We start from the raw sequence: 57,671 nt of genomic DNA, 5'->3' as shown, positions 1-57,671 counted from the left end.
AAGTGGCCATGTAATGGTTAATTCATTAGCACGACGTAAGACTCTCACAACTGTTTTTTGTGCAACACCGCAGCTTTGCATGATGTTGCGTTGTGTAAATCCAAGACTATGTAGCCTAAGGATTTCTCGGTATTTGGTCATAGACGTGACCTACCTAAATGTATTTACATCTTTCGATGCATAAATACATTATAAGGCTGTCCTATATGATTTCCGATAACCGGAAAGCTGATTTTCTATGTGTCGGAATGTTGATTTCCAACTACCGGACAGGTGATGTCATCTGCTCCGGAATACTCAATATAATGAATGTGTCAAGTAAAATGTGTAAACTCAATTAAAAAAATATAAGTGATAGATTTATATTAAACAAGGAGGGTGGCAGAGAGTGCTGCTTACCCCCTTGTTTTTAACTGATATACAATAATTTTACAGCATGATATTTGCTTATCTAAGCCTGTCCTAATGTAATTTTAAAAAATGCCTTCATTTATTCTATCCTTAAAGTATATTGATAATTGAGCAAGAACCATAGCCCAGTTTCTTATGGATTGGGTCCATTTCTTGGTTATGTCAACTGTGGCAAGATACAACATCTTTAAAAGAGATTCGTCTGTAGGAAATACCGCTCTAGATTTTGTAACCTTGTGCGGCTGTCTGTTGTAACTTTCTATTGTGTTTGTAGTATATATTAAAGTCCTTACTTCCTGAGGATATTGGAAAAAGGTAGAGAGTTCATCCCAGTTGTTCCTCCATGACTTTAGAGCTATTGAATACTTATCTCCCCATTTGGTGTCAAGCCTGTCGAGTTCCATAAGTGCCTCATTCTCAGTTGCAGCAGTATATATACTTTTTAAGTCTCTTGTAAACTCTTTTAGATGCTTATATGATACGTACTTTGTTGAATTCCTTATCTGATGCACTATACAGCGTTGTATTACGGTTTTAGGAAATGCTGCTTTAATTGCCTCACCAAACCCGGTTAATCCATCTACTATCATTGAAGCAGAAGTATGTCCAGATCATATACATATGTTATTAGAAATCCCCCCAAAGATAAGCGTATCGAGTTTTATGGGATTTCTAAAAGGGAAAAGCAGTTTGATGATTTATGAGAAATGGAGTAGTCTGAAATATAAGTATCGAAACAGAGAATTTTGGTGCAGGGGTTATTACGTTGACACCGCTGGAAGGATGCTAAGAAAATAAAAGAATATATACAAAAGCAATTAAAAGAGGATCAATTAGGGGAGCAACTTACAATGGAAGCTCAGGACCCGTTTACGGGTAGCAAGTAACAAGCTCATCGCATGTGGCAGATCGTGCTAACGCCATTTAGGCGTGGCTAATAATAAAGGTCTATGCCCGCCAATGAAAAACCCCCGGCTATGCCGGGGGATATTTATTTATTTGAGTCAAGATCAGACCATTTCACTCTTTTCCTCAAGTTTTGAATACATTTTCTCTTGCTGTTTTGTAGTAAATTGAAAATAAATTTCAGTGTTCGAAACAGATTTATGCCCAAGCCACCACTGGAGTTCTTTAATATCCATATCGGATTCAGCCAGGTGAACGGCGGTAGTATGCTTTAGTGAATGAAAGTGATGTTTGCTTCTATCATCGATATTAGCCAGAGAGCAGTATTTTTTCATCAGATAATCAAGGGTTTGCCTGGAAATGGGTTTGTCTTTCTGGCTTTTAAAAATAAATTCAAAATTAGATGTTATATTATTTTCAGTTATATAAACATCCAATACAGACTTTGTTTTGGCGTCAAGCTTTATTGTATTATTGCAGCTGCCTTTGAGTCTTTTACAATAAAGTTCTCCTTTTAAAAAATTGTAATCCTGCAGCCTTATCAGAGCTATTTCCGATGCTCTTAGACCACATCTATACGCAACTCTAAAAATTGCTAAATCTCTGGCAGAGTGTATACTTCCATAACTTTTAATAGCATTAAAAAGGTTTTTAGCTTCCTGTTGTGTTAGATATTTCATTTTATTATCAGTTTTTTTTGCCATTTAATTCCTCCGTCATAAGAATTGAACAATATAAATATTTTGTCCAATAAATTATAACATAATATAACAAAAAAACCAACTTTTCTTAACAAAATATATTAATTAATGCTAATTATGACAAATTTTTGGTTATTATGTAAGAATATTTGGCGAGTATTTATGATTTTTATCAAACAAAATAATGCTTAAAGAGATGATTTTATGGAAGTTTTGGACAAAATATTTATATTGTTCTAATCAATAATACAGTTTAATAGTCTGGATGTCAAAGATAAAAAAATAGAACAACAAATTGTCTTATATTCATAAATCAATGTAAACGCAAATTTAAAATTTTGCGGATGCCATAATGCAATTTTTAAAATATAAAACTCAATGATTCAGATAGTCACCAAGATAAGCATGGTGCAATAGAAGGTATTGTTTAAAATCTATAAAGGTAAATTACTAAAATGTAGTGATGCAAAGCTGCTGATCTAAAGCATTTATTGCCATGGGTGGTTGCATTGCCATTCAAATAATAGAAAACCAATATGTATTTTTTGAACAGGCAGCCTATTAATGACATAGCAGCCTGTTTTTATATATACGGCAGAAAAAAATTAAAAGAGGTCAAGAGGGGGGCTTGCGAAGCATAAAGAAAAGAATTTCTTATTTAAAAATGCTCTCTGTAAATTTTAACGGGGAACTTAAAGATGGATTGAGAAAGTAAATTATTATAATGCGTAAAAAGTTACCCAATAATGGACTTGATGTCTAGGATTGGAGAGCATATAAGGGGGATAGTATGAAAGAGATAATAATGCCGGAAATCATGCAAAAAGCGCCCATTAGTTATGCTTATCATAAAGTAGTTTACAACAGGGAGGGGATTCCGGATGACTATATCTTTTTAGATGTCAATTCTGCTTTTGAAGAAATGACTGGATTGAAAAAAGGAACGATCGCAGGAAAAAAAGCAATGGAAGTCTTACCTGGAATTACAAATAACAGCTTTGACTGGACAGATTTTTACGGCAAAATTGCTTTATGCAGTGAAGGACAAGAATTTACAGGATATATGGACTTCATGAGCCGCTGTTACAAAATAATAGTTTCTGCTCCGCAAAAAGGATATATTATTATATTTTTTTTGGAAATCACTCCGGAAATAGAGCGGATAAAAGCCCTGGAAAAACAGGAGCAAAGAAATAAAGAATTGGCTGCTGAACTGGAGATGGTATTTAACAGTACTCAGGACGCAATGTTTCTGGTCAGGTTTGAGAATGATGAATTCAGATATATAAGAAATAACGCTGCACATCAAAAATTGGCAGGATATAGTCTTGAAGATATAAGGGATAAAACTCCTTTTGAAGTAACAGGAGAAGAAATCGGGAAAATTCTTATATCAGGTTATCAAAGATGCGTAGACACCAGATCTCCAATAACTTACGAAGAAACATTGCCTTTTCCTGCCGGGGTAAGAACCTGGTTAACAACTATGACACCGGCAATAGAAAACGGAGTAGTTAAAAATCTGATAGGCTCCCGGAAAGACATTACCATTCAAAAACATGCGGAAGAAGAAAGGAAGGAGCTTTTTAACCGTTTACAGGCTATGTTCAATGAGCATACTGCCATAATGCTGCTCATTGAGCCGGTGTCCGGCAAGATTGTGGATGCCAATCCGGCTGCATGTGCTTTTTATGGATATACGAAGGAAGAAATTTTAGACATTTATATTCAGGACATAAACGTATTATCAGAAGAAGAGGTTGAAAAAAGACGACTTATAGCTTTACGTGAAAAACAGAGATATTTTCTCTTTCCTCATAGGCTAAAAAGCGGTGAAACAAAAATGGTGGATGTTTATTCCTGCCCTATAACTCATAGCGGAGAAAAATTGCTTTTTTCAATAATTTTTGATGTTTCTGACAGAGAAAAATATAAGGAAGAGCTGTACTGGGAGAAAGAGCTGCTTAAAACTGCTTTGCTTTCAATTGGCGATGGGGTTGTTACCACCGATGAGAAAGGCAGAGTGACCGTACTTAATAAAGTTGCGGAAGAAATCACAGGCTGGCGGGAAGAAGAAGCAAGAGGCAGGCCATTTGAAGAAGTCTTTGAACTTATCAGTGAAGATACAGGTAAAAAAGTTGAAGACCCTATATTAAAAGTCCTTAAGACGGGAAAAATCATCGGTCTGGCTAATCATACTATATTGATCGCTAAAGACGGCCATATGAAGCCAATAGCAGACAGCGCTGCTCCGATAAAGAATGAAAAAGGGCATATACTTGGAGTCATAATGGTTTTCCGTGATGTCACAAGTGAAAAGATCTGGCAGAAGAAAATTCTTGATCTTAGCTACCATGATTCCCTTACCGGTCTTCATAATCGAAGGTTCATTGAAGAACATATGAAAAAGCTGGAAGCATCCCAAGATCTGCCTCTTGCAGTAATAATGGCAGATGTCAACGGGTTGAAATTAGCCAACGACGTCTTTGGTCACGAAGAAGGGGACAGGCTTTTAAAAAAAGCAGCAGGTATATTAAAAGAAAACTGCAGAAAAGATGATGTTATATCGCGCTGGGGAGGGGATGAGTTTCTTATTATTTTACCCAAAACTACAAATGAAATTGCAGAGGGTATCATTGAGAGGATTAAAAATAAATGTCCGGAAATCAAAAGCATCAAGACTCAATTAAGCATAGCCATGGGTTATGCTGTAAAAAGAGAGGCCTCTGAAAGATTGGATCATGTTATAAAAGAAGCAGAGGAAAGGATGTACCGGCAGAAGCTTATGGAAGGCAAAAGTTACCGCAATGCCCTGGTCAGCACTCTTCTCGCCACCCTATTTGCTAAGAGCATGGAAACGGAGGAACACGCAGAGCGGTTGAAAAGCTACTGCCTGGCAATAGGCAAAGAGATGGGGTTTTCTATCAAGGAGCAGGATGAATTGTCCCTTCTGGCAGTGCTGCATGATATAGGCAAAGTAGGTATAAACGAAAACATATTGCAAAAGCTGGGACCTTTGACAACTGAAGAGTGGGAAGAACTGAAAAAGCATCCTGAAATAGGTTATCGCATCGCTCAAAATACTCCGGAGCTTTCAACAATAGCAGAGTACATACTTTATCATCACGAACGATGGGACGGGCAGGGATATCCCAGAGGATTAAAAGCAGAAGAAATTCCCCTGCTCTGCCGTGTTCTGGCAGTGGCCGACGCATTTGATGCAATGAGCAGTAATCGTACGTACCGCAAGGCTATTAGCAGGATGAAAGCAATTGAAGAAATAAAAAGAAACTCAGGAAGCCAATTTGATCCCAAGGTAGTAAAAGTATTCCTACAATTATATAGGAAAGAAACGCCAGAAGTATCGGATAAAAAAGATTAAAAATAAAGCTGATTAAAAGGGAGAAAACGGCAATGAAATTGTATAATAATTTTAAAATTCGTACCAAACTTATCTCAGGTTTTTTAATAGTAGCATTTATCACTTTGATTTTAGGGAGCATTGGACTTTATAATATTAAAACGATATCAAATCTGGATACTAAGATGTATGAAACCATTACTGTTCCTTTAAGTGAAATGGTAGTTTTTGCTGAATCATACCAAAGGATGAGAGGAAATATGAAAGACATATTATTAACCGATGACCCTGTAAAGATAAATGATTATGAAAAAAGCATATCAGAAAGAAATCAGGAGTTTGAAGAAAATCTGAAGAGTTTTCAAGGAACTTTACTTACCGAAGAAGGAAAGCAATTGACTCAAGAGTTGTTTGGGCAAAAAGAAAAATTTGATAAAATCATGCAGGACGTTGTACGTCTCAAAAAAGAAAATAATAGGGAAGAAGCGATTCTTCTATTGTATGGCGAAGGTGAAAAAATAAGGGAAGATATGGAAAAGAGTTACAGAAGAATGATGGAAATAAAAATATCCGCAGCAGATGAAACAGCCCAAAGTAATGCCGACTCAGCTGAAAGGGCAGCAACTGCAACAATAGCGTTCATTGCAGCTGCATTTATTTTGTCTCTATTGTTAGGATATTTTATTGCCGGCTCTATATCTGCGCCTGTCAGGGCAGCTGTGGACCACGCCCATGCTATGTCAAAGGGGGATTTTACAAGGGCGGTGCCGGAAAGTTTTTTACTCCGGAAAGACGAGTTAGGGCAATTAGCCCATGCTTTTAATGAAATGAATGCTAAAATACGGGCTTTGTTAAAAGAAGTAATCAACTCGATTGCTGAAACCAGTGCGGCAAGCCAGGAGCTTTCCGCTGCAGTTGAAGAAGTAAGTGCCCAGGGACAAAACATAACGAGCTCTGTAGAGCAAATTGCCGCAGGGATGGAAGAGACCAGCGCTTCCGTTGAAGAAGTGACAGCCTCCAGCATGGAAATCCAAAATGGAGCTAAAGAACTTGAAGTAAAGGCAAGGGACGGAAATGTAAAGGTTGAAGAAATTGAAAAGAGAGCAGAGGAGATACAAGGAACGGCTAAAGTCTCAAAACAGTCAGCTCAGGCTATTTACAATTCAAAACATCAGGAAATAAAGAAATCCATAGAAGATGCAGTGGTAGTTGAAGAAATTGCTAAAATGACTGACGTAATCGCTGAAATCGCTGGCCAAACCAATCTGCTGGCACTTAATGCAGCTATTGAAGCGGCCAGGGCAGGTGATCAGGGAAAAGGGTTTGCTGTGGTAGCGGAAGAAGTTCGTAAACTTGCTGAATATTCGGCACAGACAGCAGGAAACATCCAAAATGTTATCCAGAGAGTAAAGACAGCCGTTAATAAGCTCATGACCAATTCGGAGGAACTCTTAAAATTTATTGACGATAAAGTGACCCCGGATTACGATATGCTGGAGAAAACCGGGAGACAGTATGCGCAGGATGCACAGTTTGTTAAAACTCTGACTGACGAATTTGCAATCGCTGCTTCAAATATCGCCGAATCCATTGGGGAAGCCAATAATGCCATCTGTGGAGTAGCGGCAGCTATAGAAGAAGCTACAGCCTCTTCCCAGGAAATCAGTAATAATGCTGAGGAAACAGCATCAGCTCTGGAAGGAATAGCTAAAACATCGCAGCTACAGGCTGAAATGGCGGAGAAATTAAGTTTACTTGTAACAAAGTTCAAAATATAAATGGTATGCCTATAGAAAAAAATAAGTAAATTCGATAGTTTAACCGGTAACCTATAAATTTTTCTTATTTGTAATTGATATCTCCTCCTTTGAATATTCATATAAATAGCAAAAATATTTTTGGAGGTATCGATGAGCGGCACACTTAAAAAAGTACTGGGTTTAATTATTATATCAATGCTAATAATTATACTGAACATATTATTTGGTGATGTTAAGAATGCTTCAACCATTCCCGTGGGAAACAAGATTGTGGTTATAGATGCCGGACATGGAGGCCGGGATGCAGGGGCCTCGGGTAAGGCAGGACTTGAAGAGAAAGATATAAATCTTTTAATTGCTAAAAAGCTTAAGGCTTACATTGAAGAAAGCGGCGGCACTGTAATTATGATCAGGGAAGAAGACGAAGGCCTTTACTCTGAGGAGAGCAGGAATAAAAAGAGAGAGGATATGCAAAACAGAAAAAAAATAATTCTAGACAGCAGTGCAGATGTATTTATAAGCATACACCTAAACAGCTTTCCTGAAGGGAAATATCATGGCGCCCAGGTCTTTTACCCCAAAGGGCCAAAGTCAAGCCAGTGGCTGGCAAGAGTTATGCAGCAGGAGCTGAGAAGGGTATTGGATAAAAACAATGACAGAGTAGAAAAGAGCAACGATACTTATTTTATCATTAAGGATAATGGCATCCCCTCGGTATTGATAGAATGCGGATTTTTATCCAATGCCGCTGAGGAAAAGCTCTTAGGCCAGGGCTGGTATCAGGAAAAAATAGCATGGAGCATATACATAGGCCTCCTTAGATATTTCAGCGAGCCTATTCCCGATGTTATACCCGGTGAAGGTTAAGGATTATAGCATTTATCAACTTGATAAAATGATATAATGATTATATATGAGGCTTATAAAACAATAATAAAAAGGTGATAAAAATTGGGTAAACTTTTAAAGACTTATATTACTCCCCATCCTCCCATCATCGTTCATGAGGTTGGATTAGGGCGAGAAGCGGGAGTTCAAAGCACAATAAATGCGATGAATTATGTTGCAGAAGAAATAGGGAACTTATCTCCAGGTGTGATTATTGTAATTACACCTCCTCATAGTCCGGCCTTTGGGGATGCCATGTCAATAAGCATAGAAAAATTCTTGTACGGAGATTTCGGGCAATTTGGAGCTCCGGAAGTTTCCTTTAAGCTTGAGACTGACGTAAGGCTTTCCAATTTAATAATGCGAAAGGCAGCCGCCCAAAGCTTGCCTGTAGCTCCTATTGATTCTGAGGCTTCTAAAAGGTATGGAATATCATCAAAGCTTGACCATGGTGCTATGGTTCCCTTGTACTTTGTAAATAATAGATACAGGGACTATAAAATGGTTTATATCACCTATGGAAGGCTTGGCAATGAAAAGCTGTATCACTTCGGCAGATTAATTAGAGAGTCAATAGAGGAAGTGGCTTCGGATGCCGTTTTGATCTGCAGCGGAGATTTATCCCATAGGCTCAATATACAGGCGCCTGCAGGATACCACCCCAAGGGTGAAGAATATGACAGCACTATAGTTGATTTATTAAGAGGCGCTGATATCGATAAAATAATGGATATTGATAAAGCTTTGATAGAAATGGCTGCTGAATGCGCTTACCCTTCAATTATAACAGCTCTAGGCTCTCTTGACGGTATGGATATTAATGGAGAAGTACTATCCTATGAGGGAACCTTCGGGGTTGGTTATTGTGTTGCTGCATACAGTTTATGTAACAAAAACAGCCATAAAGATAGGATAGACTATTATTATGGCAGGAAAAAAGACATTACAAAGAATTTAAGAGCCAAGGAAGATGAATATGTAAGGCTGGCAAGAGAGAGCCTTACTCATTATATAAAAACGGGAAAGTTTATGGATATACCGGATAGCACATCTGATGAGCTGCTGATAAAAAAAGCAGGGGTATTTGTATCAATCAAGAAGGATGGCATGCTGAGAGGCTGCATAGGCACCATAGAAGGTGTACATGAGAATATTGCCCGGGAAATTATCCAAAATGCAGTATCGGCAGGCACGAGGGACATGAGATTTTATGAGGTGGAGGAAGATGAGCTGGATGAGCTTGTGTTTTCTGTAGACGTGTTAGGAGAGACACATCCGGTAAAAAACATAAAAGAATTAGACCCTGTACGCTACGGTGTAATTGTAAGCAAGGGGAGCAAAAGAGGCTTGCTGCTTCCTAACCTTGAGGGGGTCAATACCGTCGACGAGCAATTAAATATAGCTTTAAATAAGGCAGGAATAAGAAATAATGAGGATTATAAAATAGAAAAGTTTGCAGTTTATAGGCATTTTTAGGTGGTATAAATGAAAGAAGCAGGATTTTATAAAAAGCTTAAGGATAATTTGGTTAAATGTAATCTATGTCCAAATTATTGCGTTATTGAAAATGCCAATTTAGGAAGCTGCCGCACTCGTAAAAACACAGGAGGTACATTATATACATTAAATTATAACCGTATAGCTGCATTAGCCCTTGACCCGATCGAGAAGAAGCCTCTATATCATTTTTATCCCGGAACTAAGATATTGTCGGCAGGAACCCTTGGCTGCAATTTAAAATGCAGCTTTTGTCAAAACTGGCATATAGCTCAGGATGATGCAGATACACAGGAAATCACCGGTGAAAGATTGGTTGATATTGCAATTAAGCAGGAAAGCCTAGGTATTGCTTTTACATATAACGAGCCCTTCATATGGTATGAATATATATATGAAATTGCAAAGCTGTGCAAGAAAAAAGGCCTTAAATATGTATTGGTAACAAACGGCTATGTAAATGAGGAGCCTTTAAATGAAATGCTTCACTTAATTGATGCTATGAACATAGACGTTAAGGGATTTACCGGCAAATTTTATAAGGATATATGTAAAGGAATTTTAGAGCCTGTTAAAAGAACGGTAGAAAAAGCGGCGTCCCAATGTCATATAGAGGTTACAACCCTCGTTGTGACTGATCTGAACGATACGATAGATGAGATAAGGGAATTATCCCTTTGGCTTTCATCCATTGATAAAAATATTCCTCTTCACCTTTCAAGATATTTCCCCAATTATAAGCTTGATAACCCGCCGACACCCTTAAATACCTTAAAAATGTTATATGACGAGGCTAAAAAGCATTTGAATTATGTATATTTAGGAAATGTTGCAGATAAAGACAATACTACATATTGCCCCAAATGCAAAAACCCTCTTGTAAAAAGAGGGTCTAATGTTACTGTTGAAGGTATTTATAAAGGTAAATGCAAAAACTGCAGTGAATCTATAAATATTATATATTAAACTCTGTTGGTTACAGCCTGGGCTATATTGTTGGCATGGTCGGCAATTCTTTCAAGGTTGCTTATTATATCAAGGAATACAGTCCCGCTGGCTGGAGTGCATACGCCCTGGTTCAGCCTGTCTATATGCTCTTTTCTAAAATTCTTTTCCATGGTGTCGATATCATTCTCGGCAACTATTACCGACATAGCATTTTCAACATCTCCGGTATCCAATGCTTTTATGGAGCTAACGGAGGACTGATAAACCTTCTGTGACATGGTTTTTAGCTGTTCTATGGCCGTATCTGAAAATTTAAGTTTGCTGTCGATTCTGTACATGGCATATTCAGCCAGATTTTCAGCATGGTCTCCTATTCTTTCTATGTCGTTTACGGTATGAAATAAAGATGTAACTATTTCCGATTGCTCTTCCGATAAAGGCTTCTGTGACAGCTTCACAAGATAAGATGTTATTTCTCTTTCAAGGAAATTTATAAGATCTTCTTTTTCATAAACCACATTAACCATATTTTCATTTTCATTAAAAAACGAATCCATTGCAATTTTTATATTTTCCGATGCCACGTTGCCCATCCTGACCACTTCTTTTACTGTCTGGCCTACTGCTATTGCCGGAGTCTCTATAATTCTCTCATCGAGATATTTTAAGGACATAACTTCAACGTCATCAGTGCCGGGTATCAGCTTATTCACAAATGCCACCAAGAAAGCTATAAAAGGTGTCTGGATTATGGTATTTGTAAGATTAAACAGAGTATGTGCATTGGCTATATCCCTCTGAACATCTCCAACGGTGCCTGTTGCCTGTGCTATTAATCCGATAAGTTCCTTTACAGGGACGAGTAGAATCATGAAAACTACGGTTCCTATAATATTAAATGTAAGATGAAGGAGTGCTGCTTTTTTAGCTGTTTTATTGGCACTTATACTTGCTAAAAGTGCTGTCGCACAGGTTCCTATGTTATCCCCGAAAAGTATGGGCAAAGTTACATTTATATCGATGGCTCCCGTTGATGCAATAGCCATTAATATTCCGATTGTCGCGCTGCTGCTTTGCACTACGGCAGTCATTCCCATACCTACCACCACACCGAGCAAAGGATGTTTGCCAAGAGTAAGAATGAGGTCCTGAAATTCTTTGACTGCCACCAAAGGCTTCATTGCCACTTCCATCGTCTGCATACCCATAAAAAGTATACCGAACCCAAGTAAAATTTCTCCATACTGCTTGGTCCTTTTCTTTTTGCCGAAAAGATTCATAGCAACTCCAATACCCACTATAACAGGGGCGATGGTAGTCAATTTAAAAGCGATTAACTGGGCAGTCATGGTGGTGCCTATATTAGCGCCCATTATCACTCCTGCTGCCTGGGTTAAAGTCATAAGCCCGGCATTGACAAAGCCTATTACCATAACCGTTGTCGCACTGCTGCTTTGTATTATGGAAGTTACCACTGTACCTACCAGTATCCCCATTATCCTGTTGTTTGTAAGTATTTCGAGAAGCTTCTTTAACTTGTCGCCGGCTACTTTCTGCAAACCGTCACTCATAAGTTTCATGCCGAAGATAAAGAGTCCCAGTCCGCCGATCAAGCTGAATAGCATTTTATAATCCATACTTCTCCCCCAAATTCATGTTTAGTTTAAATTTCCCCAAAGAAATTGCATTTACAACATACTTAATTCTACAAAATCAATTAAAAATCAATATCAGTATTTTGTGTAAATGCAAAAACTTTATTAATAAATTATTCATAACCATATGTATGTTAACACGAGTATGTTAAATATATGTTAAGAAATTTAAAAAAACTTAATAAAAAAAACAGCGGTTTTCACACCCGGCAAAATAGTAATAATAATAACAATTTAATAACATGTTATAAAGACCTGGTAAGTTGCTATTTATTCCAGATTGTTGTATAATTAACAAGGATTAATGAGTTTTGCATTTATAAATGTCATTATTAAAAACCGTATCTACTCATATTTTTATTTAAATTATCTTTTCTGAGGCACCGTAAAGTGATGGACTAAAACTGACTAATCTGTTATACTCCAAGGCTTTGCACCTATAAAACTATTTTTAGACTGTTAATAATCTGCAATCAATTAAGGGGGAATTAAATGCTAGGAATCGTTAATAATTTATCATAATTTATTATAAAATTTGTGGAAGAAAGAACTGGAGGGAGAGTATAAAGTGAGTAAAACATCGGAGCTTGAAAAAGTGCAGGCCATAATCGAGAAGCATGGCAAATCAAAAGATAAGCTTATTCAAATAATGCTGGACTTGCAGTCTTGCAATGAATTTAATTATCTTCCGGAAGAATGGGTCAGGTATGCGGCACAGGAACTCGACTATTCTTTCAGCAAGGTGTATGAAACCATATCATTTTACGCCATGTTCAATCTTAAGCCTAAAGGCAAATATGTCATAGAAATTTGCAAGAGTGCCCCCTGCCACGTAAGCGGAGCCAATAGCCTTGTGGATATGCTCGAAAAAGCTTTAGGCGTAAAAATAGGTGAGACTACCGAGGATAATGTTTTTTCACTGAATACCACAAGCTGTTTTGGAGCATGTGATATAGCACCTGCGATAAAAATCGGTGAAAAGGTTTATGGAAATCTCAATGAAGAGAAGCTTAAGGAGCTTTTGGATTCCTACAGGGAGGTGCAGTAATTATGAAGAAAAATGTTGAAGTATTAAGTTCAATGGTAGGGAAAATAAGGCCGGATTCTGTTGAAGACTATGTAAAAATGGGAGGCTATACTGCCCTCAAAAAAGCCATGAACATGGAGCCTTTAACCATAGTGGAAGAAGTTAAAAAGTCAAACCTTATGGGAAGAGGGGGAGCTGCATATCCTACGGGAATAGGCTGGGAGCAAGGGATATCTAATCCAAACTATCCTAAATATATGGTATGCAACGGAGACGAAGGCGAGCCCGGAACCTATAAGGACAGGTTCATACTTGAAGGAAATCCCCTGATTATGATAGAAGGCATGACGATTGCAGCTTTTGTACACAAAATTGAGAAGGGGTATATTTATATACGGGGAGAGTATTCGGCAATACAAAGGATTGTAAAGGACGCTATAGAAAACGCGAAGGCAGCAAGGTTTTTGGGAGAAAAGATTTTAGGTACGGATATGAACTTTGACCTAGAGGTCATATCAGGTGCGGGAGCCTATGTATGCGGAGAAAATACCGCCCTGGTAGAATCCATAGAAGGCAAGTCCGGAAGGCCCAGGATGAAGCCGCCCTACCTTAAAAATCAAGGGCTTTATATGAGGCCTACCCTTTTGAACAATGTTGAAACCTTCAGCAATATACCCTATATAGTAAATGAAGGCGGAGAAAATTATGCGGCACTTGGCTATGAAAGAAGCGGAGGTACAAAGCTTGTATCCTTAGCCGGCAATATTACCAATAAAAAAGTATTTGAAGTGCCCTTTGGTATGACCATAAGAGAGGTTATCGAAGATCTGGGCGGAGGAGTTCCAAATGGCAAGAAAGTAAAATTTGTTCAAATGGGCGGAAACAGCGGTGCCTGTTTTCCTGAGTCTAAGCTTGATACAAGACTTGATTATACCGAACTTAAAAAGAATGGAATGACCTTAGGCTCAGGGGCTATATTGGTCGTGGATGAAACAAACTGCCCTGTTGATATATTAAAGGTTATAATGGAATTCTTTGTCCATGAGTCCTGCGGTAAATGCACGCCTTGCAGGGAAGGAAATTTGAGGATTCTTCATCTATTGGAGAAGCTATCTTCAGGCCATGGAACAAAAGCAGATATTGAAAAGATTAAGACCATCGTAAAAGCAATGAAGAGTGCTGCGTTCTGCGGACTGGGAGAAAGTGTAATACAGCCTGTAAATTCTCTCTTGAAGCATTTTAAAGAGGAGTTTGAAGAACATGCAGAAGGAAATTGCAGAGCGGGCATTTGCCCAATGAATAGGGAATAAGGAGGAGTACATTCAATGGATATGATTAATCTTAAAATAGATGGTAATGATATATTGGTTGCTAAAGGAACCACCATATTGGAAGCTGCAAGGCAATTCAACATTGATATACCCACCCTCTGCTTTCTGAAGGAGATAAATGAGGTAGGCTCCTGCAGGATGTGCGTTGTGGAAGTGGAAGGTTCAAAGAAGCTTCAGCCTTCCTGCGTTACAAAGGTTTCCGAGGGCATGGTCATAAGGACAAATTCAAGGCAGGTAAGAGATACTAGAAAAGTCATTTTAGAGCTTTTACTTTCAAACCACAACAGGGAGTGTCTAAGCTGTGAGAGAAATTTAAGCTGCGAGCTTCAAAAATTAAGCAAAGAAATGGGGATTGAAACACCTGATTTTCCAAGGATGGAAGCGGCGGAACAAAAGGTTCAGCTGTCACCTTCAATAGTAAGAGACCAGTCAAAATGCATACTTTGCGGAAGGTGTATATCGGTTTGCGAAAAGATTCAAAATGTCGGAGTTATAAGCTTCGCAAATAGAAGTTATGAAACTACAGTTACAACGCCTTTTAATCATGATCTGACAGAGCTTGACTGCATCAATTGCGGACAATGCATAAAATTCTGCCCTGTGGGTGCATTAAAGGAGAAGGATGACACAGATGCAGTATGGGATGCGCTGGAAAACCCCGACCTTCATGTTGTAGTCCAGACAGCTCCGGCCGTAAGAGTCGCATTGGGAGAAGAATTCGGACTGCCGGTAGGCACAAACGTTGAAGGCAAAATGGTAACGGCACTTAAGAGATTGGGGTTTGATAAGGTATTCGATACCAATTTCACCGCCGACCTTACCATATTGGAGGAGGGAACAGAGCTTTTAAACAGGGTCAAGAACGGAGGCAAACTTCCCCTTATAACCTCCTGTTCACCGGGTTGGATTAAATTCTGTGAGCACAATTATCATGACTTTCTGGATAATTTATCAAGCTGCAAATCTCCCCAGCAGATGTTTGGGGCCGTTGCAAAATCCTACTATGCACAAAAGGCAGGGGTGGATCCTGAAAAGATATTTGTGGTTTCGATCATGCCCTGTACCGCAAAGAAGTATGAGGCTAAAAGAGAAGAAATGCAGGTTGATGATTTAAGAGACGTAGACGCCGTACTGACTACAAGAGAGCTGGCAAAAATGATTAAGCAGTCAAGAATGGATTTTGTAAATTTAAATGACGGCAAATATGACAGCATACTTGGAGATTCCACGGGAGCGGCAGTTATATTCGGAACCACCGGCGGTGTTATGGAGGCAGCTTTAAGGACTGTAGCTGATGTTTTAACAGGAGAAGATTTAAAGAATATTGAATATACACCTGTAAGGGGGCTTGAGGGCATTAAAGAGGCATCCGTAAATATCAACGGGATGGATGTAAAGGTTGCCGTAGCTCACGGAACGGGAAATGCAGCAAAGCTTTTAGACAGAATAAGAAGCGGTGAGTCAAATTATCACTTTATAGAAGTCATGGCATGTCCAGGAGGATGCATAAACGGAGGCGGCCAGCCCATAATAATGGATAAAAATAAAACCGATGAAGTTAAAATGAAAAGGGCTCAAGGCTTGTACCAGATTGACAAGGACAGCAAATTTAGAAAATCCCATGAAAATCCCGAAGTCAAAAGGGTTTATGAAGAATATTTTATTGAGCCTAACAGTCATAAAGCCCATCATCTCCTTCATACAAAATATGTGGAAAGATAATATATAAAGTGTAAAAAATTGAGCCAGGCATTCTGTCTGGTTTAATTTTTTTAAGTAACTTTTTTACGGAATCCTTAATATATTATTGTGTATGCAACTTTTCTAGGAGGTCAAGTTAATGCTAAGCCCTATGGTTAATTGCGTATCAGGATGCTCTAATATGAATTGTCCTTTTATGGAACAGTTTCAAAGATCGGTTTTTGAAATGAATGATAGCTTAGATTTAAAAGAGCAAAGAGACTGGGACGCAAACTCCGAAAATGAAGAAAAGGATTTTTACAGAAGAAGGCCGCCCTATGGTCCCGGACCATACTTCGGACCTGGTCCATATTTTGGTCCCCGGCCCTATCCCATAAGGCCCTTTTATCCTGTGCCGCCGCCCTATTATTATCCCGGACGATTTCCGGGAGGACTGCCTTTTTTAGCCGGGTTGGCATTGGGAGGATTCTTATTCTGACAAAGCACCAGGTTCAACCTGGCGCTTTGTCAGCTTATGCTTTCTATAATTATATCCTTGTAATATGTTTTTAATATTTCGTCAAAGGTAAGCCCTTCTTTTGCCAGGTATGCTGCGCCATACTGGCTCATGCCGGTGCCGTGGCCATAGCCTCCGCCGTAAAATGTAACATCTATTATATCCCCGGCTGAGTTTTTGTGTGTTTCAAAAACCATGAAGGCAGAAGGAAGGAGAGAGCTGTTTTTCAAATCAGCCCCTTTTATCCTGTTGATTAGAATATCCTGTTCACCTAAGGTATCGGATTTTCTGGGACGAAGTACATATCGCACATTAAGCTCTTTAATTATCTTATAAGTTCCATTGGTGCCGTATAAACATAACTCCATTATATTTCCGCCGCCGCCCCGCTTTGTTACCTTTAAGTCCAGAAGGTCTCCTAAACAATTTGAGGGAATTTCCTTATCTTTAAATTCATTTCCTTCAAGAGTTAAAATATAATTTGGCTGACTTGCAAACACTTCAGGAAGATTCTTTTCGATGGTATTTTTTAGTTGATACTTTGTGAATGTAACCTTCCATCTGAAATAAGGGGAGTCGGAGTCATAGCTTTTTAAGCTCCAGTCCTTAAAAAACTTGTCTGCGTCCTCTTCGGTGGACAAATCAAATTCCGGACCCTCCAGAAGATAGCTTACGGGGGATAAATAGGGCTTTACATCTCCCGGGAAATTTCCGTTGCTTGACCAAACTTCATGGGCATTGGCACCGTAGCCATGGGAGGTTGAGTGATATTTTGCATCTATTAGCATACCGTCATATTTCATAACCAAACCTTTAGTTGAATCGATTGCTTCATTTATAAGCGGATACTCCTTGCTGCTGTTATAAACCTGGCTCATGGTGCTGTCGTCCACATGAAAGCCCATTTCAAAATACCTTCCGCTCAAAAGGTCGGATATGGCATAAGTCCTGGCAGCCACAGCCTGAGCCTTTAGCGCCTCAAGACCAAAGGATAAAGGCATTTCGCTGGGAACAACCTGGTAAAGATAATGCTCTAGATTTACCTCGTTTGTTAATCTTAAATTAGAGGAAACATTGGTGACCTCAAAGCTTCCCCTGTATTGGGGAGTTCCGTAGCCTCTCTCCAGGGATAAAATTTTAATCATTGCATTAACAGGCTCTATATAAACCCGGTTATTGAAAATATGGATCTCATCATTATATTTTACTTCTATTCCGCTACCTGCGGGATTAAGCTGTACCTTTTCACCGGCAGGAATTGCTATGTTTACGCCGTCCTTTTTTCCTTTTATTTCAAGGCCTGATGCCGATACAAATTCCAAGGCCTCATGGTCGAAGGAGCGAAAGCCCTGATTTTTAATGCCCACCCTGATATTATTTAAGTCCATATCACCATCAACTATGATAGTTTTTATATGCCCTTCACCATCAATGTAAACATTTATATTCTGAGCTCCCACAAGCACATTACTTATTTTACTTACTGAAATGCCCTCATCTTTTTTGTATATATTGACGGAGTCGGAAAAATTCATATTGCCGCTGTATTCCAGTTCCAAAGATTTTGAACTTCTTGACATGATTTTTTCATTGACAGGGGGAACATAACCTGTGATCTTTAAAATTTTATTTTTCCTTGCTATAAAATTTATTACTCCTATACCAATATCTTCTACATCATCTGTTGCTGTAAATGTGTGAGGCTCTCCGTTTATATATATTTCATACATATAGTCTGAATCCAGGGCGAGCTTATTGCCAACCAAGCCGTGCTCAATATGTTCTATAAAAATAATATTGTTTGTGTAAAGTAAGACTAAAGTAAGTAATAAGATAAGAAAAAGACCTATTAAAATACTCTTTATGTTTATCAAAGGTTTTTTATTGCCGTACATATTTTAACCTTGAACCCAGAGACCGGGGATAATTAAAAGTTATTTTTTAAAATCCACCCTGACATGCTGTTCATCTCCGGTATCTGCCCTTTCCATTGTTATTTCAATTATGCCGTTTTCATATACTGCATTAATTGATTTCTCATTAACTATATAGGGTAGCTCTACCGTCCTGTCAAAAGGCCCGTATATGCATTCGCTTTTTAACATATTTCCCGGCAGATTATTCAGATATTTATCCTTTGAAATACCTCTTATGTTTAATTTGTTTAAGGATACGGATATTGAGAGGTCCGAGGGCTTTAAAATTCCGGGTATTTCACATACAACTATTATTTTTTTCCCGTTATCATACATATCAATTCTGGGACGCTCGGCAGTCACCACATCATAAAATCCGTTCCATAAACCTTCTCCCATAACCTCTGACACGATTTTTTTGATGTAATCCAGATTCGGATTTTCGTCATGTTTGGAAGTGTCCAAATTTACACACCTGCCTTGGAAGTATTTTTATATTACTACTATTATATTACATACAGCATGTACATATTGACTTTTATGTTTTTAAAATTTTTTCGCATTTGATTTTGAAGTATCGGATGGAATAAACACAAAGAATTGAAGCAAATATCAATGAAGCTGAATACTTTATTATAGAAAAATTATTAAAGAGGTAATTCTTATGTTTAATGTACAAAGAAGTATTGATAATCATGAGATTTATGTTAACTACAATGAATATCTTTATGAAGAGGGGGATGAATATATAGGCATTCTTGAGCACATGGCAGGTGAAGGGTTCATAAAAGACTTTGATGGTATAATCGATCTCATTACCCTGAGAAAACTTAAGTTAAAGGATGCTGAAAAAATTAAATCTGTTTATTATATTTTAAAGAAAGGAAATGTGTCCAATCTTTATATAGTGTCAGACAATAAGAAAGTACTTAGATTCGTTAAAAAACTCATACCTGATATACCCACAAAATTAATAAAGGTTCATTGATTTTAGGAAGGGGCTGTCGCATTTGACACACTGCATTTACTGTGCTCGAGTTCTGCAAGTTCTAAGGTTCCCTGCCTTGAAAATACAAGAATTTTTAAACTTCTTCCGTTCAAACAATCTAAAATTTTAAGTATTTTCTACGGCAGAGTCACCAAGAGCTTTGAACTCTCGCAAATGCTCATTTATGTTGTTTCAAATGCGACAGCCCCTTATATATGTTTACCCGACATGGTGCGGCCTATTTTAAAATTTCATCAATTATGGCACTAAAGCTTTCCGTCAAGGCTTTAAGCTTGTTTTCCACATCAGCACCGTCTTTGCCTACAGCTGAATAGTAAATTTTGATTTTAGGTTCGGTGCCTGAAGGCCGTATGCTAATTACTGAATTATCACGGGTTATTATTTGAAGCACATCGGATTTAGGCAAATCACCGATTCCTTTTTCATAATCCTTTATCTCTGTTATTTCCGTACCTGCTATTTTTGAAGGCGGATTATTCCTTAAAGTCCTCATTATTTTTGCAATAAGCTCGTTGCCTTCCTTGCCCTTTAAAGTTACAGATTTTAATTTTTCGGAATAATATCCGTATTTTTCATAAATGTTCTTAAGAGCATCATATATGGTCATACCCTTTTCCTTATAATAAGCCCCCATTTCACACACCAGGGTGGAAGCAATAACAGCATCCTTATCCCTTACAAAGGTGCCGCTTAAGTATCCATAACTTTCTTCATATCCAAAGAGGAAGGAATGAGATGAAAACTCTTCAAATTCCTTGATTTTTTCACCTATGAATTTAAATCCCGTAAGGGTATCTATGGTATCTACTCCGAAGGATTGGGCGATAACCCTTCCAAGCTCTGAAGTTACAATGGTTTTAATTACTATTCCGTTCTTGGGAAGCTTCTGCCTTTCTTTAAGCTGGGACAGTATATAGTGAACCAGTAATGCGCCTATCTGATTTCCTGTAAGAGTTATGAATTCACCTTTTTGGTTTTTTACACATACACCTAATCTGTCACAGTCCGGATCTGTGCCTAAGATAATATCGGCATTTTTTCCTTTTGCCATTCCGATTGCAAGGTTAAAAGCGCTGTGCTCTTCCGGATTTGGTGACTTTACCGTACTGAATTCAGGATCAGGCAATTCCTGTTCGACTACAACGTATACCTCTTTAAAGCCTGCGCTTTCAAGGGAGGTTCTGACCGGAATATTTCCTGCTCCGTGAAGGGGGGTGTATATGATTTTAAAATCATCACTGTGTTTTTCAATTATATGAGGATTTATTATAAGAGATTGCACGTCGTTTATATACATGGTGTCTATCTCTTGGCCGATTATTACAAACAAGCCTTCTTCCTTTGAGCATTCGGGGTTTTTATATTGAATACAGTTAAAATCTTCAACCTTATTTATTTCATCTAAAATTTCATTGGCTACGCTTAAGGATATCTGTCCTCCGTCCTCCCAATACACCTTGTATCCGTTGTATTCCTTTGGATTATGGCTGGCTGTTATTACGATGCCGGCAATGGCGCTTAATTTTCTTACCGCATAGGATAATTCCGGAGTAGGTCTCAATGCATCAAAAACATAGGCTTTTATTCCATTAGCTATAAATACTCCGGCAGCTTCGTATGCAAATTCCTTGGATTTATGCCTGGAATCATAAGCAATTGCTATTCCGCGAAGCAATGCATTATCTCCTAAGCGTTTCACATAATTTGCAAGCCCCTGGGAAGCCTTTCTTATTACATATACATTAATCCTGTTTGTTCCTGCGCCAATTACTCCTCTTAATCCTCCGGTGCCGAACTCCAGATCTTTGTAAAATCTGTCTTCTATTTCTTTATGGTCAATATTTTTAAGCTCATCCTTAGTTGCATCATCAATATATGGACTGTTCAGCCATAATTCATATTTTTCCATGAAATTCACAGATTAACACTCCTTGCGAAATATGTAATATTACATATTTTATATTTTTCAATTATAATAATAAATAGTAATACTATTATAGTATAGTAGCTGTTTAAATCCAATCGTTTATTATAGAATACTGGAAGGGATATGAAATATCATATCCCTTTGGAGTTGTTGATGGTATTAGGCAGCTGAACCATTCCGATATCATGGCTTGAGGACATGCTTAAAACCGAGCTTGGGAAATCAATTGTAAGCATAGTCAGGACATAATTTGAAATATCATATGAGGCTTTCTGGCAATCGTCAAAAAGATATTTCAAATAAGTTTCGTCAAAATTTGTTTCAATGAAATAGGGCGATGTATGCTTATAGATAAATATTTTGCCCACCACAGTTGTTTCAGGATTTTTTTTACAGCTTATCATAACTGTGCCGATTATTATATCAGGGGTTTCAATGTTCAAATTGATATCTATGGTTTTTATCTCTTCATTATTGACGCCGCGGCTTAAAAACAATGGATTTTCATTATACATTTAATCACCCCTTCAATAATTAATTTGCCCAATAATAATTTATAATTGTGCTAATCATAATAAGTTCATAATAAAAATTTAGCCAAAACTTCAATAATTATATTGTCAAAACATTTACACTTTTTCTTATTTAGGAGAAAATAAAAATAAGGTAGTGCGGCTTAAATACAAGCAGTTTGCTGTTTATTGCATTTAAATTAAGTAAAAGGCATAACATGAATTTTATGGAATTTTCGAGGTGATTTTAATGTTTGAGGGTGACTTGCAGGTTAAGGGAAAAACAGTTCATTATGTACATGAAGGAAAAGGAAAAAACATCGTGCTCCTCCATGGAATAGCCACCCACAGCGGTTTGTGGAAGGGAGTCATGTCCAATTTAACAAAAAAATATTCGGTTTACGCTTTTGATCTTTTGGGCTTTGGCTTGTCTCAAAAACCCGAGAGCAATGAGCTTAATCTTAAAAAGCAGGGGGCTTTTTTCTACGATGTTTTCAAGGAATTAGGTTTACAGGACATAATAGTTGCAGGTCATGATTTAGGAGGCGGAATTGCTCAGATAATGTCTTTGACATATCCTGAAATATTTAAGGCTATGGTTTTAATTGACACCATATGTTATGACTCCTGGCCCATTCAGATACTCAGTGAAGGCAACAAGGTTGAAATGCTCTTTCGTCACCTTCCTCCGGACATCATACGGGACACCTTCATACAATATATTAAGGACGGCCTTTACAATAAAGAAAATGCGTTGCAAATCGGGCAAAAATATTGGAAATATATCGAAGGAAAGGAAGGAATGGATAGCTTTATAAAATTAGTTCAATCCTTCGATAACAGGCAAACAGTGGAAATTTCAGTATCCTTAGGAAGCCTCAGACTGCCGGTTTTGATTATATGGGGAAAAAATGATGTCTACTTAAGGCCCAGCTATGGTTACAGGCTGAGCGAGGACATAAAGGGAGCAAAAATAGAAGTTTTAGATTGTGCAGGCCACTTCCTGCCCGAGGACCAGCCGGGGCTGGTCTCTCAACTGATGGATGACTTTATAAGCAGCATAAAAGGATAATTTCTCCTTTTATGGTACATATTAAATTAAGGGAGTTTTTATCAGGAAGTGTTATATCCGATAGCTTATTAGCGTCTAATTCCAAAGAAGCGTCAAGCGAACTTTAAAGAAGGGGGTCACTTCAGAAGAAATGTCCCAGCTTAGGGGGCGCAGCCGTTAAAACCAAGACGGTCTTACGGCCGAAGAGCTTTTTGCAATTAGATGCGTTGAAAATTTGGGGGGAGTTTTATGGAAAACAGCAAAACAATAGTAATTGCTCTGGGAGGCAACGCCATACTGATGCCGGGGCAAAAAGGTACGGCAGAGGAGCAAATGGAAAATGTTAATAAAACATGTGTTCAGGTTGCCCAAATGGTTAAAAAAGGCATGAGGGTAGTTATCACCCACGGGAACGGACCTCAGGTGGGGAATATACTGATACAAAACGGCTCCGCAACTGAGAGGGTGCCTGCAATGCCGCTTTATATATGCGGGGCCCAAAGCCAGGGGCTCATTGGTTATATGATTCAGCAGCAGCTTGTGAATAAGTTTCAGGAAATGGGAATAGAAAAATCTGTGGTTACATTGGTCACACAAATGGTGGTAGATAAAGAAGATGCCGCATTTAAAAACCCTTCAAAGCCTATAGGACTTTTTTATTCAAAGGAATATGCCCAAAAAGCAATGGATGAAAAAGGGGAGTACTGGATTGAAGATTCGGGCAGAGGTTGGAGAAAGGTGGTTCCTTCGCCTGAACCCATAAGGATTGTGGAAATAGATTGCATATTGAATCTTATAAATAATGGCTCAATCGTCATAGCAAACGGCGGCGGAGGAATACCCGTAATTGAAAATGAGGGAAAATACAAGGGAATTGAAGCCGTTATAGATAAGGATTTCGGAGGAGCAAAACTGGCTTTATATGTAAATGCCGATGCCTTTATGATACTTACGGATGTACCTAAGGTTTATATAAATTATAAAAAGCCGGAACAAAAACCTTTGGACGAAGTATCTGTGGATGAAATTGAAAGGCTTCAAAAAGAAGGCCATTTTAAAGCCGGAAGTATGGGGCCCAAGGTGGAGGCCTGCAGAAGATTTGTAACAGCAGGGGGCAAAAGAGCCATCATAACCTCTTTGGATACCGCCCTTGAAGCGTTAGAGGGAAAAGCAGGGACCAGGATAGTAAAATAATTAAAGATTAGAGGGTAGACAATGCAAAAGATAAATTTTACAGAGACGGTGCTAAGAGACGCCAACCAGTCTCTCATTGCTACAAGGCTGCCTTTTTCAAAGATGGAACCTATCTTAGACAGACTGGATAAGGCAGGCTATTATTCCATAGAAGCATGGGGCGGGGCCACATTCGATGCCTGCCTTCGGTTTTTAAACGAAGACCCCTGGGTGAGGCTTAAAAATATTAAAAAATATTTGCACAAAACGAAAATCCAGATGCTTTTAAGGGGGCAGAATATATTAGGATACAAGCATTATCACGATGATGTTGTTCGCTTATTCATATATAAGGCAGTAGAGAACGGTGTAGATATAATAAGGGTATTTGATGCTTTAAACGACATGGCAAATGTTGAAACAGCTATGAAGGCCATAAAGGCAGCCGGCGCCCATGCTCAAGGGGCCATATCCTATACCATAAGCCCGGTACACGATACAGGGCATTTTATTAAGACAGCATCCATATTTAAGGAAATGGGAGCAGACTCAATTTGTATAAAAGACATGTCGGGGCTCATTCTTCCTGGTGTGTGCCGTGACCTTGTCAAAGCTCTTAAAAGTTCTGTGGGCCTGCCTGTATTTCTTCACTCCCACTGCACAACAGGCATTGCGCCCCTTAGCTACATGGAGGCCGTTAAAGCTGGAGTGGACGGAATTGACACCGCCCTTGCACCCTTTTCCATGGGAAGCTCCCAGCCGGCAACGGAATCAATGTACTATTCCTTTTCCGATATGGGATATGACACAGGACTTGATATAGATGTAATCAACAGTATAAGCGAGTATTTCCTTCCTATTAAAGATGAATATATTAAATCCGGTCTTTTAGACCCCAAAGTTTTAGGCGTTGATGCAAATGTATTGAAATATCAGATTCCCGGCGGAATGCTTTCAAATATGATTTCCCAGTTAAAACAGCAAAATGCGGCCGGAAAGTTATCCGAGGTTTTAAAGGAAATACCCAGGGTAAGAGAGGATTTAGGCTATCCGCCTCTTGTAACTCCCACCAGCCAGATAGTAGGAACCCAGGCCGTTTTGAATGTATTGACAGGAGAGCGCTACAAGGCCGTAATAAAGGAAGTAAAAGCTTATTTAAAAGGGGAATACGGAAAAGCTCCAGGAGTGGTAAATGAAGCATTGAAAAACAAAATGCTGGGAGGAGAAAAGCCCTATGAGGGAAATTATAAAGATTCATTAAAGCCTGCATTGGAAAGCGCAAAGAAAGAATTAGGAACTTTAGCACAAAAGGATGAGGATGTTTTATCCTATATTCTTTTTCCTCAGATTGCAAAGCCCTTCCTGGAAAAAAGAAAAGAGGAGTTTTTTCAATCTGTATATAAACAGATAAATATAGAAGGGGTATAATTATATTAGAATAGTAATGTAAAATTTATCCTGTGAAGGTGTTTGAGTTGATAAAAACCAAGCTTAAGAAAATAATTATAACCTTCATGATAATAGCTTGTTTAGGTGTGCTGAAATATATTGGAGCATTGCCATATATCGTTGCAAGGTTCGTTGCTTCAGTCTATGTAGCAGCTTCTTACCCAACGGGGGGGTTTAAATTCCATAGAGCAGAATATGCATATGGTTTTGGTGATTATTCGGTGCAATATATAGATAAAGAAGGAAGAGGTTTAGGGCTTTTAATGTGTCCGAAGGAATTCCCTGTTTTCATCCGGTCGGATTCCATAAAGGGCGGAGGTTAAGCAGAGCTTTAATTCAATTTTTTTTCTTTTTAAAGACGCTGCTTATCTTTTTTTCTTTTTTTGAGAGCATATCCTTTATATTTCGTCTGTGGACATACACAGATAACATGGGTATAAAAATAGAAATAAGTACAATATTCAAATCATATTTTAAAATATATAAGGCCAATGGCAAAAGGGCTATGGCAATCATTGATGCCAAAGCAATATAATTTGTAATCAGTGCTAAGATTACAAGTATCAAACTTATTGCAATACATATTCTATAATCCAAAATTAAGAGCATGCCTAAGGTTGTCGCAGTTCCCTTTCCTCCTTTGAAATTCATATAAAAAGGAAAATTATGCCCCAGTATTGCTCCAAGACCCAATAGAAGATTGAGCATTGGAGAAGTATTAAAATAATACTTTGCTATAGCCATGGGAATTATGATTTTAAATATATCCCCTAGAAAGGTCATGAAACCAAGCTTCCAGCCAAAGGTCATGACCATGTTTGAGGTGCCTGCGTTTTTGCTTCCTGTATCCCTTATATCCGATTTTTTTATTACCTTGGATATTATATATGATGTTTGAAAGCATCCGAATAAATAACCTGCCAAAATTGCTAGTACATTCATGTATGTTCACCTTTAATTTATATTAGTAGATAAAATTTAATTCTCAGCCTGGGCGCGTTCTGTGTTCAGAAAACTTTTTGGTATAAGCTTAATTATCTTGCTTCCGTAAGGCATGAGCTTTATATCCTGAATATCTATGCCTCCGATTTTAAGCATTATCAGGCCGTAGCTTAAAGCGCCTATAGCTATTGCAATTATTGTTGACAGGGCATTTGAAATGTATGCTCCCATAAAAAGCCCTGTAAGCATTGAAAAAAGCTTATAAGAAGCTGCTGCAATAACACCCATGACAGCGGAAGCTAAAAAGGGACGTCCCACTTGGTTTTTAATTTTGATTCCTACCGGCACGAATTTTTTAATGTATTTAAAATTAATAAAGATGGCAATTATATAGCATACTATGGTGCCGATTACTGCACCCCTTATATTAACCTCGGGCACAGCTATGAGAAAATAATTTATAAATATCTTTACGAATATACCGGCGAGCATGGCGATAGTTGACAGCCTTGTTTTATTGACGGACTGAAGAATTCCTGCCTGGACCTGAACTATGGAAACCAGTATTATAACGACAGAGCCTATGGCCATCAAATACCATCCGTCCACATATTCCCCCCCAAAAAGCATTAAAAATACCGGCTTGCTAAGTACCCCCAATCCCACGGCCGAGGGTATGGAAAGCAGCAGGGATACTCTGAAGGTATGGCTTATCTGATCCTTTAACAGCTTGAAATTTTTTAATGCAATTGTTGAGCTGAAGGTCGGTATTGTGGCAATGTGCAATGCTGCTGTAATTGCAAGAGGCACGTTTAAAAGCTGTGTGTACTTACTCAAAACTCCGTACTTTATATAAGCATCTGCCGATGAAAAGCCGGCAGCAATGAGGCGCTGGTTTGTATTCCACAAGTCAACTACGTCCCCACCGAATACCACCACCGAGTTAAAGGCAATGGGAAGGGCATAGGCCAACAGCCTGTATGCCAAGGCTCTGTATCTTATGGTCATCAAATCGTCGGGGGTGTTTCTTAAAAGAAAATTACGGTCCTTTTTAAAGGCACGGTTTAAATAAAGGGCGCTTCCCAGGGAGCCCAGTGTGGTTCCCACAGTTGCACCGGCACAGGCCCAATCCAGACCGTAGGGCTTTAAAAGTAATGCAAATATAAGGGACAGCACCACATTTAAAAATTGCTCTATTACCTGGGACATGGCTGTTGGCTTCATGTCTGAATGGCCGTTGAAATATCCCCTGTATGTACAGGAAATGGCGGAAAATAGCATTGTAGGGGCTAGGGCAAGTATAACCCGGTATGAACGGTCAAAGCCGATGGCATTTGTTATGTGACCGGCGAAAACCACTGTTATAACAGTCATGAAAAGCCCGTAGCATGTTAATAAGAGCCGTGCAATTCTGTGGCTTCTTCTTGCATTTCTGAAATCATCGTGGGCCAGAAGTTCTGCTTGAAGCTTCGAAATGGCAATGGGAAAGCCCGAATTTGTCAAAACGTAAATAAACACATATATCCGATATCCGGCGCTGTATATGCCATATCCCTCTTCGCCTATAATCTGTAAAAGTATGGGTACATATAAAACTGAAAGTACTTTATTTAAAATTCCTGCCGCGCTTAAAACGGCAAAGCCTTTTGTAGCTGAAGAACTTTTGCTCATGTTTTACCTCTCGATTTCTATTCCTTATTAACGCAGTTAATAATTGACTATGTTAATATTATTGCAAAATATTACATGGTGCAACGGCTCCAAAGTGTATTATAACAGAAATTATTTCGACATGAAAATTTACGCAGTAATCATTATGTCATATTTTTTTCTGCTTTCATTTCATGATACCATAAAGTAGCACAAGTAGAATACCAAAGTTTAAAATGGAAATGCTTTGAATTTACAGTATGTGCATAATGTGTAAAGTGAAAAAATAAATAACAATATGGATTAAATATATCTTATTTACCAAATTAATATGAACAAATTGTTCAAAAAAGTTAAAAAAAGTGTAGGACAAACATATTTAAATGTTCTATAATATAAAATTGTAGATGTATTTTTAATGTCAATTCTTGTGCCCAAAAGCAATGGCCCCAAAAATTATTTTATAATTTTAATAATATTTATTATCTCTAAAGGGAGGATTGGACAATTTGTGCGATGGATGTGAAAAAAAGCTGGAAAACAGCTTTGAAGACAAAACAGTTGATCTAGGCATGTTGGATCCAATATTAGATGAATTCAAGGGACAAACCGGAAGCGTTATAAGTATCTTGCAGAAAACTCAGGACGTTTACGGTTTCTTGCCGTTGGATGCCTTAAAGTATATTGCAGATAAAACCGGCAATAAAAGGGCAAAAATATATGGTATTGCAACATTTTATGCCCAATTCAGGCTTGACCCCGTTGGAAAATATGTTATTCTTCAATGCCAGGGTACCGCCTGTCACGTAAATGGTTCAAAGGAAGTAAGCTATGCCATTTGTGATGAGTTAAATATAAATCCCGGTGGCACGACCGAAGACAACATGTTTACTGTCGAAGACGTTGCATGTCTTGGCTGCTGCAGCCTTGCACCTGTAATAATGATTAATGGTGAAGCATATGGAAAATTGACTCCGGATAGCGCCAGGAAGATTATAAAGGACATATATAACAAAGAAAAAGAAGGTGCTGTATCATGAAGATTAAGGTAGGTTTAGGCAGCTGCGGTATCGCCTCAGGCGGTAAAAAGGTATTGGATAAATTGGAGCAGGAGCTTACAGGCAATAATCTTAATATAGAAGTTGAAGCAACAGGCTGCGTGGGAATATGCTTTTATGAGCCTCTGGTAGATGTAATAGACGGTGAAAACACATACACATACGGAAATGTTACACCGGAAATCGTAAGCGAGATAGTTGAAGGCCATCTTGTAAAAGGTGAACCTGTTGAAAAGTATATAGTGTCCAGTACATTAAAACCCCTTCCCATTTTTAAGAACCAGGTGAGAATTGCTCTTAAAAACTGCGGAAAAATCAATCCCGAAAGCCTTGATGATTATCTTGCAACCGGCGGTTACGGTGCCCTTTCAAAGGTTATCAAAGAAATGACTCCTGAAACTGTTATAGAAGAGATTAAGATATCAGGCTTGAGAGGAAGAGGGGGAGCCGGCTTCCCGACATGGTTCAAATGGGATGCTGCCCGCAAATCAAGGGGCGACGTTAAATACATGGTATGTAACGCCGACGAAGGAGACCCGGGTGCATTCATGGACAGATCTGTATTGGAGGGAGACCCTCATGCAGTTCTTGAAGGAATGGCAATAGCAGGTTACTCAATTGGCGCTAAAGAAGGCATTATATACTGTCGCGCCGAGTATCCCCTTGCTATCGAAAGATTGGAAAATGCAATAGCTGATGCCAAGGAAAGAAATTACCTTGGAAAAGGAATAATGGGTACTAAATTTGATTTTGATATCAAGATTAAAAAAGGTGCCGGAGCCTTCGTTTGCGGTGAGGAAACAGCTCTTATTGCATCACTTGAAGGTGAAAGGGGTATGCCAAGGTTGAAGCCTCCATTCCCTGCACAGTCAGGCTATTGGGGTAAACCTACTAATATAAATAACGTTGAAACCTTTGCAAACGTAGCATGGATTATACAAAACGGCGGAGCCGCTTTTGCAGCTATGGGTACAGACAAGAGCAAAGGAACAAAGGTTTTCGCCCTTGCGGGAAAAATCAAAAACGGCGGTTTGGTTGAAGTCCCCATGGGTATGCCCCTTAGAGAGGTTATATTCGATATCGGCGGCGGAATCAAAAAGGACAAGCAATTTAAAGCTGTTCAGATGGGAGGACCTTCGGGCGGATGTATCCCTGCAGCCCTTCTTGATACAACAGTTGACTATGAGTCAATAAACAAGACAGGAGCCATAATGGGTTCCGGCGGTATGATAGTCATGGACGAAGATACCTGTATGGTTGATATGGCCAGGTTCTTCTTGGACTTTACCTGCAAAGAATCCTGCGGAAAATGTACCTACTGCAGAATTGGTACGAAGAGAATGCTTGAAATATTAGAGAGGATTACTCAAGGAGAAGGCAGAGAAGAGGATATCGCCGAATTGGAAGAACTGGCTGTAAGCGTAAAAGACGGTTCTTTATGCGGACTTGGACAGACTGCTCCTAATCCTGTATTGACTACTTTAAAGTATTTTAAGGATGAATATTTGGCTCACATCATAGATAAGAAATGCCCGGCAAAATCATGTAAGGCGCTTCTCACATACAGCATCCTTGATACAAAATGCGTTGGATGTACATTGTGTGCAAGAAAGTGTCCTACAAGCGCTATTTCTGGGGAAACTAAGAAGCCCCATAGCATCGACCAGTCAAAATGCATCAAATGCGGTAACTGCTTCAGCGTATGCCGCTTTGGCGCAGTACAGATGGATTAAGGAGGGGAAAAGGGCATGTCAGTGATTAGAATTAATATAAATGACAGGGAAATAACTACAAGCGATGACAGATATCTTCTTGATATTGCGCTTGAAAACGGTATAGAAATACCTCATCTTTGCCATGACGAGCGAATCAAGCCTTATGGTGCTTGCGGTATGTGCGTGGTAGAGATTGAAGGAAGCCCGAAACTGCAGAGAGCATGTGCTACCCTTGCAGCAGACGGTATGGTAATAAAGACCCACACAAAGAGAACCGACTCAACCCGTAAAAGTGCATTAAGGCTTTTATTATCAGACCACAGGGGAGACTGCCGTCCTCCTTGCGTTCAAGCTTGTCCTGCAAACACAGATTGCCAGGGCTATGTAGGACTTATTGCAAACGGACAGTACAGGGAATCCGTTGAGCTTATAAAAGAACAGCTTCCTTTCCCGGCAAGTATCGGAAGAGTATGCCCCCATCCATGTGAAAAGGCATGCAGAAGACACCTAGTGGAAGAGCCCGTTTCAATAGCTGCCCTTAAGGCTTTTGTCGGTGATATAGACCTTCAGGGCGAAGGCTTCATTCCTGAAGTAGGCAAGGAAACAGGCAAGAAGGTTGCCGTTGTAGGCGCAGGTCCTGCAGGATTAACAGCAGCCAGCTTTTTAAGGCGTTTCGGCCATGAAGTTGTAATATACGAAGCAATGCCGGCTCCCGGCGGTATGTTAAGGTACGGTATTCCTCAATACAGGCTTCCGAAGGATATACTGGATGCGGAAATCAACCTTATCGAAAGAATGGGAGTAGAAATAAAATACAATACCAAGGTAGGAACAGATGTAACTATCGATTTCTTAAAGAAGCATTATGATGCGGTATTCCTTGGAATCGGTGCATGGGAAAGCTCCAGCTTAAGATGCAAAGGCGAGGACATGGAAGGCGTTTTAGGCGGTATCGACTTTTTAAGAGAAGTTACCATGAACAATAAAGTAACTATTGGCAAGAAGGTATTGGTAGTAGGCGGCGGTAACACTGCCATGGACGTTGCCAGAACAGCCGTAAGGTTGGGTGCCGAAGAAGTATCCGTATTATACAGGCGTACCCGTGAAGAAATGCCTGCTGAAGATATAGAAATAGAAGAAGCTGAAGAAGAAGGCGTTATATTCAATTTCCTTGTTGCTCCAGTAGAAGTTGTAGGTGACGGAACAAAAGCAACAGGAATAAGATGTGAAAAAATGCGCCTGGGCGAAGCGGATGCATCAGGAAGACGCAAGCCCGAACCAACAGGAGAAGAAATAGTCTTCGAAGCAGATACCATCATAGCTGCCATAGGACAACAGGTAAATGCAAGAAACATCGAAGGACTAAATGTTGGCAGGAGCGGAAATATAACAATAGATGAAAGCACATTTGAAACAAATATCCCCGGAGTATTTGCCGGCGGAGACGCAGCAACCGGTCCTAAGATTGCAATAGCAGCAATAGCTCAGGGCAAGGATGCAGCTGTTGTTATAGACAGCTACCTCAATGGTAAAATCGTACCTGTTCACAAGCCTAACTATGTAAAACAGGATGATATAACCTCCGAGGATTTTGCAGACCGTGAAAAGTGTGCAAGGGTTAAAATCAAGACTGTGGACAGCGGCCTAAGAAGGACTAACTTCACACAGGTTGCATACACAATGACTGAAGAAGAAGCAAGAAAAGAAGCTTCACGTTGCTTAGAATGCGGATGCCGTGACTTCTTTGAATGCCAGCTTATAAACTACGTCCATGAATATGATGTCAACACTGACGAAAAAATGGGCGAAAAGCATAAGAGAAAAGAAATTGATGAACATCCATTTATCGAACGCAACTCAGACAAATGTATACTTTGCGGATTGTGCGTAAGGGCATGTGACGAAGTTATGGGCGTTACTGCATTAGGTTTGGTAAGCCGTGGCTTTGACACAATAGTTAAGCCGGAATTTAAAATGCCTCTTTCTGAATCAGAATGTATATCCTGCGGACAGTGCGTATCCGTGTGCCCCGTTGGTGCTTGCATGGAAAAACAGGCAGTTTACAAACAAATTCCTGTTAAGCTTGAAGATACAAATACAGTGTGCAGCTTCTGCGGCGTAGGATGTAATCTTACACTTCAGACAAATGGCAATTTCGTATACAGGTCCGTACCGAACAAGGGTATTGAAGAAGGCTTATTGTGCGCAGCCGGAAGATTTGGAATTACTCATATAAATGATGTAGACAGGCTCAAAAAGCCGGTTATAAGAATAAAAGGCCACAGCAGCGAAGCAGATTGGGATGAAGCAGTATTAAACCTAGTTAAGAAGCTTCAGGCTGTAAGGGCTAAATACGGTGATGACAGCATAGCATTTGCAGTATCACCAAGGCTTACAAACGAAGAAGTCATGGTAGTTAAAAAGGCTGCTGAAAAGCTTGGAACAAGCATTATAGGTTCTTTCTCCTTGAATTCCCAGTCAGGATTAAAGGATATATTCGGTTACGATGCATCAACTAACAGCTATGAGGAGCTTAAAAATGCAGACCTCATACTCTCAGTTGGTAAAGTGGCTGAAAATCATCCGGTTTTGGGAATAAAGGTTAAGAATGCAGCAGCAGGCAAAGCTAAGCTTATTACAGTTAGCGAAGGCAGAACCCGCATGGAAGAATGGGCTGATGTAAGCTTAAATACTTCCAATGGTGCAGACCTGTTAAAGGGAATTATGAAAGCGCTAATTGAAACTGGCGCTGTAAACGAAGCAGAAGTTTTAAAAACTGCTGTAGGATATGATGAGCTAAAAGCATTTGTTGCTGATGCGGTTGTATCTGAAGAAGCTAAGAATATAGCTAAACTTTACGGCGATTCCAAGAAACCTGTCATAGTTGTGGATGAAGATACTGTAACAGGCACAGGAATTGACCTTTTAGCTGACATCGCTGCTATAACAGGCAAGGTAGGCAAGCCTCACAGAGGAATAATAGTTGTAAGGTCCAAGAGCAACAGCCAGGGATTGGCAGATTTAGGTGTTGATAAATCAGGCGAAGAACTGATGGAATTAATCGCTGAAAAGAAGGTTAAGGCCCTCGTATTGCTGGGTGAAGACTTAGCCGGCGACGATAACACATTGAATCAGCTAAAAGACATTGAATTCCTTGCAGTAGGAGATATGTTCATGACTGTGACTGCAGCTATGGCAGATGCAGTGCTTCCTTTGGTAAGCTTTGCAGAAACCAATGGTACAATAACAAGAAGTGACAGGAAGGTTCAGGAGCTTAAAGCTGCTGTTAAATCACACACAGGCAAGACAAACCTTGAACTGTTCCTTGAAATTGCAGGACTTTTAGGTGTTAACTTAAAAACTGCAAGGGATGTCAAGGCTGCGATTGCCCTTGAAGTTCCGGGATATGAAAAGCTGACTGAAGATACAGATTTCTACACAGCTGACAAACAGTCCCTTTACTCCGAAGGTTTCATGACAACTGATGAAAAGATACACTTATCAGTTCCATGTGCATGCTGCGCAACAGAAATATTCAAAGATAGAGTAGTTTACGATACAATAGACAAGCAGTTCTTAAACTACATGAAAGAAAAAGGAATAGCAAGATAAATATAAATGCAAGGCCAAAGGCAGACAGCAAAATTTTGCTGTCTGCCTTTTTTGAGGAGCAACTTAAGCAGCTGCTGGGCTTAAACGCTTTTCATTATGCCATTATCACATAAACAAAGCTTTATCAGCACCCAGAGCGCCGATTACTATATTTTGCAAAGCCTCCATATAGCATTCCTGTGCCTCTGAAGTTTCCATATAGTCATTATAATAGGCACTGCTCGATACCCCTACAATGGCACGGATTAATATATCTGCCGTTTCCAGCGGGTGCTTTACGTGGAATACCTCCTCATTGACGCCTTGTTTTATAATTTCTGCGAATAGAGGAACTATTTTTTGTGAGGATGACACGATATATTTATATTGGAAAATATCTGACTGCATGAGTTTAGCCAGAAGTCCGGCATATTCCAGCTTTGAGGATTGGAACTTGTTTTTTTGCTTGTTAAACAATTTGAATTTTTCAACGGCGTTAAGCTTCGGGTTGTCTACTGCAGGCTTTAAAAAATTGACCGCGTCATCCATCAGCCTTTCGATGCTTGAGCATAATATATCCTCTTTTGATTTAAAGTAATGATAAAATCCGCCTTTGGATATGCCGGATGCACTTAATATATCCTCAATACTTGTTTGCTCATATCCCTTCTCAATAAAAAGCTTCTCAGCTATATCCAGTAACTCCAGTTTCTTTTTTTCATGGTTTGTATTCGGTCTTGCCATATCATTCTCCTACACTTTTTCCGCAACGCATATTCTTTCAATGGGTGTTGTCTTCAATGTTCTGCCAGTTGGCTTAATATAGCTATCCGCAAGGTCAGCAGAGCTTTTATCTTCAATCAGCCGCCAACCATATTTTTCAAGGACTGACGGCAATTCGTCCGGATTTATGCCATAGACCCAGATTTTATCCTTCAGAACATACTTCTCGTAAGCTTTTTCCCAATCATACATGACCTTGCCTTGAATAAAATCCTTTAATACATAGGTGAAGGCCAGCTTGCTGCCCGCCTCGGCATTGGAAAGGAAGTCAAAAACTGATTCGATACCTTCCTGTGTAAGATATTGGGTTACTCCTTCCCATATAAAAAAGGTCATAGCATTTTTAGGATAGCCCTTTGAAGATAAAACATCCGCTATACTATCATGGTCAAAATCGATTGGGGTGAGAAACAGGTTTTTTGGGAATACAGTCAGAGCTTTTGCAATCTGAGAACCCTTAGAGGAAATAATAGCGCTCTGATCAAGTTCCCATACAGGGATGTTCTTGAGCTCGGGAATGCGGAAAAACCGGGAGTCGGCTCCAGCACCTAAATTTACTACTGCTGACATGTTTGGAACAGAGTCACGCAGTTTTTCATCAATATAGCGTTTACGAATCAGCATACCGGCCCACATTCCCGGTATATCACGCTCACTTCCTTTTATCATCCATTGACGCATTTTCGGAAAACGCATCAGTGAGACAAAAGTCCTAAGACCCGGCGATAACATTTTTATGGCAAAATCGTCATTGATTACTCGTTGTTCCTCGCTGTAATACTGTTCGGCAGCAATCAAAAAAGTCGGTCCTGCGCCGGTTTTTGCTGCTCCTTCAGACATAAAATCACTCCATTTCTTAAATAAATAAACCGACTGCGGTTTAATAATAATTATAATGCTTTTATTGCATTCTGTCATTATCTTATTGTCTTTCTTTTCAATCCTCTGCATGTTACAGGATGTCATTTGCAGCTTGGTATACCATCGCTTCAAATTACGAAAAATATATGCTATGGTTTTAATAGAAACCCATTATAAATGGGAGAAAGATGGTGTAGGCAGTGAAAATCCGTGTAGAGCATGGCGAATTCCCGGAAAATGAAATCATACTGCGCTGTAAAGAGTTAGATGAAGAAATAATGGAAATATTGGCCCTTTTGCGGGAGCGCTCAGCAAAAATCGCGTGTTTTAAAGATGGAGAGACTCACTTTTCTGCTGCTGACGGATATTTTTATGCTGAAGCGGTGGATGGGAAAGACCTTTCTTTATGCCACCGACTCAGTATTTGAAACCCACCACAGCCATTGAAATACGGCTGTACCACAATGTTTATCCCTCATACCGCAGACCAGCCCTTATGGGATAGGCTTATGAACCGGTTGGGCGCCGGACAGAGAGGCATTGGGTAAACAAACTGTCAGGACAAAACCTTGAACCAAAAATCCTGGATGTATATAATAACGAAATTTATAAAAAAAATACACTCCGCTTATCAGAAAAAATAAGGGGTTAAGATTTCAGTAATGCTTTGTACCAAGCAATTATCACATAAATTAATGGGGGACTATATATCCTGCAATAAAAAGCAGGTTATGTATACAACATAACCTGTTTTGCTTCCTTGGAACCGCCATTGCAATAGCTGGTTAAAAAATATAATGAGGTATTTATTTTTTAACTGATTTTAATGTAAGCACATATTCGGGATCTAAGAATTTATCCTTTTCTGCCTTTAAATCTAATGCAAATTGCTGATAATTCTGGGATGCCGACTGATAAACCATATTTGCGTCATTATATAATCGGTTTATATCTTCCTCGTTTCTAACCTGGGTTACAGCCTGTGAAGGCTCAGAACCCCTTGTGGCCGGACCTTGATATCCGTTAGGATCAGGTATACCCATCTCATCATATATATTTGTTTCCATGTCCGTGCCGCCTGCATCTATATCCCGCTCATCACCGGGTTTGACCGAATTAAAGTTCATTTCTGTAACGGCCGCATATCTTAACTTAGAATAATAATCCAGCATTTCATCTAAAATTGGACTAAATCTGGCATTAATGGATTTCAGTTCTGTAGGAACGGTCTGTTTTATATAATTTTCCTTAACGGTATTTATAATGCCCTCGCTTGCATCTATTTTTTCAAACAGTGCGTCCCAGGGTTCCTGGTTGTTTCTTATGGAAATAAGTATCTGATTGAAATCAGCCGCTGCCGTATCATAGGTGGAAAACAGCATGGCCATGCTATCAAAATACTCTGTAAAAGAAGCAATCAAAGCAGATACCTGTGCATATTGGGCTTGCTTTTGCGCCACCCAGGGCTGGAGCCTTGAAGATAAGCTCAAAATCTCATTGGGCAAGGTAAAGCTTAAATCTTCGGTTTCTACAGTGGCGTAATTGTTCATGCATTCGTCGATATATTCCGACAGCTGGTCCATACTTTCCTGTACATCAGCGCTTGCCGGGTTTTTTAAAATGGCCTCCAGCTGGTCGTATACCTGTTTGTTTATCCTTATGGCATCCCCTAAAGATGCATGAGACTGCGCATAAACCGAAGGCGCTGAAATCTTATCATAGCTTTTGGCTATAGTATTTAAAGCATTCCGGGCTGCCGGAGTTTCTTTAAGTATATCCGTAATCAAAAGTGTTTCGGTATCAGCCTTTATGGCTGCCGCTACTTTATCGTTGGCTTCTTTTACCTCCTGGTGAAGCTGCGAAATGGAGCTTATATATTCATCGCTGGATGAACCCATAGACCGTTGATAAGCAAAATATGCCGCAAAAATACCTGCTCCTGCGAGGATTACTGCAATCAAAAGCCCAAAAATAAGGGCCTTTGCTCCTCTGCCTTTTTTAACTTTCTCTTCTTCATAATATTCTTCTTCTGTCCCTGAAGCTGTTTCCTCATAAGCTTTTACTTTTTCCTTAATTTTATCCGGCTCATTATCTATAGTCCTTAATTTTGCCGGCCCCTTGATAAAATCCGGGGTAGGGTGTTTCGTTTCATTTATCTTTTGAATGTATGTAGTTTCATCATTTTCAAAAGAGTATTTATTCTTTCCTGCTATTGTCATGGACCTGCCACAATTAGGGCAGAAGGTGTAGTGTGGATCAAGTTTCTGCCCGCATTTTTTGCAGTTCATAATAGTCACCTGCCTAAATACGTATTTGAAACACATAAATTTTTTTACAAGTTTAATTATAAACCAGAACTGTCATATTATCTAGGAAATTATATACAAAATCCTTCAATAAATTAATTATAAAATATTGTAAATAGCCCTTTTTCGACTATATTAAGTCACTGCTCATATAATATTAATCAAAAAACTATATGCATTTATACTACAGTACTTAAAATTGGTGTATAATTATAGATATGTGTTAGATTTATTGAAATTCAAAGCCTAGAGCATAATTTTAAGAGGTGGTTTAGCTGATGTTTGAGACATACATAGCAAGTCTTTTAAGCTTGCTTAAGCATATTACCATAATCAATATTATCGATATTTTAATCGTAAGTTATATTTTTTATAAGCTCTTCATGCTTATCAGCCGGACAAGAGCGGAGACTCTTATAAAAGGACTTATTCTTATTTTGGTTATCATGAAGGTCAGTGAATTTGCAGGGCTTATTACCCTTTACTGGATTATTCAAAATACTATCACAGTAGGATTTATGGCACTTATAATAATTTTTCAGCCTGAATTGAGGCGTGCTCTTGAGTACTTTGGCAGAAGCCGGTTCCTTTCTAAAACACTGGAATTCAACGATGAGGAGCTTAACAGCTTTATGACCCACATAGTAGAGGCTGTAATCAATCTCTCAAGCGAAAAGACGGGAGCTTTGATTGTAATTGAGCAGGAGACGGGCTTAAACGACTATATTGAAAGCGGAGTTAAGCTGGATGCAGTAATTTCTGCACAGCTTTTGGAAAACATATTCGTCGAAAATACTCCTCTCCATGACGGCGCCGTAATTATAAGAAACAACAGGATTGCATCTGCAGCCTCTTTTCTTCCCCTGACAGAAAATTATAATCATAACAAGCAAATGGGGACAAGACATAGGGCTGCCCTCGGCATATCCGAAAATTCCGATGCCATTGTAATTATAGTGTCAGAGGAAACAGGCAATATTTCCCTTGCCATTAACGGTAAGCTGACAAAAAATTACAACGCTGAAAGGCTGAAGGATATACTCATAAGAATAATGAAGCACAGAATGTCTAAGCGGTCTATGACTTTATGGGGGAGGGCTAAGGCGTGGATAAGACAAAAACAAGGGATATAACTGTCAGGGTTTTTGCTGTATTGATTGCATTCGTATTATGGATATATGTGGCAGCTGATGATAATCCCGAAATGTCAGTTGAAATACCGCAGATTCCCGTGAAGCTTACAAATATTGAAACCCTTCAGCAGCAGGGACTGATTTTAATCGGAAACCCTAACGATTATACAATTAAAATTCCCGTCAAGGGAAGAAGCCAGGATATACGCCAGATAAGGGCCCAGGATTTTATTGTGGAAGCTAATTTAGGTATAGGGTCCAGGTTTAAGGGCGAAAACAATATTCTGGTTGAAATAAAGGATAAGCCAGGCGGAGTTCAAATTTCCAACCAGTCCATATATATAAAGGTGGAATTGGATGAGCTGGTGGAAAAAAGCCTTCCTGTAACATTAAGCTTGCAGGGAAATTTGAAGGAAGGCTATGCCAGGCTTAATGAGAGTATAAAGCCTGCTCAGGCTATCATAAGAGGAGCTGCCAGGTATATCGGCAGAGTAAATTCCGTTGTGGCTAAGCTTGACATAAATGATGCAGTTTCGGATATTCAAACCTCTCTTCCGTTACAGGTACTGGACAAGGATGGAAAGGTCGTAGGCGAAGTGGAATGTATTCCAAGGACCGTTGATGTTACTGTTCCCATAAGAAAATCCAAGGTAGTACCTATTAATATAAGATTAACCGGAAGGCTTCCAGAAGGTGTATTTTTAATAGATACGGTATCAGACCCGGCAAATGTTACCATAACCGGTGAGGAAGATATAGTAAACAGCATCACAGCTATTGATACGGCACCTATAAATTTTGATGATATAAACTCATCTGTTACAAGGCAGGTAAACATCAATATACCTGAAGGGGCAATGGTAATTGAGAACATACAGGCTGTAAACGTACATGTAAACGTAGAGAAGACCATAAACAAAACCTATAATGTGCCCATGGAATATTTTAATCTGCCTGGAGGGTTAACGGCTGACTTTTTGACAAATACTATAACCATGACATTGTCGGGAAGAGAGAGCATTATAAACCGGACTGCGGCATCAGACATAACTGCAAAGCTGGATTTGGTAGGCATTCCCACAGAAGACGGGGAATATGAATTCAGCCCTCAGCTAAACTTCCCCGAAGAGCTTGTGTTAAGGGAAGTAAACCCTCAAAGGGTAAAGGTTAGAATTACGAAAGAGCAGGGATAGTATGACTATCAGGATAAATAATTTAAGGCTTGATCTGGAGCAGAATATTGAAGAATTAAAGCCCTTAGCCTGTAAAAAATTGAAGGTCAAAAAAAACGATATAAAGGATTTTAAGATAACAAAGGAATCGGTGGATGCAAGGCGTAAAGGCAAAATAGATTTTATATATTCCGTAGAGCTTGTTTTAGACACTGATGAAGAGTCCTATGTAAAGAAGTTGAATGACAGCGATGTTGCATATGAAGAAAGTAAAATTAAGGATGATTTTATACCGGGGGATAAATTATTAAATAATCGCCCCTGTATAGTCGGCAGCGGTCCCGCAGGGCTCTTTGCAGCCTTGAATCTGGCACAAAAAGGATATAGGCCTATAGTCTTTGAAAGAGGCAAAAACGTGGACGAAAGGTCAAACACCGTTCAGAAATTCTGGAGGACGGGGAATTTTGATCCCGAATGCAACGTCCAGTTCGGAGAGGGAGGCGCCGGCACCTTTTCCGACGGAAAGCTGACCACAAGGATAAAGGACAAAAGGTCTTCAATTGTGGTAGAAGAGCTTGTAAAGTACGGAGCGCCAACCGATATAGTATATAACTACAAGCCCCACATAGGCACCGATATATTAAGGAATGTAATTAAAAATATAAGAAATGAAATTATACGTTTAGGCGGAGAGATACATTTTTCTTCCCGCTTGACGGATATAAACATTGAAAACGGCATATTAAAATCCATAAGAATAAACAATAGCACACATATGGACTGTCAGGTCTTAATCCTGGCCATAGGCCACAGCGCAAGGGATACCATTGAGATGATGAACAAAAGGGGAATTAAACTGAGCCCCAAGCCCTTAGCCGTAGGATTTCGCGTGGAACACAAGCAGTCTATGATTGATACGGCTCAGTACGGAAAATTTGCCAGCCACCCGAAATTAAGAGCGGCAGATTATAAGCTCACATACCACAGCAGCAAATTCGAGCGGGGATGCTACAGCTTCTGCATGTGCCCCGGCGGAATTGTGGTGGCTGCGGCCTCCGAGGAAGGAAGGCTGGTAACAAACGGTATGAGCGAGCATGCAAGAGATAAGGAGAATGCCAACAGCGCCCTTGTATGCACCGTAAATGCAAGGGATTTTGCTTCGAAGGATGCTTTATCAGGCATACAATACCAGCGGAGACTGGAAGAGGCCGCTTATAAATTGGGGGGCGGGAATTTTGTGGCTCCCGTTCAGAGAATAGATGATTTTTTATATGACAGGAAAACAGTTAAATTAGGGACTGTAACCCCGTCATATACCAGAGGATACACATTGTCAAACCTGAATGATTGTATACCGGATGAAGTCTCAGCTGTTATAAAAGAAGCCTTAGCCAACTTTGACAGGAAGATAAAGGGCTTTGGAAGCGGAAGCGGAATACTTACAGGGGTGGAAACAAGGACATCATCGCCTGTAAGGATCGACAGGCATGATAACTGCCAGTCCGTTGAGGTAACCGGAATATATCCTGCAGGAGAAGGAGCGGGATATGCCGGCGGAATTGTCAGTGCTGCTGTAGACGGAATAAGGGTATCGGAAGAAATAATGAAAATATATGCCCCGTTTTAGGGGTATATTTTTTTATATACCAGGAAAGTTCTCTTTCCTGGTATATAAAAAACGAGGATTGAAAAGGGCGGGGCGTCCTTGCCGTCAAGGGGGGTACTTCCAAAGGGGAACACAGGTCCACCTTTAGGTAAGTTGCGTAGCAATTTTTTTGTTGCTTCTCAGCGAACAATAGTAGTAATATTTTGCTATTAAACTTTCAGACTATTGTAAAAGTTTTATAATAATTGTTAAAATAATATTGAAAGTATATTTATAAATTTTTTATACAAATTATCTGTAACAAGTAAAGATGAGGATGATTATATGAAACCACGAGAATACATACTTGCAGTTAACCCCGGTTCCACTTCCACAAAGGTTGCTTTATTTGCGGGAGAAACAAATATAAGACAAAAGAGTTTAAACCATTCCCCAGAGGAGATAAAAAAATTCGATAGGATTTCCGGCCAGTTTCAATTCAGGACGGGTATGGTATTGAACTGGCTTAGGGAAGAAGCAATAGAATTAGGCAGCCTTTCGGCAGTTGTCGGCCGTGGCGGCATATTAAGGCCTATGCCCGGCGGAACATATAAAGTAACGGATATAATGATTGAGGATTTAAAATCAGCTTCCAGAGAAGAGCATGCTTCAAATCTTGGTGCCATGATAGCTAAGGCAATTGCCGATAGAGAAGGCATCCCATCATTTATCGTTGATCCTGTTGCAGTAGACGAATTTGAAGATTTAGCAAGAATATCGGGAATGCGGGAAATTCCAAGAAGATCATTAGTACATGCATTGAATGTAAAGGCGGTATCCAGAAGAATTGCAAAGCAGTATAATAAGCGCCTTGAAGATATAAATTTAATAGTTGCACATTTAGGAGGTGGCATAACCATAGCGCCTGTAAGGGGCGGAAAAATAATAGATGCCAACGTGGCAAATGATATGGGGCCCTTTTCACCGGAAAGGGCAGGCGGCGTACCTGTCGGAGATTTAATAAGGCTGATTTTTTCAGGGAAATATAATCAAAAGGAAATAAAGAAAAAGACGGTTGGAGAGGCAGGCCTTGTCGCTTATCTTGGCACTAATGATGCGAGAGAAGTTGAAGACAGGATACGAAAAGGAGATGAGTATGCAAAAATAATCTATGAATCCATGTGTTACCAGGTATCAAAGGAAATAGGCTCCATGGCAGCCGTACTATACGGAAAGGTGGATGCCATTGTAGTTACAGGCGGGCTGGCGTATTCGGAATACTTTGTTAATTATATATCAAAAATGGTAAAATTCATAGCCCCGGTTGAAGTGGTGGCAGGAGAGGATGAGATGCTAGCGCTTGCACAAGGAGCAGCAAGAGTAATTAATGGCGAAGAAATCGCTAAAATATATGAGGATGAGGTGGAAATAAATGATTAAGAGTTTTGATGAGATATTAGCCGCAGTTAAAACCAACAAAACAAGAAGGATTGCAGTAGCCGTAGCTCAGGATGAGCCTGTCCTTGAAGCCATAAGGGATGCCAAAATTTCCGGCGTTGCCGATGCAGTTCTGGTGGGAGACAAGTCCCTTATAGAAGACATCTCAAAAAATATAGGATTAGAAACTAAAGATATTGAGATAATTCATGAACCTGATAATACCAAGGCCTCCAGAATGGCAGTATCGCTGGTATCACAAAAAAAAGCCGATATGGTCATGAAAGGCCTGGTGGATACCGCCACCTTTTTAAAGGCGGTCTTGGATAAGGAAATAGGTTTAAGGACAGGGAAGGTATTATCCAATGTTGCTGTTTTTGACATTCCCGCTCTTAACAGAATATTGATTTTAACCGATGCCGGTATGAACATTGCCCCGGATTTGATGGCCAAAAAACAGATGATTGAAAATGCCGTTTACATAGCTCACAAGATTGGCATAGAGCTTCCCAAGGTTGCGGCAATTTGTGCAGTTGAAACAGTTAATCTGGATATGCCGGCTACCATTGATGCGGCCATATTGTCAAAAATGAATGACAGGGGACAGATTAAAGGATGTATTGTGGACGGACCTCTAGCCGTTGATAACGCCATATCGGAAGAAGCCGCACGGCATAAGGGCATACACAGCCCGGTGGCAGGACATGCGGATATATTAATGGCGCCCAATATCGAAACCGGAAATGCCGTTTATAAGACCTTGAACTATACTACTGATTCCAAAGTGGGTTCTCTTGTAGCCGGCGCAGCTGCTCCTATTATTTTGACCAGCAGATCGGATAGCCCGGAGACCAAGCTTAATTCCATAATTTTAGCATCTGTAGCTGCATCGGCTGCAATTAAATAGGAGGAAAGAGATATGAAGGATTATAGAATGTTGATTATAAATCCCGGATCTACATCTACAAAAATAGGTGTATATGAAAACCTGAAGCCTCAGCTTGTAGAAACCATAAGGCATTCCAGCGAAGAATTGTCAGGATTTAACCACATATCCGAACAATACGGCTTCAGACGCGATGTTATTTTAAAAGTCCTTGAGAGCAAGGGCATAGATATTAAATCAATTGATGCCGTTATAGGGAGGGGCGGACTTTTAAAACCCATGGTCAGCGGTACTTATGAAATAAATGATGAAATGCTTAAAAACTTGAAAGACAAGAACACATCACAGCATGCATCCAACCTTGGAGCGATAATAGCCTATGAAATAGCTTCAAGCATTAATGTGCCGTCCTTTATAGTGGACCCGGTAGTAGTTGATGAGATGGAGGATATAGCAAGGTATTCGGGTATGCCGGAAATAAACAGGAAGAGTATATTTCATGCCTTGAATCAAAAAGCCGTTGCCAAAAGATATGCAAAAGAAAATAACCAGAAGTACGAAGAGCTAAACTTAATAGTTGCTCATTTGGGAGGTGGAATATCCGTAGGTGCTCATAAAATCGGAAGAATTGTGGATGTAAATAACGCACTGGACGGAGAAGGTCCTTTCTCACCCGAAAGATCCGGAGGACTGCCGGTAGGTGAGCTTATAAAATTATGCTTTTCAGGAAAATATACACATGATGAGATAATGAAAAAAGTGGTTGGGAAGGGAGGTCTTACCGCCTACCTTGGTACCAGTGATGCCAGAGCTGTCGAAGAGATGATAAATGACAAGGATGAAAAAGCCAAGCTCATTTATGAGGCCATGGCTTACCAGGTGGCAAAGGAAATAGGAAGCTGTGCCGCGGTACTGGAAGGCAATGTAGATGCTATAATACTTACGGGAGGATTGGCATACAGCCAAATGTTAACCCAATGGATAATGGAAAGAGTGAATTTTATATCTAAGGTAGTTGTATATGCAGGAGAAGATGAACTCCTTGCCCTGGCTGAAGGCGGATTAAGGGTGCTGACAGGAGAGGAAAAGTCTAAAGTTTATAAGTAAGGCAGGTGAAAAGATGCAGGACAGCAGAATAAGGGTATTTTCCGGTCATTTTGGCAGCGGCAAAACAGAGTTTTCCATTAATTATGCTATTAAACTTGCTAAAGAAAATAAAAAAACCTGTATTGTCGATTTGGACACCGTGAATCCTTATTTTTCCGTCAGGGAAGTTAAAGATTATCTGGAATCCCTGAATATAAGGGTGGTATCACCCCATATAAAAATTACCACCGCTGAACTATCCACCGTGCCTTCGGAGGTAATGGCGGTGTTTGACGACAGAAGCTATGAAGTAGTAATAGATGTAGGGGGAGATGAAGCAGGGGCCCAAGTTTTAGGACAGTATAACAGATATTTTAAGCAGGAGCCCTATGATATGTATTTTGTCATAAATACAAACAGGCCTCTGACGGACAACCCGCAAAAGATAATAGATTACATTGACAGCATAGAGAAATCCGCAAGGCTTGAAACAAAATACCTTATAAACAACACCAACATGTCCTATGACACAGCAATTAAGGATATTTTGAAGGGACAGGAAATTATAAAGGAAGTATCCTTAAAGTCAAACAAGCCTATTAAATATACGGCAGTTAGGGAAGATTTGATAAATGATTTACCCCGGGGGATAGAAGGGGAAGTATTTAAACTGAGCATTTTTATGCAGCCTGAGTGGCTGGTACAGGATAATTAGTTAACAAACAAAAAGGATGGTGGTTACCATGCCAAGAGTGTATTTTAACGAGGATAAATGCAAAGGCTGTGGATTGTGCAGAGATGCATGTCCAAAGAAAATTATAGTAATATCCGATAAATTAAACGCCAAAGGATATCATCCGGCGACGGTGTCCAAGGAGGATATGAAGGAATGCATTGGATGCGCTTCCTGTGGGCGAATGTGCCCCGATGTAGTGATAACAGTAGAAAAATAATTTAAGGGAAGGACAAATTAAGTAATGGGGACACAACTAAAGTTATGTCCCGATGTAGGGAGGTTTGAAAATTGGGAGAAAAGGTTCTCATGAAGGGTAATGAGGCCATTGGAGAGGCTGCTATCAGGGCAGGCTGCCAGTGCTTTTTCGGGTATCCCATCACCCCTCAGACAGAGGTTGCAGCTTATATGGCAAGGAAAATGCCCAGGATAGGAAGGGCATATGTTCAGGCCGAAAGTGAAGTTTCGGCTATAAATATGGTTTACGGCGCTGCGGGAAGCGGCGTCAGGGTCATGACTTCATCCTCCAGCCCGGGTATAAGCTTGAAGCAGGAGGGGCTGTCATATTTAGCGGGAGCTGAATTGCCTTCCGTTATAATTAACATCGTAAGAGGCGGTCCCGGATTAGGAGGGATTCAGCCGGCACAGAGCGATTATTTCCAGGCAGTAAAAGGAGGAGGCCATGGAGATTACCGTTTGATTGTTTATGCACCGGCTTCGGTTCAGGAAATGGTAGATATGATTCAGGAAGCCTTTGATGTGGCTGATATATACAGAAATCCTGTTATGGTCATGGGAGACGGTATGATGGGACAGATGATGGAGCCTGTGGAATTCAAGGAAAGGGCCGGGCGTCCGCTGCCTGAAAAAACCTGGGCTGCCACCGGACTTCAGGGAAGAAAAAAGCACAATGTAATAAATTCTCTCTTCCTTGCCCCGGAGGAATGCGAAGACCATAATATAAAGCTTCAGGCAAAATACCGTGAGATAGAGCAAAATGAAGTAAGGTACGAGTTATATAACTGCGACGCCAAATGCGACCTTATATTTGTGGCCTATGGCACGACGGCAAGGATATGTAAAAGCGTAATTAAAATGGCAGACAGGGAAGGCATAAAATTAGGACTGGTTCGCCCCATAACATTGTGGCCTTTCCCAAAGGAAGCCTTTGAAAAAGTAATAGATAAGACCGAACACGGATTTTTATCCGTTGAGATGAGCATGGGACAGATGGTGGAGGATGTGGCGCTTTGCGCTTTAGGAAGAAAGCCCGTATCCCACTTCGGCAGGTGCGGAGGAATGGTGCCCACACCTAAGGAAATATACGACAGGGTAAAGGAATTAATAGCAGGGGGTGCAAGGTAATGACGGTGGTATTTGAAAGGCCAAAGGCTCTCTTGGATGTGGAAATGCACTACTGCCCTGGCTGCACCCACGGTATAATACACAGGCTGGTGGCAGAAGTAATGGATGAATTGGGCATCATAGATAAAACCATAGGGGTTGCCCCTGTGGGATGCTCCGTTCTAGCTTACGAATACTTTGCCTGTGATTTTCACGAAGCCGCCCACGGCCGTGCTCCTGCTGTTGCAACGGGTATTAAAAGGGCGCTGCCTCAAAATATAGTGTTTACCTATCAGGGTGACGGAGATCTGGCGGCTATAGGAACGGCAGAGGCTGTTCATGCGGCGGCAAGAGGAGAAAATATAACTACAATATTTGTAAATAACTGCATATACGGAATGACCGGGGGACAGATGGCGCCTACCACTTTGCCGGGACAGGTGACAGAAACCTCACCCTACGGAAGGGATGTTAAGCTTCAGGGACACCCCATAAGGGTTTCTGAAATGCTGTCAACCTTAGATGGCCCCGCCTTTATAGAAAGGGTATCCGTAAACAATGTGGCTAATGTGTTAAAGGCAAAAAAAGCAATAAAAAAGGCTTTTCAATATCAGATGGAGGGAAAGGGCTATTCCCTGGTGGAAGTGTTATCAATATGCCCCACCAACTGGGGATTATCCCCCCAGGAATCCATGAAATGGCTGGAAGACAATATGATTCCCTACTATCCTTTAGGTGTTAAAAAGGATATAGCCCCGGAGGTGAAATAATTTGTTAAATCAGGAAGTTATTATAGCAGGCTTCGGAGGACAGGGAATACTCTCCATGGGAAAGTTTTTGGCATACGCGGGTATGGATCAGGGACTGAATGTGTCATGGCTTCCCTCCTACGGCCCTGAAATGAGGGGAGGTACCGCCAACTGCTCTGTAATTATTACAGAAGATGAGGTAGGTTCTCCCGTAGTTACAGCCCCTGATTCATTAATAGTAATGAACAGGCCATCCCTTGACAAATTCGAGAACACGGTTTTAAAAGAGGGACTTATAATAATAGACAGCTCTCTTGTTAACAGAGAGGTTAAAAGAAGGGATGTTACGGTTATAAAAATACCGGCATCAGAAGAAGCTGACAGACTGGGGAGCAAAAGGATTGCCAACATGGTGCTTTTAGGTGCCTATGTGGCAAAAACAAATTTAATTCCCATGGAAGCCCTCTTAAAGACATTAAAGGAGCATGGAAAAGAATCTTTTTTTGAAATAAATAAAAGGGCCTTGAAAAAAGGCGAAGAATATATAAAATAGAAAGTGGCTCTATATGAGCCGCTTTTCACATAGGGGGTCTTTTATGGATTGCAAGGAATATTTAAATATGCTGTCGGAGAAATATAAAGGCTATTTTGATGTTAACAGGGATTTTGTGCTGCTGGACTACAAGCTTGATATATTTGCACAATACAAGGCTAAAAGCCATAGGTATTTTTTGAATAAATCCTTAAGTTTAGACAGCTATGAAAATTTTGAATACTGCCTGGTTAAATGCTTTGATGAAGGCATAAATATAAAGGGTCCGGATGAATTTACCAGTTACCTCATTAAGGCAGCAGAGGACATCGTAAAGCCAAACAGCAGTCATATGAGCAGTTGTTTAACGGGTGTCATTGTATCCCCTAAAAGCTTTGCCCCTGATGTTATAAAAAAGGCGGAAAAGTTCAGATACTCAAAGGATTTTTTATTCACATTAAAGGGCTGGTGCGACATCCGCCTCATACTTGCAGACCTTGAAGGGAATGCAGTTTACACAAATAAAGCAGGCAGGGAAGTAAAAGACAATTATATTCCCTTTTTATAAAACCTCATGTAACTAAAATGAGGTTTTTGTCAATTATTGAAGGTATGCCCATAATATATTATAATAAAATCATTGCAACATATGTGTTTGACTTATGCATGTCTTTTGTGTGAAAGAGGTTTATATGAATTCGCTTTTATTGATTATATTGGCAGCGGTAATTTTTATAATAGCTTACATAACCTACGGAAAATGGCTGGCAAAGGAATGGGGAATCGATGATTCCCGTAAAACTCCTGCCCATAACAGGTATAACGGCAGCGATTACAATCCTGCAAAGCCTTCAATTTTGCTTGGGCACCATTTTTCATCCATAGCCGGGGCAAATCCAATCATAGGCCCCATACAGGCTGCAGTTTTTGGCTGGCTGCCTGTATTTTTATGGATAATGGTGGGCAGCGTTTTTGTCGGCGGAGTTCAGGATTTCGGAGCCATATTTGCCTCCATAAGAAATGACGGAAAATCCATAGGGCGGATAGTGGAATTCAACATGGGAAGCACGGGCAAAAAGCTTTTCAACCTCTTTGCCTGGCTCATGATTTTACTTGTTATTGCCGCCTTTATTGACATATGCTCCAAAACCTTTACCAGCGTTCCCGAGGCAGGCACATCATCCTTTGTTTTTGTCATCCTTTCCATGCTCTATGGATATATTGTAAACAGGAGAAGGCCGTCTTTCTGGATTTCCACAATAGTGGGAATAGTATTTTCGGTGTTTTCAATCTGGATGGGAATGATGTTTCCCATGGTGTTATCAGCCGACCCCGTCATAAATGCGAGAATGTGGATAATTATAATTTTAGTGTATATCGCCATAGCATCGGTGCTGCCCATATGGCTTTTATTGCAGCCCAGGGATTATTTAAATTCTTTCTTGCTCTATGCATTAATCATCGGCACCGTAGCTGGGCTGCTGATTAAAAACCCTGAGATTAATCTTGACATGTTTACCGGCTTTAAAACAGCATCGGGTGATTACTTGTTCCCCATGCTTTTTGTAACATTGACAAGCGGCGCCGTGTCCGGCTTTCACTGCCTTGTAGCCTCGGGCACAACATCAAAGCAGATTGATAAGGAATCCCATGCCCGCATAATAGGCTATGGGACCATGCTTATCGAAGGCTTGTTGGCAATTGTGGCACTCATTACCGCCGGGTATTTTGCCGCGCCGGAGTTTTCAAAGCTCATGGAAACAGGAGGGCCGGTTACTGTTTTTTCAAAGGGAATATCGGAGTTTTTAGCTGTTGTAAAAGTGCCGCAAAAATCCGCTGAAACCTTTGTATCCTTAACTGTTACCGCCTTTGCCATGACCAGCATGGATACTGCAACAAGGATCGGCAGGTATTTATTCCAGGAGACCTTCGACGGAGCGGACAAATTCGTACTTTCCAACAAATATGTTTCCTCGCTGATAACCATTGGCGTGGTATGGGCTTTAACCCTTACGGGCTACCCGAGGATATGGTCCTTATTCGGAACTGCAAACCAGCTCCTTGCCGCCCTTGCCTTGCTTGCCATAGGCGCTTATCTTATGAGGCAGAGAAAAAATGCAAGCATGATAGTTGTACCCATGATACTCATATATGCCGTCGCCATTACAGCCTTGATACTTGAAATCCGGAGGAACATTATGGAAATGAACATACCCCTTGCAGTCATCGCAACCGGGCTTTTAGTAATGTCCGCCATACAATTCAAGGAGGGGTGGAAGATACTAAGTTCCATGAGGCTGCACAAAAGAAAGTAATATACCCCTTTATAAAATTAGGACAAGCCGAATGAATAATTATGCCCAAGGACAGTAACTTAACTTGGCCGTTTTGCGTAAAATGAAGGTACATATAAATTGAATTAATGCCATTATTATGCTATTATTCTAGTTGTGATAGAAGAAAATGAGAGGTTTGACAATATGGGAAAAATGTTTGGAACTGATGGGGTTAGGGGAATTGCAAATGCAGAGCTGACCGCAGAGCTTGCATATAAGCTGGGGAAGGCAGGAGCTTTTGTACTCGCCAGTGAATCTCACAGGCCTAAGATAGTGGTAGGCATGGATACCAGGATTTCCGGGGACATGCTGGAGAGCGCTATTGTATCGGGCATTTTGTCTGCCGGAGCCGAAGCCATTTGTGCCGGCATAGTGCCTACTCCTGCAGTGGCTTATCTTACAAGAAAGTATAAAGCCGATGCAGGCATAGTTATTTCTGCATCACACAATCCGGTGGAATACAACGGAATTAAGTTTTTTAATGAAAAAGGATATAAGCTTCCCGATGAAGTGGAAGACAGGATAGAAGAACTTGTACTTAATAATTGCCAAGGTTTGCCGTCACCCACAGGCAGCGATCTGGGCAGAAAGATTACAGTAGACTGTGCCGCCAGGGATTACGAGGAATTTTTAAAATCCACGGTAGATGTGGATTTTAGGGGCATAAAGGTAGCCGTAGACTGCGCCCAGGGTGCGTCCTACGCAATTGCTCCTAAGGTATTATCAGATTTGGGCGCCGAGGTCCTGGCAATCTACAACAATCCGGACGGCAAGAACATAAACAAGGAATGCGGCTCCACCCATCCCAATCATCTTCAGAAGTTTGTGGTGGAGAACAGCTGCCATTTAGGACTGGCCTTTGACGGCGATGCCGACAGGCTTATTGCCGTTGATGAAAAAGGAAATATAGTAAACGGCGATTTTATCATGGCAATTTGTGCCGATTACCTTAAGGAAGCAAAGAAGCTTAAGGATGATACCGTAGTTGTTACCGTAATGAGCAATTTAGGCCTGGATATCGCTTTTAAGGAAAGAAGCATAAAATCCTTAAAGACCAAGGTTGGGGACAGGTATGTCTTAGAGGAGATGCTGAAAGGCGGATACTCAATCGGCGGAGAGCAGTCGGGACATATAATATTTTTGGATTACAATACCACAGGCGACGGCATACTGACAGCCCTGCAGCTTATGATGGTTATGAAGAAAAAAAATAAGTCCTTATCAAGCCTTTCATCCATCATGACAGAGCTGCCTCAGGTTCTTTGCAACGCAAAGGTCAACAATGATAAGAAGGCTGCATATAATACGGATAAGATTATTTTATCGGAAATTCAAAAGATTGAGGATAAATTAAACGGCATAGGAAGGGTATTAATCCGTCCTTCCGGCACCGAACCCCTGGTCCGCGTGATGCTGGAAGGAAAAAACAAAATAGAAATAGAGCTACTTGCCAGAAGTCTGGCATATCTTATAGAAGAGAGATGCAGTTAAATACAGGGGATACTTTGTATCCCCGCCCACTTTGAAAGGAGGTGATTAAAGATAAATGCCAAAACTAAATAAAGGAGGGATGCCTGTATTAATTGTCAAAAAAGCGCCAGGACTTATGGGGAACATAAGTTAACGAGGACGGGGTTTATCGAGTTTTCGGCGGATGCCCTGCGGTGTGTCACCACCGAGAGAAATCCTACAAACCCGGCAAGTGATTGACGGACAAAAGGATGGGTGATTTTTATTTTAAATTGGGTAAGTTGGGGACAATGCTCTGACTATCCCAAAGGATTAGGAAGAGTATCTCACAAGTTGGGGACATTTCTCGGACTACCCGGGAGGAGTACCCCAAAAGATGAGTGGTGTCCCCTTTCATTGATGAAAGGAGAAATTTTATCTATGTGCGGCATAGTTGGATATATAGGAAGTAAACAGGCAGCCCCAATTCTTATTGAGGGTTTACAGAAGCTGGAGTACAGAGGTTATGACTCGGCAGGAGTCTCTGTATATGACGGGGAATTGATACAAATTACAAAATGCAGAGGCAGGCTGATGAATCTCGAATGCAAGCTTACAGACAGCCCACTGGGCGGAAGTGTAGGCATCGGCCACACAAGATGGGCAACTCACGGCGAGCCTTCGGATTTAAATTCACACCCTCACACAAATACAAACTGCACCATAAGCGTTGTTCACAACGGCATAATAGAGAACTATCTCTATATAAAGGAATGGCTGAAGGGAGAAGGTTATACCTTCATAACAGAGACTGACACGGAAGTTGTCCCCCACCTTATAGACTATTTCTACAACGGAGACATCGTTGACGCCGTAATGAAGGCCGTTAATAAAATAGAAGGCTCATATTCATTAGGAGTGCTTTGCAGCAATGAGCCTGAAAAATTAGTGGCGGTGAGAAAAGACAGCCCCCTTATAGTAGGCCTTGGTGAGGAAGAGAACTTTATTGCATCGGATATTCCTGCAATACTCAATCACACCAGGAAGATATATCTTTTAAATGACAGGGAAATTGCCGTTTTAACAAGGGGCGGCATTAAGATACTGACATCGGAAGGCAAGGAAGTAATAAAGGATATATATAACGTTACTTGGGATGCCCAGGCTGCGGAAAAAGGCGGCTACGAGCATTTCATGATAAAGGAAATCCACGAGCAGCCAAAGGCCATAAGGGATACCATGACATCCAGGATTTCAAAGGATTCCGATGAAGTTAAGCTTGATGATATAACCCTCACAGCAGAAGATTTAAAGAATATAGACAAAATATTTATAGTAGCCTGCGGCACTGCATATCATGCAGGAATGGTAGGCAAATATGTAATAGAAAAACTGGCCCGCATCCCTGTCGAAGTGGATATAGCGTCGGAATTCCGTTACAGAAAGCCCATTATAAACGGCAAAACCTTGATGATAGTAATAAGCCAGTCAGGCGAAACGGCAGATACCTTAGCTGCATTAAGGGAAGCAAAGGCACAGGGCGCCAGAGTAATCGCCGTCACAAACGTAGTTGGAAGCTCTGTTGCAAGAGAGGCCGACAACCTTTTGTACACCTGGGCGGGACCGGAAATTGCCGTTGCCTCCACGAAAGCCTATGTAACCCAGCTTATAGCTATGTATATCATAGCCCTGTATTTAGCAAGGCTAAACGGCAGCATGCCGGTTGAAGAATACAGGACCATCCGGGATGAAATGCTGTCCCTTCCCGAAAAAGCTGAAGAGCTTTTGGCAAAGAAGGAAGAGGTTCAGAAATTTGCAGCCCAGAATTTCATGCACAAGGATATATTCTACCTTGGCAGAGGCTTGGACTACACAGTAGCTTTAGAAGGCGCCTTAAAGATTAAGGAAATATCCTACCTTCACGCTGAAGCCTTTGCGGCAGGCGAATTAAAACACGGCCCCATAGCCTTGATTGAGCAGGGAACTCCAGTCATTGCCCTTGCTTCCCAAGAGGACCTCTTTGACAAGACACTAAGCAACATCAAGGAAGTTATAACAAGAGGGGCAAAGGTTCTAGCCATCGCCATGGAAGGCAAAAAAGATGCAGAAAAGTCAGTGGATGAAGTAATCTATATTCCAAAAACCCTGCAGCTTTTAGCCCCGGTTTTAGAAGTTATCCCCCTGCAGCTCTTAGCCTACTATACAGCAGTGCAAAGAGGCTGTGACGTTGACAAGCCGAAGAACCTGGCCAAAAGCGTTACGGTTGAATAGAGGTAGGTAAATTTTAGAAAAATAGGCGTAATTGACTGCCCTTAAGTTTATGCTAAGGTGTGTGCCAGCAGTTACTCGTTGAAAATAAAAGCCTGAGATGATATGTTCTATCTCAGGCTTTTATCTTCACATAGCAAAATATCCACTTAAAATATCTAATTCAATGGCTTTTGCTCCGTTGAAATTTCATCTATTATAAATTTGCATTGCTGCTCAATATCATTTAATTTTTTATAAATTTTACTTAACTTAAAATTAATGTAAATGTTAATAAATATTAAAATTGTTAGTATAAATCCTATAATTAATAAAAAATTAGCTATCATATATTTCACCTATATTTTTCTATTTTTGTCATACCGTTGTTATATCGGAGGACGCTTATTATATTCATCAAGTTTTTTTAAAATATCACGCGTACATTCCAATACAACACTGATTAAAATAGCAATTGACACAATAGCATTTTAGTATTTTCATCTCCACCTAGTATTATTATCGCAAATACATATGAACATATGATTGTCCCTATAAATATTGATATAAATCGAATTTCTTTCAAAAATAACACTCCTAAAAGTAAATATTTAAATTATCTTTCTCAACATACTTCTTTACTGTTTCAAAATCATGTCCTGTGATATCAACAATCTTTCTTAAACTTTTCCCTTCAAATTTCTTCATGTATTTGATACGATATATTTGCTCCATTGTTAGCATCTCCTTATTCTCCTTTTCAGTTTGGTCACTAAAAAGGTTATATTATTTGAGGGGTGCTTGCAATGGAGTTCTTCCATTTTATGCAGGGATTTTTAACTTCCGCTCTGCTTGGTTTCTATTCTACCAAAAACAGAAATATCGTAACTGTAAAATAAGACGGTGTATGGATAACTTCCCTGACCATATGAGATAATGCTCTAAATTAGAGTCTTTAGAGTTTTTTGACTTAGTCGAAAAACTCCAATGGAGGTTTAGAGTATGAATACCAGGGAAGCTACTCAAAAATATCGAATGAATAAATGGATTGAGATTGTCCGGGAATGCAGAAGCAGCGGACAAACTGTTTCTGTATATTGTACTGAACATAAAATCAATCCTAAAACCTACTATTACTGGTTAAGGCGCATCCGTGAAGCTGCATATGAATCGTTACCGGCTATCGGAGATAATAACACCATCGTGCCGTTAAGTATACCGGCTAATCCACCTGCTGATATTAAAAATCATGAATCTCAATCTCATATCGTCTTGCATTATGGCAATGTTACTCTGGAAATCAACAACAATGCTTCAGCAGTATTAATTGAAAATATTCTAAGGGCAATGCAGAATGTTAGGTGACATTTCCAAAGCCGAGAAAATATACATTGCATGTGGACATACGGATATTCGTAAGTCAATTGATGGTCTCGCAGCAATAGTCCAACGTAATTTTCAGCTTAACCCTTTTCAAAACAGCCTGTTTCTCTTCTGCGGCAGACGGCGCGACCGCATTAAAGCCCTCTACTGGGAAGGAGATGGTTTTGTTCTGCTGTATAAGCGCCTTGAAAATGGGAGTTTCCAATGGCCGATGAATGCAGAAGCCGTCCGTTCCATTTCGTATCAGGAATTCCGATGGCTCTTGGAAGGCTTGTCGATTGACCAACCCAAAGCTGTAAGAAAGATAAAAATCGATATATGCATTTAAAATAAAATACCCGTAACCCTTTGTAAATACTGGACTTTCGAAGGTTTTTATGGTACAATAAATGTAATAAAACCACAAAGGAATCGGGTATTTATGGATACATTAAATCAGATATCAACACTTGAAAATCGCATATCAGAACTTGAAAAAGAGAATAAAATACTTCATGCTACTGTTGATTATCTGACTAAAAAACTTCATGGCAGAAGTTCTGAGAAGACATCAGTTCTACCCCTGGAACAGGTGTCTCTTTTTGATGAAGCTGAAGTTGAGGCTGATCCTAAAGCTGAAGAACTCGACCTTAAAGCAGTACAGGGCTATATCCGAAAAAAATACAAGGGACAGCGGAAAGAGCTCTTAAAGGATATTCCTCATGATAAACGGCTCTGTACTCTTGTCGAAGAAGACCTCTTTTGTGAAGAATGCGGAACTGTTCTTGTACCTGTTGGCGAAGAATTCGTTCGTACTGAAATAGAAGTAATTCCTGCTAAGGTAAAGGCAATAGATTACTACCGCCAAACTTATGAATGCCGTACCTGCCGTAAAAACGGCAAACCATATATGGAGAAATCTCCAATGCCGTCTCCCGTTATTCAGCATTCTATGGCATCTCCCTCTACAATAGCATGGGTAATGCATCAAAAAT

Annotated in this window: 48 protein-coding genes and 2 pseudogenes (1 of these 50 running past the window's edge); 37 read left to right on the top strand and 13 right to left on the bottom strand. The window is 40.0% G+C overall.

Features of this window, described 5'->3' with window-relative positions:
• Positions 1–141 carry the 5' portion of a transposase gene (locus tag OXPF_RS22925; protein WP_242854282.1) on the bottom strand. The gene continues 120 nt to the left of window position 1, outside the view, so only the first 141 of its 261 coding nucleotides appear in the window; it begins with the start codon at positions 139–141; the stop codon falls past the left edge of the window.
• 332 nt (positions 142–473) lie between these two features.
• Positions 474–995 (bottom strand): annotated as a pseudogene (locus tag OXPF_RS00415) (IS256 family transposase); the annotation flags it as partial.
• A 1-nt stretch (position 996) separates the two neighbouring features.
• Here OXPF_RS00415 and tnpA (OXPF_RS21525) point away from each other — a divergent pair.
• Positions 997–1,298: pseudogene (tnpA, locus tag OXPF_RS21525) on the top strand (IS200/IS605 family transposase); the annotation flags it as partial.
• Between the two features lie 123 nt (positions 1,299–1,421).
• On the opposite strand, the gene OXPF_RS00410 reads toward tnpA (OXPF_RS21525), so the two are convergent.
• Positions 1,422–2,021: a tyrosine-type recombinase/integrase gene (locus OXPF_RS00410; protein WP_054873244.1), complete on the bottom strand. Its 600-nt coding sequence runs from the start codon at positions 2,019–2,021 to the stop codon at positions 1,422–1,424.
• 787 nt (positions 2,022–2,808) lie between these two features.
• On the opposite strand from OXPF_RS00410, the gene OXPF_RS00405 reads away from it, so the two are divergent.
• The 5 genes from OXPF_RS00405 to amrS all read left to right on the top strand — a co-directional run bounded on the left by OXPF_RS00405 (position 2,809) and on the right by amrS (position 10,490).
• Positions 2,809–5,400 (top strand): PAS domain S-box protein, encoded by a 2,592-nt coding sequence (locus OXPF_RS00405; RefSeq protein ID WP_054873243.1) that lies wholly within the window; start codon positions 2,809–2,811, stop codon positions 5,398–5,400.
• Between the two features lie 32 nt (positions 5,401–5,432).
• A complete protein-coding gene (locus tag OXPF_RS00400; protein ID WP_054873242.1) occupies positions 5,433–7,157 on the top strand; it encodes a methyl-accepting chemotaxis protein in 1,725 nt (574 codons plus the stop codon).
• A gap of 132 nt (positions 7,158–7,289) precedes the next feature.
• Positions 7,290–8,006, top strand: coding sequence for an N-acetylmuramoyl-L-alanine amidase CwlD (gene cwlD / locus OXPF_RS00395; RefSeq protein ID WP_054873241.1), 717 nt, complete (start codon positions 7,290–7,292; stop codon positions 8,004–8,006).
• Positions 8,007–8,090: 84 nt separating this feature from the next.
• Positions 8,091–9,503: an AmmeMemoRadiSam system protein A gene (gene amrA / locus OXPF_RS00390; protein ID WP_054873240.1), complete on the top strand. Its 1,413-nt coding sequence runs from the start codon at positions 8,091–8,093 to the stop codon at positions 9,501–9,503.
• 9 nt (positions 9,504–9,512) lie between these two features.
• Positions 9,513–10,490: an AmmeMemoRadiSam system radical SAM enzyme gene (gene amrS / locus OXPF_RS00385; protein WP_054873239.1), complete on the top strand. Its 978-nt coding sequence runs from the start codon at positions 9,513–9,515 to the stop codon at positions 10,488–10,490.
• Here amrS and OXPF_RS00380 read toward each other — a convergent pair.
• Positions 10,487–12,109 (bottom strand): Na/Pi cotransporter family protein, encoded by a 1,623-nt coding sequence (locus tag OXPF_RS00380; protein WP_054873238.1) that lies wholly within the window; start codon positions 12,107–12,109, stop codon positions 10,487–10,489. The two genes, amrS and OXPF_RS00380, sit on opposite strands and share 4 nt — an antisense overlap.
• Positions 12,110–12,695: 586 nt before the next feature.
• On the opposite strand from OXPF_RS00380, the gene OXPF_RS00375 reads away from it, so the two are divergent.
• The 4 genes from OXPF_RS00375 (at position 12,696) to OXPF_RS23245 (ending at position 16,664) form a co-directional block, all read left to right on the top strand.
• Complete coding sequence (locus OXPF_RS00375; protein ID WP_054873237.1) at positions 12,696–13,175, top strand: NADH-quinone oxidoreductase subunit NuoE family protein; 480 nt, start codon at positions 12,696–12,698, stop codon at positions 13,173–13,175.
• 2 nt (positions 13,176–13,177) lie between these two features.
• Positions 13,178–14,464 carry a complex I 51 kDa subunit family protein gene (locus tag OXPF_RS00370; protein WP_054873236.1) on the top strand — a complete coding sequence of 429 codons (1,287 nt, stop codon included), beginning with the start codon at positions 13,178–13,180 and terminating at the stop codon, positions 14,462–14,464.
• Between the two features lie 15 nt (positions 14,465–14,479).
• Entirely contained in the window at positions 14,480–16,207 is a 1,728-nt protein-coding gene (locus tag OXPF_RS00365) for an NADH-dependent [FeFe] hydrogenase, group A6 (RefSeq protein WP_054873235.1), read from the top strand.
• A 160-nt stretch (positions 16,208–16,367) separates the two neighbouring features.
• Positions 16,368–16,664, top strand: coding sequence for a hypothetical protein (locus tag OXPF_RS23245; protein WP_278308329.1), 297 nt, complete (start codon positions 16,368–16,370; stop codon positions 16,662–16,664).
• A gap of 29 nt (positions 16,665–16,693) precedes the next feature.
• Here the strand turns inward: OXPF_RS23245 and OXPF_RS00355 are convergent, their stop codons facing one another.
• Both OXPF_RS00355 and OXPF_RS00350 read right to left on the bottom strand, forming a co-directional pair.
• A complete protein-coding gene (locus OXPF_RS00355) occupies positions 16,694–18,412 on the bottom strand; it encodes a SpoIID/LytB domain-containing protein (protein WP_160317115.1) in 1,719 nt (572 codons plus the stop codon).
• Between the two features lie 204 nt (positions 18,413–18,616).
• Positions 18,617–19,063, bottom strand: coding sequence for an Hsp20/alpha crystallin family protein (locus tag OXPF_RS00350; RefSeq protein ID WP_054873232.1), 447 nt, complete (start codon positions 19,061–19,063; stop codon positions 18,617–18,619).
• A gap of 199 nt (positions 19,064–19,262) precedes the next feature.
• Here OXPF_RS00350 and OXPF_RS00345 point away from each other — a divergent pair, with 199 nt between their 5' ends.
• Positions 19,263–19,586: a hypothetical protein gene (locus OXPF_RS00345; RefSeq protein WP_054873231.1), complete on the top strand. Its 324-nt coding sequence runs from the start codon at positions 19,263–19,265 to the stop codon at positions 19,584–19,586.
• A gap of 238 nt (positions 19,587–19,824) precedes the next feature.
• Here OXPF_RS00345 and OXPF_RS00340 read toward each other — a convergent pair whose 3' ends face one another.
• Together OXPF_RS00340 and OXPF_RS00335 are read right to left on the bottom strand one after the other, a co-directional pair.
• Positions 19,825–21,525: a phospho-sugar mutase gene (locus OXPF_RS00340; protein WP_054873230.1), complete on the bottom strand. Its 1,701-nt coding sequence runs from the start codon at positions 21,523–21,525 to the stop codon at positions 19,825–19,827.
• A gap of 140 nt (positions 21,526–21,665) precedes the next feature.
• Positions 21,666–22,049, bottom strand: coding sequence for a hypothetical protein (locus tag OXPF_RS00335; protein ID WP_054873229.1), 384 nt, complete (start codon positions 22,047–22,049; stop codon positions 21,666–21,668).
• Positions 22,050–22,296: 247 nt separating this feature from the next.
• On the opposite strand from OXPF_RS00335, the gene OXPF_RS00330 reads away from it, so the two are divergent.
• The 4 genes from OXPF_RS00330 (at position 22,297) to OXPF_RS00315 (ending at position 26,042) form a co-directional block, all read left to right on the top strand.
• Positions 22,297–23,118: an alpha/beta fold hydrolase gene (locus OXPF_RS00330; RefSeq protein ID WP_054873228.1), complete on the top strand. Its 822-nt coding sequence runs from the start codon at positions 22,297–22,299 to the stop codon at positions 23,116–23,118.
• Positions 23,119–23,346: 228 nt separating this feature from the next.
• Complete coding sequence (gene arcC / locus OXPF_RS00325) at positions 23,347–24,291, top strand: carbamate kinase (protein WP_054873227.1); 945 nt, start codon at positions 23,347–23,349, stop codon at positions 24,289–24,291.
• 21 nt (positions 24,292–24,312) lie between these two features.
• Positions 24,313–25,698, top strand: a complete 1,386-nt coding sequence (locus tag OXPF_RS00320) for a pyruvate carboxylase subunit B (protein ID WP_054873226.1) — start codon at positions 24,313–24,315, stop codon at positions 25,696–25,698.
• A 47-nt stretch (positions 25,699–25,745) separates the two neighbouring features.
• On the top strand, positions 25,746–26,042 hold the full coding sequence (locus tag OXPF_RS00315) for a hypothetical protein (protein ID WP_054873225.1): 297 nt from the start codon (positions 25,746–25,748) through the stop codon (positions 26,040–26,042).
• 13 nt (positions 26,043–26,055) lie between these two features.
• On the opposite strand, the gene plsY is transcribed toward OXPF_RS00315, so the two are convergent.
• Positions 26,056–26,661, bottom strand: coding sequence for a glycerol-3-phosphate 1-O-acyltransferase PlsY (plsY, locus tag OXPF_RS00310; RefSeq protein WP_054873224.1), 606 nt, complete (start codon positions 26,659–26,661; stop codon positions 26,056–26,058).
• 36 nt (positions 26,662–26,697) lie between these two features.
• Positions 26,698–28,332 carry a putative polysaccharide biosynthesis protein gene (locus OXPF_RS00305; protein ID WP_054873223.1) on the bottom strand — a complete coding sequence of 545 codons (1,635 nt, stop codon included), beginning with the start codon at positions 28,330–28,332 and terminating at the stop codon, positions 26,698–26,700.
• Positions 28,333–28,820: 488 nt separating this feature from the next.
• Here OXPF_RS00305 and nuoE point away from each other — a divergent pair, with 488 nt between their 5' ends.
• From nuoE to OXPF_RS00290, 3 genes are read left to right on the top strand one after another with little or no spacing between them, the layout of a single operon-like run.
• Positions 28,821–29,351 (top strand): NADH-quinone oxidoreductase subunit NuoE, encoded by a 531-nt coding sequence (gene nuoE, locus OXPF_RS00300; RefSeq protein WP_423230547.1) that lies wholly within the window; start codon positions 28,821–28,823, stop codon positions 29,349–29,351.
• Positions 29,348–31,102 (top strand): NADH-quinone oxidoreductase subunit NuoF, encoded by a 1,755-nt coding sequence (locus tag OXPF_RS00295; protein ID WP_054873222.1) that lies wholly within the window; start codon positions 29,348–29,350, stop codon positions 31,100–31,102. Before nuoE ends, OXPF_RS00295 begins: the two co-directional genes overlap by 4 nt.
• Before the next feature lie 15 nt (positions 31,103–31,117).
• On the top strand, positions 31,118–34,696 hold the full coding sequence (locus OXPF_RS00290) for an NAD(P)-binding protein (protein WP_242854281.1): 3,579 nt from the start codon (positions 31,118–31,120) through the stop codon (positions 34,694–34,696).
• A 105-nt stretch (positions 34,697–34,801) separates the two neighbouring features.
• Here OXPF_RS00290 and OXPF_RS00285 read toward each other — a convergent pair whose 3' ends face one another.
• Together OXPF_RS00285 and OXPF_RS00280 are read right to left on the bottom strand one after the other, a co-directional pair.
• Positions 34,802–35,419 carry a TetR/AcrR family transcriptional regulator gene (locus OXPF_RS00285; protein WP_054873221.1) on the bottom strand — a complete coding sequence of 206 codons (618 nt, stop codon included), beginning with the start codon at positions 35,417–35,419 and terminating at the stop codon, positions 34,802–34,804.
• Positions 35,420–35,428: 9 nt separating this feature from the next.
• Complete coding sequence (locus OXPF_RS00280; protein ID WP_054873246.1) at positions 35,429–36,298, bottom strand: SAM-dependent methyltransferase; 870 nt, start codon at positions 36,296–36,298, stop codon at positions 35,429–35,431.
• Positions 36,299–36,519: 221 nt separating this feature from the next.
• On the opposite strand from OXPF_RS00280, the gene OXPF_RS00275 reads away from it, so the two are divergent.
• Positions 36,520–36,747 carry a hypothetical protein gene (locus OXPF_RS00275; RefSeq protein ID WP_054873220.1) on the top strand — a complete coding sequence of 76 codons (228 nt, stop codon included), beginning with the start codon at positions 36,520–36,522 and terminating at the stop codon, positions 36,745–36,747.
• Between the two features lie 378 nt (positions 36,748–37,125).
• Here the strand turns inward: OXPF_RS00275 and OXPF_RS00270 are convergent, their stop codons facing one another.
• Positions 37,126–38,607, bottom strand: a complete 1,482-nt coding sequence (locus tag OXPF_RS00270; protein ID WP_054873219.1) for a zinc-ribbon domain-containing protein — start codon at positions 38,605–38,607, stop codon at positions 37,126–37,128.
• 296 nt (positions 38,608–38,903) lie between these two features.
• Between OXPF_RS00270 and cdaA the strand changes: the two genes are divergently transcribed.
• From cdaA to OXPF_RS00180, 18 genes are all read left to right on the top strand, one after another.
• Positions 38,904–39,758, top strand: a complete 855-nt coding sequence (gene cdaA, locus OXPF_RS00265) for a diadenylate cyclase CdaA (RefSeq protein ID WP_054873218.1) — start codon at positions 38,904–38,906, stop codon at positions 39,756–39,758.
• Entirely contained in the window at positions 39,731–40,951 is a 1,221-nt protein-coding gene (locus OXPF_RS00260; protein WP_054873217.1) for a CdaR family protein, read from the top strand. The genes cdaA and OXPF_RS00260 overlap by 28 nt, the downstream gene beginning before the upstream one ends.
• Before the next feature lies 1 nt (position 40,952).
• Positions 40,953–42,557, top strand: a complete 1,605-nt coding sequence (locus OXPF_RS00255; RefSeq protein WP_054873216.1) for an NAD(P)/FAD-dependent oxidoreductase — start codon at positions 40,953–40,955, stop codon at positions 42,555–42,557.
• A 303-nt stretch (positions 42,558–42,860) separates the two neighbouring features.
• Positions 42,861–43,955: a butyrate kinase gene (gene buk, locus OXPF_RS00250; RefSeq protein WP_054873215.1), complete on the top strand. Its 1,095-nt coding sequence runs from the start codon at positions 42,861–42,863 to the stop codon at positions 43,953–43,955.
• Positions 43,948–44,859, top strand: a complete 912-nt coding sequence (gene ptb, locus OXPF_RS00245) for a phosphate butyryltransferase (protein WP_054873214.1) — start codon at positions 43,948–43,950, stop codon at positions 44,857–44,859. Before buk (OXPF_RS00250) ends, ptb begins: the two co-directional genes overlap by 8 nt.
• 12 nt (positions 44,860–44,871) lie before the next feature.
• Positions 44,872–45,945, top strand: coding sequence for a butyrate kinase (gene buk, locus OXPF_RS00240; protein ID WP_054873213.1), 1,074 nt, complete (start codon positions 44,872–44,874; stop codon positions 45,943–45,945).
• Between the two features lie 13 nt (positions 45,946–45,958).
• Positions 45,959–46,639, top strand: coding sequence for a nucleotide-binding protein (locus tag OXPF_RS00235; RefSeq protein ID WP_054873212.1), 681 nt, complete (start codon positions 45,959–45,961; stop codon positions 46,637–46,639).
• 28 nt (positions 46,640–46,667) lie between these two features.
• Positions 46,668–46,877 (top strand): indolepyruvate ferredoxin oxidoreductase subunit alpha, encoded by a 210-nt coding sequence (locus tag OXPF_RS00230; protein WP_054873211.1) that lies wholly within the window; start codon positions 46,668–46,670, stop codon positions 46,875–46,877.
• 71 nt (positions 46,878–46,948) lie between these two features.
• Positions 46,949–48,022: a 3-methyl-2-oxobutanoate dehydrogenase subunit VorB gene (locus OXPF_RS00225; RefSeq protein ID WP_054873210.1), complete on the top strand. Its 1,074-nt coding sequence runs from the start codon at positions 46,949–46,951 to the stop codon at positions 48,020–48,022.
• Complete coding sequence (locus tag OXPF_RS00220) at positions 48,022–48,771, top strand: thiamine pyrophosphate-dependent enzyme (protein WP_054873209.1); 750 nt, start codon at positions 48,022–48,024, stop codon at positions 48,769–48,771. Before OXPF_RS00225 ends, OXPF_RS00220 begins: the two co-directional genes overlap by 1 nt.
• Position 48,772: 1 nt before the next feature.
• Positions 48,773–49,303, top strand: coding sequence for a 2-oxoacid:acceptor oxidoreductase family protein (locus OXPF_RS00215; RefSeq protein ID WP_083479618.1), 531 nt, complete (start codon positions 48,773–48,775; stop codon positions 49,301–49,303).
• 43 nt (positions 49,304–49,346) lie between these two features.
• Positions 49,347–49,850 carry a DUF8052 family protein gene (locus OXPF_RS00210; protein ID WP_054873208.1) on the top strand — a complete coding sequence of 168 codons (504 nt, stop codon included), beginning with the start codon at positions 49,347–49,349 and terminating at the stop codon, positions 49,848–49,850.
• Positions 49,851–49,974: 124 nt separating this feature from the next.
• Complete coding sequence (locus OXPF_RS00205; RefSeq protein WP_054873207.1) at positions 49,975–51,597, top strand: carbon starvation CstA family protein; 1,623 nt, start codon at positions 49,975–49,977, stop codon at positions 51,595–51,597.
• A 165-nt stretch (positions 51,598–51,762) separates the two neighbouring features.
• On the top strand, positions 51,763–53,109 hold the full coding sequence (gene glmM, locus OXPF_RS00200; RefSeq protein WP_054873206.1) for a phosphoglucosamine mutase: 1,347 nt from the start codon (positions 51,763–51,765) through the stop codon (positions 53,107–53,109).
• A gap of 399 nt (positions 53,110–53,508) precedes the next feature.
• Positions 53,509–55,338 (top strand): glutamine--fructose-6-phosphate transaminase (isomerizing), encoded by a 1,830-nt coding sequence (glmS, locus tag OXPF_RS00195; RefSeq protein WP_054873205.1) that lies wholly within the window; start codon positions 53,509–53,511, stop codon positions 55,336–55,338.
• 978 nt (positions 55,339–56,316) lie between these two features.
• The gene (gene tnpA / locus OXPF_RS00190; RefSeq protein ID WP_054873204.1) at positions 56,317–56,679 is read left to right on the top strand and encodes an IS66 family insertion sequence element accessory protein TnpA; all 363 of its coding nucleotides are present in this window, start codon (positions 56,317–56,319) and stop codon (positions 56,677–56,679) included.
• Positions 56,669–57,025, top strand: coding sequence for an IS66 family insertion sequence element accessory protein TnpB (tnpB, locus tag OXPF_RS00185; protein ID WP_054873203.1), 357 nt, complete (start codon positions 56,669–56,671; stop codon positions 57,023–57,025). Before tnpA (OXPF_RS00190) ends, tnpB begins: the two co-directional genes overlap by 11 nt.
• A 93-nt stretch (positions 57,026–57,118) precedes the next feature.
• The coding region (locus OXPF_RS00180) for an IS66 family transposase zinc-finger binding domain-containing protein (protein WP_201779653.1) at positions 57,119–57,671 on the top strand (553 nt) is incomplete at its 3' end.

This window comes from Oxobacter pfennigii (genome assembly GCF_001317355.1).
GTDB classification, from domain to species: domain Bacteria; phylum Bacillota; class Clostridia; order Clostridiales; family Oxobacteraceae; genus Oxobacter; species Oxobacter pfennigii.
Note: the sequence above shows the minus strand (reverse complement) of the source record. Positions and strands in the feature narration are given on the sequence as shown.

What these genes read in the sequence shown, in the direction of transcription:
- OXPF_RS00335 (WP_054873229.1), bottom strand. Translation starts at nt 22,049, where the DNA reads ATGTATAATGAAAATCCATTGTTTTTAAGCCGCGGCGTCAATAATGAA.
- OXPF_RS00230 (WP_054873211.1), top strand. Translation starts at nt 46,668, where the DNA reads ATGCCAAGAGTGTATTTTAACGAGGATAAATGCAAAGGCTGTGGATTG.
- OXPF_RS00220 (WP_054873209.1), top strand. Translation starts at nt 48,022, where the DNA reads ATGACGGTGGTATTTGAAAGGCCAAAGGCTCTCTTGGATGTGGAAATG.
- OXPF_RS23245 (WP_278308329.1), top strand. Translation starts at nt 16,368, where the DNA reads ATGAATTGTCCTTTTATGGAACAGTTTCAAAGATCGGTTTTTGAAATG.
- OXPF_RS00355 (WP_160317115.1), bottom strand. Translation starts at nt 18,412, where the DNA reads ATGTATGAAATATATATAAACGGAGAGCCTCACACATTTACAGCAACA.
- OXPF_RS00290 (WP_242854281.1), top strand. Translation starts at nt 31,118, where the DNA reads ATGTCAGTGATTAGAATTAATATAAATGACAGGGAAATAACTACAAGC.
- tnpB (WP_054873203.1), top strand. Translation starts at nt 56,669, where the DNA reads ATGTTAGGTGACATTTCCAAAGCCGAGAAAATATACATTGCATGTGGA.
- OXPF_RS00295 (WP_054873222.1), top strand. Translation starts at nt 29,348, where the DNA reads ATGAAGATTAAGGTAGGTTTAGGCAGCTGCGGTATCGCCTCAGGCGGT.
- OXPF_RS00410 (WP_054873244.1), bottom strand. Translation starts at nt 2,021, where the DNA reads ATGGCAAAAAAAACTGATAATAAAATGAAATATCTAACACAACAGGAA.
- arcC (WP_054873227.1), top strand. Translation starts at nt 23,347, where the DNA reads ATGGAAAACAGCAAAACAATAGTAATTGCTCTGGGAGGCAACGCCATA.
- buk (WP_054873215.1), top strand. Translation starts at nt 42,861, where the DNA reads ATGAAACCACGAGAATACATACTTGCAGTTAACCCCGGTTCCACTTCC.
- OXPF_RS00235 (WP_054873212.1), top strand. Translation starts at nt 45,959, where the DNA reads ATGCAGGACAGCAGAATAAGGGTATTTTCCGGTCATTTTGGCAGCGGC.
- OXPF_RS00370 (WP_054873236.1), top strand. Translation starts at nt 13,178, where the DNA reads ATGAAGAAAAATGTTGAAGTATTAAGTTCAATGGTAGGGAAAATAAGG.
- OXPF_RS00330 (WP_054873228.1), top strand. Translation starts at nt 22,297, where the DNA reads ATGTTTGAGGGTGACTTGCAGGTTAAGGGAAAAACAGTTCATTATGTA.
- OXPF_RS00365 (WP_054873235.1), top strand. Translation starts at nt 14,480, where the DNA reads ATGGATATGATTAATCTTAAAATAGATGGTAATGATATATTGGTTGCT.
- OXPF_RS00270 (WP_054873219.1), bottom strand. Translation starts at nt 38,607, where the DNA reads ATGAACTGCAAAAAATGCGGGCAGAAACTTGATCCACACTACACCTTC.
- ptb (WP_054873214.1), top strand. Translation starts at nt 43,948, where the DNA reads ATGATTAAGAGTTTTGATGAGATATTAGCCGCAGTTAAAACCAACAAA.
- OXPF_RS00280 (WP_054873246.1), bottom strand. Translation starts at nt 36,298, where the DNA reads ATGTCTGAAGGAGCAGCAAAAACCGGCGCAGGACCGACTTTTTTGATT.
- buk (WP_054873213.1), top strand. Translation starts at nt 44,872, where the DNA reads ATGAAGGATTATAGAATGTTGATTATAAATCCCGGATCTACATCTACA.
- OXPF_RS00380 (WP_054873238.1), bottom strand. Translation starts at nt 12,109, where the DNA reads ATGGATTATAAAATGCTATTCAGCTTGATCGGCGGACTGGGACTCTTT.
- plsY (WP_054873224.1), bottom strand. Translation starts at nt 26,661, where the DNA reads ATGAATGTACTAGCAATTTTGGCAGGTTATTTATTCGGATGCTTTCAA.
- OXPF_RS00345 (WP_054873231.1), top strand. Translation starts at nt 19,263, where the DNA reads ATGTTTAATGTACAAAGAAGTATTGATAATCATGAGATTTATGTTAAC.
- cwlD (WP_054873241.1), top strand. Translation starts at nt 7,290, where the DNA reads ATGAGCGGCACACTTAAAAAAGTACTGGGTTTAATTATTATATCAATG.
- OXPF_RS00400 (WP_054873242.1), top strand. Translation starts at nt 5,433, where the DNA reads ATGAAATTGTATAATAATTTTAAAATTCGTACCAAACTTATCTCAGGT.
- tnpA (WP_054873204.1), top strand. Translation starts at nt 56,317, where the DNA reads ATGAATACCAGGGAAGCTACTCAAAAATATCGAATGAATAAATGGATT.
- OXPF_RS00210 (WP_054873208.1), top strand. Translation starts at nt 49,347, where the DNA reads ATGGATTGCAAGGAATATTTAAATATGCTGTCGGAGAAATATAAAGGC.
- glmS (WP_054873205.1), top strand. Translation starts at nt 53,509, where the DNA reads ATGTGCGGCATAGTTGGATATATAGGAAGTAAACAGGCAGCCCCAATT.
- OXPF_RS00305 (WP_054873223.1), bottom strand. Translation starts at nt 28,332, where the DNA reads ATGAGCAAAAGTTCTTCAGCTACAAAAGGCTTTGCCGTTTTAAGCGCG.
- OXPF_RS00285 (WP_054873221.1), bottom strand. Translation starts at nt 35,419, where the DNA reads ATGGCAAGACCGAATACAAACCATGAAAAAAAGAAACTGGAGTTACTG.
- glmM (WP_054873206.1), top strand. Translation starts at nt 51,763, where the DNA reads ATGGGAAAAATGTTTGGAACTGATGGGGTTAGGGGAATTGCAAATGCA.
- OXPF_RS00320 (WP_054873226.1), top strand. Translation starts at nt 24,313, where the DNA reads ATGCAAAAGATAAATTTTACAGAGACGGTGCTAAGAGACGCCAACCAG.
- OXPF_RS00405 (WP_054873243.1), top strand. Translation starts at nt 2,809, where the DNA reads ATGAAAGAGATAATAATGCCGGAAATCATGCAAAAAGCGCCCATTAGT.
- amrS (WP_054873239.1), top strand. Translation starts at nt 9,513, where the DNA reads ATGAAAGAAGCAGGATTTTATAAAAAGCTTAAGGATAATTTGGTTAAA.
- cdaA (WP_054873218.1), top strand. Translation starts at nt 38,904, where the DNA reads ATGTTTGAGACATACATAGCAAGTCTTTTAAGCTTGCTTAAGCATATT.
- OXPF_RS00205 (WP_054873207.1), top strand. Translation starts at nt 49,975, where the DNA reads ATGAATTCGCTTTTATTGATTATATTGGCAGCGGTAATTTTTATAATA.
- OXPF_RS00255 (WP_054873216.1), top strand. Translation starts at nt 40,953, where the DNA reads ATGACTATCAGGATAAATAATTTAAGGCTTGATCTGGAGCAGAATATT.